Source organism: Dokdonella sp. (assembly GCF_017744955.1).
GTDB lineage: Bacteria > Pseudomonadota > Gammaproteobacteria > Xanthomonadales > Rhodanobacteraceae > Dokdonella_A.
The window spans coordinates 1-50,535 of sequence record NZ_JAGIAG010000015.1 but is presented as its reverse complement, the minus strand read 5'-3'; the positions used below and the strand labels follow the sequence as shown (position 1 = coordinate 50,535).

Sequence of the window (50,535 nt, the reverse complement as noted above, 5' to 3'; positions counted from 1 at the left end):
CATGCTGTAGGTCTGCTTGGTGCCGTCGCCGTCGTCGTACTGACCGATGTAGGCGCTGGCTTCCGCACCGTCGTAGTTGCGGCGCGTGATGATGTTGACCACGCCCGCGATCGCGTCGGAACCGTAGATCGCCGAGGCGCCGTCCTTCAGGACTTCGATGCGCTCGATCGCCGCCACCGGAACCTGCGAAAGATCCTGCAGACCGTCGCTGGTCGCGCCCAGGCGCTTGCCGTTCAACAGGATCAGCGTGCGGTTCGGGCCGAGGTTGCGCAGGTCGACGTAGTAGCCGCCGACGTTCTCACCGGAAGCCAGCACGCTCGAGCGGCTGATCGGCGGCGAGCCGGCTTCGGTCAGGTTCGACAGGATGTCGACGACCGTGTTGAAGCCCTGCTTCTCGATCGCGGCACGGTCCAGAACGAGGATCGGCTGGGCGGTCTCGACGTCCGCCTTGCGGATGCGCGAACCGGTCACGGTGACGGTTTCGAGCTGTTGGTTCTGCGGCGCAGCTGCGTCCTGCGCCATCGCCGGCGCGACGGCTGCCATCGCCAGCGCCGCCCCCGCGACGCCCTGCTTGTTCAGACCGCGCAGAATCGCCGCGCGGAGCAGAGTAGTAGACATGAATTGCTTCTCCTGTTTTGGGTGTTGCCGATCGGCCGCAAACACGCGGCACGCGTCCCTCGAACCTTAAAAAGACGTAAATCGCGCTTGTTGCCGAAGATGCGTGGGACGCGTTGCAGAAATTGAGCGTTCGGTTGATCGAATCGAGCACGGGCGACCGCGCGCGGCGGTCGCCGGACCGCAAATGCGTGACGGGGCAACGACTCCGGATCGAACGCCGGGCCGCACCTCGATCGCAACGCCGACATGCGACCGCAATGGAAATGCCTCGGAACATCGGACGCGCGACTGCGTCGGGTGCGGCGATATGCCGTCACCCGCGCGAACCCGCCGCATCGAAGGGATTTCTAGGCGAAGCGCGCCTGCGGCCGCGCGGCGCCGACGATGGCGCGCATCGCCCCGGCCGTCGTGCCGTAACGTTCGCGGAACAGGCGCGAGAACGTGCAGCGGCTTTCGAAGCCGCTGGCCAGAGCGACCTCGGAGATCGCCAGCGGACTGGTGCGCAGCAGTCGGCGCGCGTATTCCAGGCGCTGGCGGATCAGGTAGGCATGCGGCGTCTCGCCGTACGCGGCGCCGAAGGCGCGGATGAAGTGCGAAGGCGAATAGCTCGCCATCCGTGCCAACGTGTCGTTGTCGACGTCGAGATGGCAATTGGAGGCCAGGTAATTGCGCACGCGCTGCAGGCGCAGGAACACCTGGCGTCGCTGCGCATAGGTACGCCCCGGGCAGGACGCGATCGCCGGCGCGAAGCGCGCCTGCAGGGACAGCACGCGGTCGATCACCATCTCGGCGGCGGCCTCGAGACCACCCTTGGCCTCCGCCCGCGCCATCGCCACGGCGCCGCGGCGCAGCTCGAAATCGGCCTCGTGGCGCGCCGGCAGCAGCGAGGAGCTCCCGGTCGGGCCGGACAGCCTTCCGACCACGTGGCGCCAGGCCTGCGGCGTCCCGAGCAAGGCCACCCAGACGGCGCCGCCGCGGCCGACCGCGCGGAAATTCGGCTCCGCTTCGGTGACGCGCAATTCGCCCGGATACGCCAGCATCTCGCTGCCGCCCAGCTGCAGGCGTCCGCGCAGCGGAATCCAGACGCCGACGATCGGCACGTCGACATTCAAGGTGCAGCCGCGACCGCCGCCGTGCACGACCGCCAGCGCGGGTGCCCGGTTGACGACCATGGACTTCGCACCCAGCTCCAGCCTCGCTCCATGAGCCAGGCGATAGCGCGTCACTACCACGATGCTCTCTTCCTTACGCACTCTGCTAATGGATGACCATTCGCCGCACGAGCAGGTATTTCCAAACAACGAAGCAGCTCGTACGATTTGCAGAATAGTTACCGGCGAAATGTACGAAGAGATTCATAGTTTCGCAAGTACCGCGCACGGAAGCGCCCGCGAAGAGTCGCGCGGGAGAGCTGGGAACGCGGAAGCGATGCGGCGGCGCGCGGTCGTTGCGGCGCGGACGCCATGCGCCGGGGAGCCGGCTACGGAGGGGGGTGGCGGCGAGCGACGCCTCGCGCGGAACGCGCAAAAAAAATGACGGACTTCAAGGTCCCGAACCCGAAGTCCGCCGAGGGTTTTCGCACATCGATGCTGTGACACATCTGCCCGTTGGAGGGCCTGCGTAGTTTCGGCCACGGACACTGCGGGAAGGTTGCGACGAGGCGCAACCGGTGTGTCGAAAATTGCTGGCCGGATTCGCGCTGCATGCGGCGGAAAACCGGCTTCGCACAATGGGTTGAAGGGCGTCGCGACGGGTAGTGCGGAGAGTGGCGACAGGTCGCCGGAAATCTTCGCCGGATGCGGAGGCCGAGGCATGCCGCTCGCAGAGCGCCGATGTTTCCACCCGTCGACGCGACGTAAGCAGGCCGGTGACTCCGTAGCGGGCGCACCAAAAAAAAAACGCGCCCGCAAGAACGGGCGCGCTGGGGGGAATGACTCCAATGAAGACGGTGGGCCCGCGGCTTTTCCCGCGAGCCCACCGCCGGTCGATCAGAACTTCTGCGTGTAACGCAGGTAGTAGAAGCGACCGATGTCGAAACCGCCGTAGTAGGAGAACTGCGAGTTCGGCGCCGAGTACATGATCGGCGGCTGCTTGTTGAACACGTTGTTCGCACCGACGGCGATCGTGCCGTTCCACGGCGCGGTCCAGCGTACCTGCAGGTCATGCCAGGACGTGGAACCGACGCGGTTGGTCGGGCTGAATCCGGTGTCGGGGGCGGAGTAGTTCGGCATGTTGCATTCCGGACCGCCCTTCTTGTCGAACGAGCAGACCTCCTTCATGCTGGAGAAATAGCGCGTCGTCCAGGTCGCACCGAAGTCGCCGAGCGTCCAGTCCAGGCTCAGGTTCGAACGGATGCGCGGGAAGCCGGCGAAGCTGTTCTGCACCGCGACTGCCGTAGCCGGCTTGTCGTCCGGCTTGAGGTTGTTGAGGCTGGTGTAGGTGGTGTCCCAGCTGACGCGGAAGCGTCCGAACGAGAACTCCGGCAGGCGATAGTTGACGCCGAAGTCGTAGCCTTCCACTTCCTGCCAGCCCTGGTTGATGCCGCCGATGTGCGCGGTATTGAGGCCGCCGTTCGCGTCACGCGTGAACAGGCTGGTGCTGCAGCGGGAGATCGCGCCGAACACGTAGCAGTCCTGCAGCATCTGCGACACCGAGTCGACGGAAATGCGGTTCTTCAGGCGGATGTTGTACCAGTCGAGGCTGAGGTCCAGACCCTGCACCCAACTCGGGCTGTACACCAGGCCGGCGGTCTTGCTGGTCGACAGCTCCGGAGTTAGCTTCGGATTGGAACCGCCCTCGAACGGCGTGCCGGTCTGGCACGGGAACGACGAGCACGGGGTGCCGCCCTGGCCGGGCTGCTGGAAGTTCCCCGGCGTCGGGTTCTGTCCGCCGAACCCGCCGGTGCAGCGCGCCAGCACCGCTGGATTGCTGCCGGCGGAATTGCGCAAGTCGCACGGGTCGGTGTAGAAGGCGAACGTCTGGCTCGATCCGCCGTACAGGTCGCCGATCGTCGGCGCGCGGAAGCCTTCGGCATAGTTGGCGCGGACCAGCAGGTCCTCGATCGGACGCCAGGTCAGGCTGAACTTGCCGTTGGTCGTCTCGCCGAACGTGGTGTAGTCCGAGTAGCGCGCGGCGACGTTGAAGGTCAGTTCCTTGAAGAACGGCACGTCCTTCAGCACCGGCACGTCGACTTCGACGTAGTACTCGTCGACCTTGTAGCGACCCTTGGTCATGGTGCCGGCGAGGCTGGTGCTCGCACCGGCCTGCTTGGACGCGTCCGGCTCGAAGCGACCCGATTCCTGGCGATGTTCGTAACCCGTCGCGATGCTGACGTCGCCCGCCGGCAGCGAGAACAGCGAACCGGTCAGGTTGGCGCTGTAGTCGACCGTCTTGGTGCGACCGGTGTCGTGGTAGAACGGGAACATGAACGTCTGCAGGTCCTTGTTCCCCGTCAGTGAGCCCGGACCCACCTGGCCTGCGGAATAGAACGGGTTCCACGGAATGCACTGCCCGGGGCCGGCGCCGTACGGCGTCGGATTCGCCGCGGTACCGCACTCGACGCGCTTGGTCAGCGGGTTGAAGAACGAAGCGCCGAGCGCCGCCGCCATCGCCGGCAGGCTGCCGTCGCCGCGGTCGGTCTTCAGCAGGTCGTTGGTGTTGACGAAGCCGCCGACGTCCCAGTTCCAGGTGCGGCCGGCGATCTCGAACGAGCCTTCCAACGTGCCCGAGAAACGGTAGGTCTGCAGGTCGCTGCGCGTGACGCGCGGCACTTCCCAGGTGCGGCGGATGAAGTAGATGCTCTGACCTTCCTCACCTTCCGGCACATACTGGTTGCCGAACGGGTTGTAGTAGCTGTCCGCGGACAGACCTTCCAGGCCGAACGCGCCGACCGTGAACGGATAGCCGGCGACCTGCTGCGTCGTCGAACGCTTGTTGTACAGGACGTCGGTCGAGAACTTGACGTTGTCGGTGATGCTGTATTCGGCGGCGACGAACAGCGCGTGACGGCTCAGCCCCGTCGTGCCCATCATCTCGTCGTTGGAGGTGGTCAAGTCGCTCGGACCACCGGCCGAATTCGTGCCGTGGAAGTCGTTCGGACGACCGTCCTGACCCATGTTGAACGGATTGCCGCCCGGATTGAGCGTGCACAGTCCGAACCGGCTATCTTCCACGCCCGGACAGCCGTTCGGCAGGAGGAACGCGCCCCACTGCGACACCGGCGTCATGCCGGCCAGCGGATGCCGCGGACTGGCGTTGTAGCGGCTGTACGGACGATTGCGCGCCCAGGTCGGGTCTTCCTTCGAGTATTCGGTCGCGACCGTGATCGAACCGCGCTCGTTGTGCGAACCCAGCGTCATGCTGTAGGTCTGCTTGGTGCCGTCGCCTTGGTCGTACTGGCCGATGTAGGCGCTGGCTTCGGCGCCGTCGTAGTTGCGACGCGTGATGACGTTGATCACGCCCGCGATCGCATCGGAACCGTAGATCGCCGAGGCGCCGTCCTTCAGGACCTCGACGCGCTCGACCGCCGCGACCGGAACCTGCGAGAGATCCTGGGCGCCGCTGCTGGTTGCGCCGAGGCGCTTGCCGTTCAACAGGATCAGCGTGCGGGTGGCGCCGATGCCGCGCAGGTCGACGTAGTAGCCGCCGACGCCTTCGCCGGACGCCAGCACGCTCGAGCGGCTGATCGGCGGGGCGCCCGCTTCGGTCAGGTTCGACAGGATGTCGACGACCGTGTTGAAGCCTTGCTTCTCGATCGCGGCGCGATCCAGAACGAGGATCGGCTGGGCCGTTTCCACGTCCGCCTTGCGGATGCGCGAACCCGTCACGGTGACGGTTTCGAGCTGCTGCGAATCGGGCTGGCCGGCGTCCTGCGCCAGCGCGGGACCGGCGACGCCGAACGCCGATACGGCGAGGCAGGACGGCAGCGCGGCGCAGATCGCTTTACCGAGTTTTGTCTGTTTCATCGAAATTGTTCTCCCATCGTGCAACGACTCAGCGGCCGCACACCGCGACGCGCATTGGATCAACCTTAAAAAAGCGTGAAGCCGGTCGATTGCCATTTCCTGGCGAATGGATTTGCCAACCTTGCTCTCATCGAATTGCCGACTGCGGCGCTCGTGCCGCGCCGCCCGCCTGCCGGCGCATCGCCCCGGCCGTCGTGCCGAAGCGCTGGCGGAACAGCCGCGAGAAGGCGCAGCGATTCTCGAAACCGCTGGCCAGCGCGACTTCCGAAATCGCCAGATGGCTCCCGCGCAGCAGCCGGCAGGCGCGCTCCAGGCGGCGCCTCACCAGATAGGCGTGCGGCGTCTCGCCGTAGGCGGCGCGGAAGGCGCGAATGAAGTGCCACGGCGAGTAGTTCGCCAGTCGCGCCAGCGCGTCGTTGTCCAGCTCGAGATGGCAGTTCGCGTCCAGGTAGTGGCACACGCGCTGCAGGCGCGCGAACACGTGACGGCGCTGTGCATGGGTGCGACCGGGGCAGCGTTCGATTGCCTCGACGAGGCCGCCTTGCAAGGTGCAGATCCGCTCCAGCACCGCCTCGACCTGCAGTTCGCCGCCCTCCTTCGCACGCGCGACCGCCACGGCGAGACGGCGCAGTTCGCGATCGGCGCGATGGCGCGCCGGCAGCAGCGTCTTCACCACTCCGGGCAAGTCGACCAGGCGGCCGAGCGCGTGACGCCAGACGTCGGCCGTACCGAGAATGCCGACCCACAGCGCATTGCCGCGGCCGATCACGCGCTGGCAGGTCTCCGGCTCGGTGACGCAGGCTTCGCCGGAATGCAGCAGCGCGTCGTTGCCCAGCTGCAGGCGACCGCGCAGCGGAATCCAGATGGCGACGAACTCGCCGTCGAGTTTCAGCGCGCAGCCACGGCCGCCGCCGACCACCACGGCCAGCTTCGACGAGCGCGCATAGGCCGCGGACGACAGTTCCAGGACACCGCCCGGGACGGGCGAATGAAAGACGATTTGCACACGACCTCCGAACAACGACAGCAGAGGTCGCTAGGTACGCGCAAACGCCGGCGGCGGTCCTGAAATCGGCGCGAATTCTCGCCGAAATTCGCCGGAAGTCCCGACGAAATCCTTACGGATCAGCTACTTGAAAATCCAAGCCGCCATGGCGCGAGGCGCGGCGGCAGGCACCGCTACGGCGTGCGGGTCAGGCGAAAGAAGCCGACGTCGGTGTCTTCGGCGTCCACCGGGGCGAAGATCAGGGCGTCGCCGGACGGGGTCACGTCGAAGTCCACGCTCTCCAGCAGCAGGTCGAGCTTGGCCGCGAGGCGGTCGCTGCCGGTGGCCGGATCGAACTCGCGCAGATTGCCCGAACGCACACCGAGATCGGCGAGGTACCAGACGTGGCCGCCCGCGACGCGCCAGCCCTTGCGCGGCAACTCGACCGTGTCGGGCGTGATGCGCTCGTCGGCGTCGCCGTCGAGCGAGCGGCGATGCAGCCCCGGCTCGACGCCGGAGGTGTAGTACAGCGAACGGCTGGCCGGATCGACCTGCGCGGCCACGACGCTGGGCAGGAGCAGCTCGCGGCTTTCCTGCGCCGTGCCGGCGTGCCGCACGCGATAGAGACGTGTGTCCTGGTCCGACACCCGCACCGCCATCAGATGGCTTTGCGCATCGGGGGCGTAGGCGCCGAACACGATGTTGTCGTCGGGGCGCGACAGCACGCGCTGGCGGCGGCTGGCCAGTTCGATCTCGACCAGTTGCCGGGTGGCGCCGTTGCGCTGCACGGCGAGGATGCGATCGGCGCCCGGACTCCAGCCGACGGACAGGATCGGCTTGGAAGACGCATCCGTCAGTTGCGTCGCGGTCTTCGATTCGAAGTCGTACAGCCAGGCCTGGCGCTGGCCGCTGCGATCGGACGCGAACGCCAGCTGCCGGCCGTCGGGAGACAGCACCGCGCCGTAGTCGTTGCCGGTGGACGGCGCGAGCAGCTGCATCGGCGTTCCTTCCTGCCGCAGCGACAGCGTCTTCAGCCGCTCGCGCGTGCGCAGGATTTCGTAGACGACGGCGTCGCCGCTGCGCGCGGCGTCCGGATAGGCGGCCGGAGCGATGCCGAGCGGCTCGTCGTGGCCGTCCTCGACGTCGACCGCATAGAGGGACTGCATTCCGGAATGGTCGGCGGAATAGACCAGCGTGCGATTGTCCGCCGTCCATGTGTAGCCGCGGATGCGCGCGGACACGTGCGTGACCTGGCGCGGGCGGCCGCCGTCGGCCGGCATCACGAACAGGTCGCTGTACGGCGACAGGCCACGCCGGAACGCGAGCTGCCGCCCGTCGGGGGAGTAGCGCGCGTCGAGATCCTGCGCGCCGGCGGTGCGCTCGTAGGAGATCGGCCGCTGCTCCCCGCTGTCCAGGTCGAAGCGGAACAGCTGGAAATCGCCCTTGCCGCCGTCGGCGCGCTCGGAGGAGACCAGTCCGCGACCGTCGGGAGTCCAGTCGAAATAGTTCGCGCCGGGATCCTGGCATTTGCGCACGTGCTGCTCCGCACCGCCGAGCCCGGCCACGACGAACATCTCGCAGTGATCCGAACCGATGCGCGAGAACGCGATGCGATGCCCGTCCGGCGACCAGATCGGAAACGCCTCCACCGAGTCGCTGCCTTGGGTGAGGACGATCCGCTGCGAAGGTTCGAGCGAACGCATCATCAGACGTTCGGTCGACTCCGGCTGATTGAAGACGCCGAACGCGACCCGCGTGGCATCGGGCGACAGGTGCGGCCGGTATTCGGCGCCCGGATCGGAGGTGAGCGCGTGCAGGTCGCTGGTGCGCCAGCGCGTCGTGGCGGCGACGTCGGCGCGGTTGCGCGAGGCGTAGTAGCCGCCGAACGCCGCCAGCGCGAGCAGCACCAGCGCAGCCACGACGACCGCCTTGCGATCCACGCCGCGCGACGGCGGCGGCGCCTCCGGCGCGACGGCCGGCGCCGCCTGCGTCGTCTCCGGCGGCTCGAGCACGGCCTCGCCGCCGTCCACCAGCAAGCCGGTGCCCGGACCGTCGAGCACCAGCGCCGGCGCGATCAGGCGGTAGCCGACCTTCGGAATCGTCTCGATGTAGCGCGACGGCTTGCCGTCGTCGGCGAAGGCGCGGCGCAATTCCTTGATCGCCTGCGTCAGCACGTCCGGCGTCGTGACGCGGCCGGCCCAGACGCTGTCGAGCAATTGCTCGCGCGTGACGGTCGCGCCGACCTGGCGGACGAGCTCGATCAGCACCGCCATCGCCTTGCTCGTCAGGCGCGGGCTTTCCGGGCGCGTGACGATGCGCAGCGCACCGACGTCGACGACGTGCTCGCCGATGCGCAAGCGAAGATTCGACTGCGTCAGCAGGGAGTCGGTCGCACGCTGGAGAGAGACGTGCAGGTTCATGCTGCGATTTCTAGCAGAAAACACAAGCGCGTACGACGTTGTGCGCAAGAACGGCAACATTGCGCGGCAGAAACACGCTGCGTTGCCGGCAGTTGCCGCGACGAACGTCCGCTGCGGATCGCGGCCGGCATGGCGTCAACCGGTGGATTGCAGCAACGGCGGCAGCGGACAACGCAGCGCGGCGCAGACGGTGCGCAGCAGTTCCGCCTCGACCACGCTGACCTTGCCGTCGACGGCGATCGCGCGCGTCAGCGCGCGCACGACCAGTTCCTTGCCGGCCGGATCGAGGCGATCGAGCCGCGGCAGCGCGCGGTCCAGCGCGGCCGCCCACTGCGCCGGCGGCGCGTAGGCGATCGGCGCGTTCGGCAGCACTTCGTGCATGCCGGCAGCGTAGGCGCGGCGTGCGGCGGCCTCGTCGTCGTGTCCGTGCGCGGCGAGAATCGCCAGCAGGTCGCGCAGCTCGGTCGCGGCATCGCCGAGCTTGATGCGCCCGATCGTCGGCTTCGCCGCCGGATTCAGGGCGGCGACGACCTGCACGTCGATCAGGCGTGCGAGACAGTACTCGTGCAAGGTGACACGACGATCGGCGTCGATCAGCTGGCGCAGCGTGGCGACGAACGTATCCACGTGCGGCCGCGGGCGCCGGCGCAGAGTGGGGAACGCCAGCGCGGCCAGCGGCAGACGCTGCATCGGATGCAGTTCCGCCAGCGCCGCACCGAACACACGCACCAGCTCGCGCGTGCCGGCGTCGTAGCCGAGCGCGATCAACGCGAGCTGGCGCTCGCGCACGTCGGCCTCGACGTTCAACAGCAGCGCGAGCACCAGCGGCACCGCGCGCTCGGGCTGACGTGCCGCTTCGCGCAGAGGCTCGGGGATCGTCGCGCGCAGCGTATGCGCGATCGCGCGATCGTCGCTGCCGGGATTGCCGACCTGGCGCGCGACCGCGCGCGGCACCAGCTCGACTTCGCTGCGCGGATCCGGCAGCGCGACGCCGCGCTCGCGCGGCAGCGACGCCGCCGCGCTCGCCGGCGCAAAGCCCGCGATCGAAACGTCGGCGCGTTCCAGATCCGCCTCCCCCATCTGGATCGGCCGCGACCAGTCGGCCGCCACGGCCTTCAACTCGTCCTCGCGGAACGACGGATCGAGGCGGCGAATGCGCGCCGCCAGCGGCGGATGCGTGGCGAAGAGCGCGGAGTAGCCGACGCCGTCGCCGAACAGCATGTGCGCGACTTCCTCGCTGTCCTTGGTGGCGAGCCTGGAGCCTTCGGCCAGCCCGCCGATCTTCTTCAGCGCGCCGGCGATGCCTTCCGTCTGCCGCGTGAACTGGACCGCCGAGGCGTCGGCGAGGAACTCGCGCTGGCGCGAGATCGAGGCCTTGATCATGCGTGCGAGCACGACGCCGAGGTAGCCGGCCGCGAACAGGGCGAAACCGATCAGGACGGCGCTGCCGCCGCCGCGCCCGCCGTGGGCGATCTTGCGGCCGATGGTGGCGATCACGACCAGGCCGAACACCGCTCCCATCAGGCGGATGTTCAGGCGCATGTCGCCGTTGAGGACGTGGCTGAACTCGTGGCCGATCACGCCCTGCAGCTCGCTGCGCGTGAGCTTGTCGAGCGCGCCGCGCGTGACCGTGATCGCGGCGTCGGTCGGCGCGTAGCCCGCGGCGAAGGCATTGATGCCGTCCTCGCCCTCCAGCACGAAGATCTCCGGCACCGGCACGCCGGAGGCGATCGCGATTTCCTCGACCACGTTGCGCAGGCGCCGGTAGGCGAAGTTGTCGCTCGACGGCGGCACCGGTACGGCGCCCAGGCCGAGCGCGACCGCCTTGCCGCCGGCGCGCAGCGTCGCGACGCGATACAGCGAGCCGAGCTGGATCACCAGCACCACCATCGCGCTGATGAACAGCAGGCCATTCCAACTGACGCGCCTGGCGTCGAAGCCGATCGCCAATAGCACGGCAATATCGATCACGACGACGATCGCCGCCACCGCGAACGCGAACAGCCACAGCATGCGCCGCGTCTGCCGGCGCGCCAGTTCCTGATGCTCGAAGAAGTTCATCGGGGGTACGGGAATCGGAAATCGGAAGAGCTTCGCGGGAACGCGGCGCTCTCTTCGCTTCTACGATTCCCTGTTCCCTATTCCCGGCGTCAGGAGAACGAAACCTTCGGCACCTCGCGCTTGCTCTCCGACTCGATCTTCAGCGACTCGGCCGGCAGGAAGCTGAACATGTTCGCGACGAGCGAACCGGGGAATTGCTCGCGCCGGTTGTTGTAGCTCATCACTGCGTCGTTGTAGGCCTGGCGCGCGAACGCGACCTTGTTCTCGGTCGAGGTCAGCTCCTCGCTGAGCTGCATCATGTTCTGGTTCGCCTTCAGGTCCGGATAGGCTTCCGACAGCGCGAACAGACGGCCGAGCGTCTGCGTCAACGCGTTGTCGGCGCCGGCCAGCTGCTGCATCGCCTCCGCGTCGCCGGGATTGGCCTTCGCCGCCGACAGGCCGGACACGGCGGAGTTGCGCGCCTGGATCACCGCCTCCAGCGTTTCGCGCTCGTGTTGCATGTACGCCTTGGCGGTTTCGACCAGATTCGGGATCAGGTCGTAGCGACGCGTCAGTTGCACGTCGATCTGGGCGAACGCGTTCTTGTAGCTGTTACGTCCGGTGACCAGGCCGTTGTAGAGACCGATGAAAAAGAAGCCGAGACCGACCACGATGGCCAGGAAAATCAACAGGCTCATGTTTCTTTCCCCCTCTGGATGCGGCTAGAATCGACGCAGTTTCAGCATAGCAGCCGATGGTTGCGCAAACGAGGCCGGAGAGCCTCGGCTTCGGAGATGGCATTGAGCAGTACCTTGCGCGTTCTGATCGCCCTGTTGGCGGCTTTCGCCATCGCGGCTTCCGCTTCCGCCGGCGCCGCTTCCGCCGCGAAGAAATCCAAGTCCGCCCAGCGACCGCCGGTCGCTGCGGCGAAAGCCAAGACGACCAAGAAGAGCGCCGCGGTCGCGAAGAAAACCGCCGCCTCGAAGGGCGCCGTCGCCGGCAAGCGCGGCAAGCAGGTCGCCGTGCGCAAGCGCCAAGTCGAACTGCCGGCGGTGGTGATTCCGGTCGCCGACGCGCGCGCGGTCTCGCACGACGCCGCCGGCATCGCGCGCGAATTCGATCGCTGGCTCGACGGCGTCGAAGGCTCCAGCGACGTCGCCGGCCTCGCCGCGGCGATCATCAAGGACGACAAGGTGCTGCTCGAGCGCGGCATCGGCTACGCCGACGCGAACACGCGCGAGCGCATCTCCGGCGACACGGTGTTCCGCCTCGCCTCGCTGTCGAAGGCATTCGCCGCGACCCTGGCCGGCATCCTGGTCGAACGCAACCAGCTGCACTGGGACACGCGCGTCGCCGACGTGCTGCCCGCGTTCATGCTGAACGACGTCGCCAGCGCGCAGAAGCTGACCGTACGCGACATCCTCAGCCATCGCGTCGGCCTGCCGCACAACACCTACGACAACCTGCTCGAGCAGGACGAGCCGTACCAGGTGCTCGTCGGGCGGCTCAGCGAAGTGCCGCTGACCTGCCCGGTCGGCGACTGCTACGGCTACCAGAACATCGCGTTCAGCCTGATCGGCGACGTGACCTACGCGGCCACCGGCGACTTCTACTACCACCAGGTCGAGAAGCGCATCTTCCATCCGCTCGGCATGAACACCGCGACCTACGGCCGCGAAGCGCTGGAAGGCTCCAAGAGCTGGGCGCGCCCGCACCATCGCTTCGGCGCGAACGGCTGGGCGCCGTTCGCGCCGAAGGAGAACTACTACCACGTGGCGCCGGCGGCCGGCGTCAACGCCAGCATCCGCGACATGGAGCAGTGGCTGATCGCGCAGATGGGCGGACGCCCGAACGTACTGTCGCCGCAGCTGCTGGAAACCCTGCACAAGCCGCTGGTGGAAACCGCACGCGAGAAGCGCGCCTCGCCCTGGCGGCGCGGCCGCCTGTTCGACGCGCAGTACGCCCTGGGCTGGCGCATCTACGACTACGCCGGCACGACCTTGGTGTTCCACGCCGGCGCCGTGCAGGGCTACCGCGCGATCATCGCGTTCCTGCCGAAATACCGCTTCGGCGCCGTCATGATGTGGAACTGCGAATCGGCGGTGCCGATGGGCCTGATGCCGATGCTGATCGACCGCTACCTCGGCCTGCCCGAGGTCAACTGGGCCGGCATCGACCACGGCGACAGTCCCGACCTCGCCGGCGGATCCGACTGAGCCGCGCGATCCGCTTCGACCGTGCGGCCGAAGCGGATCGCGTCGACGCCGATCAGTTGCCGAGCTTGAACTCGATCCGGCGCCGCAAGGTGGTCGCCACTGGCTGACCTCGATCGAGGCGCGGCTCGAACTTCGCCTGCTGGATCGCGCGCACGGCTTCGCGGTCGAACACGCGCGGCGGACTGGAAGAAACCGCGCGGGCGTTCTGCACCGAACCGTCGGCGGCCACGGTGAACTCGACTTCGACCCAACCGCTCTGACGATTGCGCGCCGCGGTGGCCGGATACTCCGGCTGCGGTACCGTCGTCATGCGCGCGTCGCGCGTTTCGCCGACCGGCGCGGGAGCCGGCGCCGCCGGCGGCGCAGCACTCGGCGGCGGTGTCGCGCGCGCCACTTCGGTCGGACGCGAGGCCGCCGCGGTGCTCGCCGCCGGCGCGGGCGCCGCCGCGGTCGGTGCGGCCGCATCCGGTGTCGCCGCGGCCGGTGCAGCCGGCGTCGCCGCCGTCTGCGTGCGCGTCGCGGCAGCGGCGGCCTGCTGTGCCTGCAGCTGCTGGTCGCGCTCGACCTGCTTGCGTTTCGCGTCGAGCTTGCTGCGCAGGATCGTCAAACTGTAGTTGCTCGGATCCGCCTGCGCCAACAGGCTCATGATGCGCGTCGCTTCGTCGTAGTTGCCCTGGTTGATCTGGTCTTCGGCGCTGCCGGTCGCGAACGGGAACAGTTCGCGCACGGCGTCGACCGCGCCGTTGTCGTCGGGCTGACGCGTCATGATCGCCAGATAGAATTCGAGCGCGTTGTTGCCCGGCGGCGTGACCATGCGGTTCTCGGCCATCGCGCCGCGCGCCGCCTTGTAGAGCTCGTTGACGCTGAGCTCCGCCGTCGGCAGCGGCGGTGCTTCGCCCGCCGCGGGTGCGGTCGTCGCGCCCGGCGCCGTCGTCGGCGCCAGCGCCGAGACGCCACGCTGACCGACGTACCACCACCAGGCCGCGGCCGCGAACGCGGCCAGCACGATCAGAATCAATACGAGTTGCACCGCCGAAACGGCGCCGCGCATGCGGCTCCGATCGCATCCCCCGACGCGCACGCCAACGCGCCGAACCCCTTGCCTGCTGCTTCCCGACATCTTTAGCCCCCTGTGGCTGATGTGCACCGGCGCGATGCGCCGGTTCGGTGACAGAAATATAACGCAGATCACAGTTGCTCCCCTACTCCCTCGTCCGGCGCCGCCGCCGGGCCGTGCGCGTGATTGTTCAGCCGGGCGGCACTAAGCTCGGTCCCGCGTCTGCGCGACATCCGCGGGAACGAAGCCCCTGCGCGGATATCGCCGCCGGCGCCTTCTTCAACCCCTTCAGCAGGAGCCGACCATGGCAAGCGTGCGCGAGATGAAACAGAAGCTGGACGAAACCGGAGCCGAAGCCGTCGAGGCGACCAAGGAACACGTCGAGCATTTGCAGAGCGAGCTGCATCGACTGCGCGAGAAGCTGCGCGCGAACGGCGCGCAGTTGGAAGACGATCTGCGCGCGGCCAGCGATCGCTTCTCCGACGGCGCGAAGAAGTTCAGTGCCGCCGCCGTGGAGCAGATCCGCGAACATCCGTTGGCCGCGTTCGGCGTCGCCTTCGCTGCCGGCGTCGTGCTCACGCGCCTGCTGCGCGGGCGCTGATGGACGCGCCGGAAGCCGCGACCGAGGAAGCCTCGCCGCTGCCGCCGCGACCCGATGCGTTCGCGGCGGTCAGCGGTGCGCTCGAACAAGCCGTTCGCGTCGCCGAGGCGGCGCTCGCCCTGCTGCGCGCCGAGCTTCGGCTCGCGCGCGGCAGCGCGCTCGCGCTGGTGTGGCTCGCCTTCGCGCTGATCTTCCTCGGTGTCGGCGCCTGGCTCGCCACCAGCGCGGCGATCGCCGCCGGCGTCTACGAGCTCACCGGCAACCTGTTCGTCGGCATCGGCAGCGTCGCGCTGGCGAACCTGATCGGCATCGGCCTGGTCCTGTTCGCGATGCGCAGTTGCTGGCGAGATCTGACCCTGCCGCGCACGCGCCGCATGCTCGGCCAACTCACGGACAGTCGACATGAGCCTTCTTGAACGACGGCGCGCGGCACGACGCGCGGAGCTCGAGTTCGAACTGACCCGCGTGCAATGGCACGCACGCACCCGCCTCCTGCGCGAGCACTACGCGCGCCATCGCGAAGCGTGGCTGCTCGGCGGCGGCTTCGCCGCCGGAGTGATCGCGAGCCTGCTGCCGCTGCGCGCCGGCGTCCGCCTGGGACGCACGCTCGCCAGTGCGGCGAGCCTTCTGCTGCGCTCGCCGCTGCAGACCCTGCTGTTCGAGTACGTCCATCGGCACCTGGACCGCGACGAGACGACGACTCGCACGCAGTGACGCTCCGCGACGACGTGGAGGGCGATTGGATTCCGAACGGAGAGAGGGGGAGCTCGTCGCGGGGAGAGTTCCAAATACTCTCCCTGCGCTGGGCTGACCGCAGGGAGAGGAATTTGGGATTACGACGTTGCTGATGAAACGTGTTGCGGTATCACTACTGCTGACGGCTCCGCGCTGAACACCAAGGCGGAGCCGCAGCGATCATCGGCCGTAAACGACGCGGCCGACTGAAGGCAAGGCCTTACTTGGCCTTCTTGGCAGCCTTCTTCACGGCCTTCTTCGCGACTTTCTTCGCGGCGGGCTTCTTCGCGGCGCTCGTCTTACGAGCGGTAGCGGTCTTGGCCTTGGCCGTCGTCTTCTTCACCACCTTCTTGGCGGCTTTCTTGGCGGCGGGTTTCTTCTTTGCAGCTGCTTTCTTCATAGCCATATCGCGTCTTAGCTCCTCGTCAGTTGGCAGTGGTTGCCCAGTAAAAGCGTGAAGGAATGCTTCGCACAGCAGATCGCTGTTGGTGGCGTGACGCAGGTTCGCAACCTGGCGTCGGGTCCGTTCGTCGGACAAAAGCTTCAAGACGTGGAAGGGAACCGACACCGTGATCTTTTTCACCGACCCGGACTTCGTGCCGTGTTCAATGTAAGGGTCGATGAAACGAGTCGCGGTCATGATTCCTTTATTTGTTTGTCACGCCGGCGCAGAAACTATTACTGTCGTTAGCGCGTGTCAACAAATTTCTTAGGGGAAACAAGCAGTTCCTACGTGACTGCTAGAGCCCGAAAACACCCCTCTCCGGGGCGATTCCGGCACCCCGGGAAATGCGCTTCCCAAAGGACGCTTAGATGTATAGACGTCCAAATAAACATGCCGCAATAATTCCAGAATAAACCCCGGAAAGCTAGTATTGGCGCGGGTTTCCAGCCTTTCCGTCGCGGCGATCCATGCCATTCTTCGAGACGCGAACTTTGCGCAGCCCGATGAGCCGCGCATTCCTCTCGGCCGCTCGGCGAAGGCACGATCGGGCGCGGCAACGGCGAATGAACGAGCGCAAAAAATTCTTTCGCCGGACCGACGCGCGACGACGATCGTCGACTTCTTCCGTCTCGCCGGCGTCGTCCGACACTCGCTTCCGGATGACGTCGACGCGTCGAAAGCTCGCCGACGAAACCTCGCGCGTTCGTCACGCCACGCTCGTCGAACTCGTCTTCGCATCGTCTTCATCGTCGATCGCCGCGTCGAAGGAAACGAACGCAGAGATCGAAGATGCACTTCTTGCCGCAACGTCGAGCGAGCGCCCGACGCCGGCGTCGAAGCGATCGCGAGCGAAAAAAAAAGGGCGCGCCGAAGCGCACCCTCTTTCGACCGATGGGAACGACGGATCAGTCGTCTTCGTTCTCGATCAGTTCGGCGTAGTCGTCCGGGCCGAGCAGCTCTTCCTGTTCCTCGGCGAGGTTGTCCGGCTTGATCACGAACAGCCAGCCGTCACCGTAGGCGTCTTCGTTGATCGTTTCCGGCTTGTCCGGCAGCGCTTCGTTGATCGCGACGATCTCGCCGGAGACCGGAGCGTAGACGTCGGACGCGGCCTTGACCGACTCGACCACGGCGACCGCGTTGCCGGCCTTGACCGTGTCGCCGACACTCGGCAGTTCGACGTAGACGAGGTCGCCGAGCAGGCCCTGAGCATGATCGGAAATGCCGACCGTGACGGTGCCCTTGTCTTCGACGCGCGCCCACTCGTGGGACTTCATGAATTTCAGATCGCCGGGAATCTCTTGCATGACTCAGTTCCTTGGGTTCTGGAGCACCGTTCGGCGCCGATTCTATATTGAGAAATGCGGCCATGGACGGCCACGGGTGGAACTTCCGAAACCGGATGGCTGCCAGCGGCGGCAACCATCCGAGCGGCGGCGATCCCGGAAGGATCGCACTTGGACTCGAAAAGCGCGGCCGCGGACGGCCGCGGAGGAAACTTCCGCAAAGGCTCGCCGCCGATCAGATGCCGTCGATCGCCTTGCCGTCCCTGACGAACGGATACTTCACGACGCGCACCGGCACCAGCTTGCCGCGGATGTCCGCCTGCAGCGTTCCGCTCGAACCGGCCGGCACGCGCGCGAACGCGATCGACTTGCCCAGCGTCGGCGAGAAGCTGCCGGACAGGATCTCGCCGTCGCCGCTCGGCGTGACGACGCGCTGGCCGTGGCGCAGCACGCCCTTCTCGTCCATCACCAGGCCGACCATGACGCGATGGTCGCCGGCGGCCTTCTGCTTCTCGAGCGCGCCGCGGCCGATGAAGTCGCGGCCCTCGTCGAGCGCGACGGTCCAGCCGAGGTTCGCTTCCCACGGCGTCACCGACTCGTCCATGTCCTGACCGTACAGATTCATGCCGGCTTCCAGGCGCAGCGTGTCGCGCGCGCCGAGCCCGGCCGGAGCGACGCCGGCGTCCTTCAGCCGGTTCCACAATTCGACCGCCTGCGCCTCCGGCACGACGATCTCGAAACCGTCCTCGCCGGTATAGCCGGTGCGGGCGATGAACAGGCCGTCACCCTCGACCGCGGCGAACTTGCCGACCTTCTCCGCCTTCGCGCGCGTCTCCGGCGAGAGCAGGCCGAACACCTTCGCGCGCGCATTCGGTCCCTGCACCGCGATCATCGCCAGCTCCGGCCGTTCGCTCACCGCTACGTCGAAAGCCTTGGCCTGGGTCTGGATCCAGGCCAGGTCCTTTTCGCGCGTCGCCGCGTTGACGACCACGCGGAAGAAATCGTCGCCGAGGAAATAGACGATCAAGTCGTCGATCACGCCGCCCCGTTCGTCGAGCATGCACGAGTACAGCGCCTTGCCCGGCGCCTTCAGCTTGTCCACGCTGTTGGCGAGCAAGCGGCGCAGGAATTCGCGCGTGCGCGCGCCGCGCAGATCGACCACGGTCATGTGCGAGACGTCGAACATGCCGGCGTCGCGGCGCACCGCGTGGTGCTCCTCGATCTGCGAGCCGTAGTTGATCGGCATGTCCCAGCCGCCGAAGTCGACCATCTTGGCGCCGAGCGCGCGATGGGTGTCGTTGAGGATGGTCTTCTGCGTCATGGGTCGGTGCGTCCGCGGAAACGGGGGCGCGCATTATCGCGAGCGGACGCGCGCAATTCCAACAGCGAAGGGGAATGAACCGCCGCGCCACCGGATCGCGCGAGGACCTCCCTATCCGAAGCGGCCTTCGCTCTTATTTTTCCCGGCGCGTCTTCTCCTTCCGGTACCCACCCTATCCGGTATGCGGGACACGCACGAGCGCAGCGCCGCACGATCGACCAGCGTCGCCCCGTACGCAGATTACAAAAATATAGTGCGGTATAAGCCGCGATGCAGAGGTCCTCTGCAGCCACCCCAGGAGCATGGCCATGACGTCTCGGAATGCCTGTTTCGCGTTGTTCGTGTCGCTCGCTTCGCTGGCATCCTTATCCAGTGCCGCCACTTTTGCGTCTCCACCCGATTCGCCCCTCTCCGCGGAGGACGCGGTAGCCTCGCGGGAGAACATCCGGCAAAACTACATCGGAGACCCCGACGTCCCGCCGACGCTCACCGGCGAGAATCCGGCTCTCGATTCTCCGCTGATTCCATTCGCGTGGAACGAGCAGGCCATCCGGGTGACCGACGGCACCGGCTTCGGCGGATCCATCGCCGTTTCCGGCGACATCGCCTTCGTTAGCGCGGCGACAACGAACGGCAATCAAGGCGCGGTGTACGTGTATCAGCGCTCGAACATCTGCTCGATGCAGGGATGTCCGTGGGTGCAGAAGCAACGCCTCGTCGCCAGCGACGGCGCGCCCAACACCTACTTCGGAAAAGTCGCTTTCGACGGAACCACTGCATTGATCGGAGCCAGCTCGACGACGGTCGACGGACGCCCGAGCCAGGGAGCGGTATACGTCTTCTCACGGGGAGAGAATCGGAATTTCGCTCAAGTGCAAAAGCTGACCGCTCCCGACGGCGCGGCCTCCGACTGCTATTTCGGCACCTCCGTGGCGATCGCGGGCTCCGACGCGCTCATTGGCGCGCCGGGTTGCGGCGGCACCAACCAGGCCATCAACAGCCGCGGCTCCGCCTACCGCTACCGCAAGGATGCCAACGGCAACTGGGTGATCGTACAGAAGTTCGTCGCCAGCGACGGCGGATTCGCCGAAAGCTTCGGGCGAGCCGTCGCGATCAATGCCGATACCGCGGTCATCGGTGCCGACAGCGCATTCCAGTTCGGCTACTACGGCGTCGGCGCAGCCTACGTCTACAGGAAGCAGTGCTTCCCGGACGGTCGCTGCAATCCCAATTGGCTGGAGAAGCAGAAGCTGATCGCAAGCCCCACCTCGACGGGCATGGAGTTCGGCTCTTCGATCGTGCTCAGCGGAACGGACCTTTTCATCGGCGCGCCGTGGGCGCTCACCGGCGATGAAAACCTCCCCATCCAGCCGATATCCGGCGCGGTCTGGGCCTTCAAGCAAATCGACGGCCAATGGGTGCAGCAACAAGAAATGATTCCCAGCGACGCCTACCACGACTGGCTCTTCGGGATCTCGATCTCCCGAAGCAAGGACACACTGGTCGTCGGCTCGGCGTTCGCCGGCTGGCCGAACATGAAAGGCGCCGCCTACGTATTCGTGCTGAACAACGGCATCTGGACCGAAGTGCAAAAGCTGACCGCCAGCGACGGCACGCTCAACGACTCTTTCGGCAGCGGAGTCGGAATCTCCGACAGCGGCGACGTGCTCGTCGGCTCGCCGCAAGGCCTGAACAACAGCGGCCAGGGCACCATGTACGTCTATACCCAGCAGTGACGGCAGTCGCGGCGCGGCGCCGACGCTCATGCGTCGCGTCGCGCCGCGCTCTCGATTCGGGGGCACTCGACGATCTTCGCTCCCGGCGGAAGGATCGAGCCGGAAGTCAGTGCGGCGTCTGTACCTTCAAGGAAACACCTTCCACGGCGACGACCTCGACCTCGCTGCCCACCGGCAGATCCGGCCCTTCGGCCAACCATTCGCTGTCGCCGACCTTGACCTTGCCGCGACCGTTGACGATCGCCTCGGCCAGCACGAAGCGCCGGCCGATCAACTGCGCGCCGCGCTTGTTCAACAGCGGCTGGTCGTTGCGTTGCTCGGCGACCGGTCGAATGTATCTCCAGTAGACCAGGCAGGCCGCGATCGCCAGCACGCCGAACAGCACGGCCTGCGCCAGAGCCGGCAGGCCCGGCATCACCAGCGTCACCAGCCCCATCACGCCGGCGGCGATGCCGATCCACAAGAGGAAGTAGCCGGGCGCCAGCATCTCGGCCGCGATCAGCACCAGCGCCAGCAGCCACCAGCCGTAGTTGTTCACGAGGTTGTCCATGCGGTTCTCGCTCGCGATGAGTCGTTCAGCGCACCTGCGGCGGCGCCGGTCCGCGCGGTGGCGCGGCCCGCTTCGCCTCTTGGTCGGACAGGGCGTTCTTGGCCAGCTCCGCAATGCCGGCCAGCGAGCCGATCACGCCGGTCGTCTCGACCGGCAGCAGCAGCATCTTCTGGTTCGGCGAATCGGCCATCGCCTTCAGCGCCTCGACGTACTTGTTGGCGACGAAGTAGTTCAACGCGTTGACGTCGCCGCCGGCGATCGCCTGCGAGACGACCTCGGTCGCCTTCGCCTCGGCCGCGGCGAGACGTTCGCGCGCCTCGGCTTCGCGGAATGCGGCTTCCTTCTGGCCTTCCGCGGCGAGGATCGCCGACTGCTTCTCGCCCTCGGCCTTCAGGATCGCGGCCTGGCGCAGGCCCTCGGCTTCGAGGATGTTCGCGCGCTTCTCGCGCTCGGCCTTCATCTGCCGAGCCATCGAATCGACCAGGTCGCGCGGCGGCTGGATGTCCTTCAGCTCGATGCGCGTGACTTTGAGGCCCCACGGATGCGTCGCCTCGTCGACCACCTTCAGCAGCGCCGCGTTGATCTGGTCGCGCTTGCTCAACGATTCGTCGAGGTCCAGTCCGCCGAGCACGGTGCGGATGTTGGTCATCACCAGGTTGATGATCGCGAGCTCGAGGTTGGACACCTCGTAGGCCGCCTTGGCCGCGTCGAGCACCTGGAAGAACACGATGCCGTCGACCTTGACCACCGCGTTGTCCTTGGTGATGACGTCCTGCGACGGCACGTCGATCACCTGCTCCATCATGTTCATCTTGCGGCCGACGTTCTGCATGAACGGGACCAGCAGGTGGAACCCCGGCGTCAACGTGTGCGTGTACTTGCCCCAGCGCTCGACCGTCCACTCGTAGCCCTGCGGCACGATGCGCACGAGCTTGGACAGGCCGATCAGGATGACCGCGAAGATCGCGATCGTCAGGATGCCGTTGAAACCCATGATGCTGCTCTCCCCGCTCGACGTGAACGCCGAGTATATGCAAGTCCCATGACGCGCGCTGGCGTGCCGCGGTCACTCGCGCTGCGGCAGGACCAGCACGACCGTCAGTCCGCCGCCGTCGCGGTTGGCGAGCTGCACGCGGCCGCCGTGCGCGTCGGCGATCTCGCGCGCGAGCGCCAGGCCGAGGCCCGAACCGCTGCGCTTGGTCGAATAGAACGGCAGCAGCGCGTTGGCGAGCACGGTCTCGCTCATGCCGCTGCCGCGGTCGTGGACGTCGATGCGCGCCTCGCGCGCGTTCTGCGTAACCGAGACCTCGATCGCCTCGGCGGGACCGCCGGATTCGTGCGCGTTCTTCAGCAGGTTGATCAGCACCTGCTCGACCTGGCCGCGATCGAAGCGCGCCGGGGTCGCCGGCACCGCACCGGCGATGCGGAACGCGTAGTGGCGCGCCAGCGCCTCGAGGAACGGTGCCCACTCGACCATTTCCGGCTGCGGCGTCGGCAGCTTGGCGAAACGCGCGTAGCCCTGGATGAAGTTTTCCAGGTGCCGCGTACGTTCCTCGATCGTGTCGAACACGATGCGCAGGCGCGCGGCGTCGTTGCGCTGCACCAGCTCGCGCCCGGAATGCGACAGCGAACGGATCGGCGCCAGCGAGTTGTTCAACTCGTGGCTGATCACGCGGATGACTTTCTTCCAGGTCGCCACCTCCTGCCGCGCCAGCTCGCGCGTCAGCCGCTTCAACTGGTACAGCCGATGCGGCCTGCCCTGCAGCTTGAACACGCGCTGGGAGAGATGGAAGGTTTCTTCCTCGTGCTCGAACGGCACGCTGAACAGGCCGTCGCCGCCGCTCGCGATCGCTTCCGCCAATGTCGCCGGCGCGCTGGCGACGATCTCGCTGAACCGCTCGCCGTTCAGCGGGCGGCCGCCGTTCAACAGCTGGCGCGCGGCCAGGTTCGCGTAGACGACGTGGCCGCCGTCCTCCACCAGCACCAGCGCGGTCGGCGTGTTCTGCACGACGGTGTCGAGCAGCAGCTCGCGCTGGAACAGATGCTGCCGCTCCTCGCGCAGCACGCGACCGAGTTCGTTGTGCGCGTTCACCAGATCGCCGACTTCGTCCTGGCGCTGGGCGCCGATCGAGAAGCTGAAATCGCCGTCGCGGAAGGCGACCACGCTGCCGGACAGTGCGCGGATCAGCGCCGCGACCGGCTGCGCCAGCAGGCGCGCGAACACCAGCGCCGGCAGCACGAGCAGGAAGATCGTCGCGAGAATGCCGAGCCAGGGCGAGCCCAGCCACTTCGTCGCCCACGCCGACAGCGCCGCCGCCGCGACGACCGCGACCGCGAGCGCCGCGGCGAGCTTGCCTTCCAGCGAAATCCAGCGCATCAGTCGCTTCCACTCGGTCGCGGCGACGCTCCGTGCTGCGGATTCAGTCGCGCGAATACGTCACCCGTGATCGTCGCACACCCAGGCGCGGACGCGACAGCGGTCGCCGCCGTAGCGATAACAGAAGTCCATCGCCAGGTTCTCGGCCTCGCGGCGGCTTTGCGCATAGGCCCAGCCGCGCGGACCGCAGGAGTCGTCGACCGAATTGGCGAAAGCGGCGCACTCGTTGCGGATCGTCAGCACGACGTCGCAGTCGTAGTCGCCACAGCGGCGCAGCGCCGAGCGACGCGCGCCGTCGACGTAGTCGTGACCGTAGGACGTTCCGTAGGCTCCGCAAGATCCCACCGCCAGCGCTCCGACACCCCAGGCCGTGGACGCCGCCGTCGCCGTGGCCGCTGCCATCAACCAACTTGCGAGTGCGCGCTTGGACATGATCGCCTCCGGTTCGGGTCGTCAGCATGAGCAAGGCTGACTGAATCGCTTTCGACTGGATCGCTTCGACTGAAGCGGCCGCCACCATGACGGCTCGCCTTCCTCAATAGCGCATCGACGCGCCCATCCCCATCGGGGTTTTCCCGAGGTCGGAAGAAGAAGAAAAGGCGTCTGACGCGGATCAAAGCGCATCGACGCGGATGAGCACCCAAAGAGCTTCGGCTCTATCCGCGTTCCTCCACGTCGATCCGCGTCCAGCCTCCTCTTTCCGGCACTCGGCGCCCTAGCCCTGCGTGACGCCGAGCTTCTCCATGCGCCGATACAGCGCCTGCCGCGACAGGCCGAGTTCGGCCGCCGCCTGGCTGATCACGCCACGCGCGTTCTTCAGCGCGGACTCGATCGCCTCGCGGTCGGGTTCGGCCTCCGGCGCCAGCCGTCCGTTGCCCGCGCGCACCACGGCGAGACCGAGGTCGCGTGCGGTGATGACGCCGTCCTGGCACAGCAGAGCCGCGCGCTGAATCGCGTTCTTCAGCTCGCGCACGTTGCCCGGCCAGGTGTGCGCGGCGAGCGCGGTGCGCGCCCCCTCGTCGAACTGGGCCTGGCCGGCCAGGAAATGCTCGGCCAGCGGCACCACGTCCTCGACGCGCTCGGCCAATGGCGGCAGGCGCAATTCGATGACGTTGAGACGGTAGTACAAGTCCTCGCGGAACTTGCCCATCTGGATCATCGCCGGCAGGTCCGCGTTGGTCGCGCTGATCACGCGCACCTTGACCTGGCGCGTGCGGCTGGATCCCAACCGCTCGAACTGGCCGCTTTCGAGCACGCGCAGCAGCTTCGCCTGGCCGGCCAGCGGCAGGTTGCCGATCTCGTCGAGAAACAACGTACCGCCGTCGGCGACTTCGAAGCGGCCTTCGCGCGCGCGATTGGTCGCGCCGGTATAGGCGCCGGCCTCGGCGCCGAAGAGTTCCGCCTCGATCAACTCCGACGGCAGCGCGCCGCAATTGACCGTGACGAACGGCCCCGCCTTCACCGCCGAGTTCGCCTGCACGATCTCGGCGATGCGTTCCTTGCCGGCGCCGTTGGGACCGGTGATCAGTACCGGAATGTCGGCGCGCGCGACCTGACAGGCGAGTTCGACCACGCGCAGGGTCGCCGACGAGGCGAACACCAGGCCGCGCAGATCGTACTTGTCGTCCAGCGCCTTGCGGCGGCGGCGGCGCTCGTCGCGCATGCGCGCGACCTCGCGCGTCGCCTCGGACAATTCGAGCAGGTTTTCCACCGTGGCGAGCAGCTTGTGGTCGTCCCACGGCTTGGCCAGATAGTCGGCCGCGCCGGCCTTGACCAGCTCGACTGCGGTTTCCAGCCGCGTCCACGCGGTCAGCAACACGATCGGCAGGTCCGCATGACTCGCGCGGATCGCGCGGAACAGCGCTACGCCCTCCTCGCCGGAGGTCGTATCGGCGCTGAAATTCATGTCCTGCACGACCAGATCGATGTCCTCGCGCGCGAGCGCGGCGAGGCCTTCTTCGGGCGAGGACGCGATCACCGTGCGGATCTCGCGCAGGCCGAGCAGCAGGTCCAGTGCGGTGCCGACCGCGGGGTTGTCGTCGATCACCAGGACCGTGCGCATGTTTTCACTTTTGTCTTTGTGAGCGCGCATCCGCCGCTTGGATGCGGCGGAGCGGGAAAGGGTTGCATGAGTCTATCGGGGAATCGGGAATCGGGAATCGGGAATCGGGAATCGGGAATCGGGAATCGAAGAAGCTTACATGGCCGTTATTCTCGCGGAAGCGGAGGCGCTTCATCGAGAGTCGAACGGCTGGTCGTCCATTCCATTCCCGATTCCGGTCTTCATACGCTTCTCGTCGCCACCGCCGGCGGCACGCGCGACGCGCGCAGAGCCGGTCCGAGCACGGCGAGCTGACCGAGCATCCACAGGCAGAGGAAGCCGACCGGCACGTAGTACCACGGCAGGCGCGGCGACTGGTACGCGTGCATCAGCCACAGGCTGAGCGCGTAGGCGAGCACGCCGCCGGCGACGAGGCCGAGCGTGGTGATGATGAAGTTCTCGGTCTGGAAGTAGCGCAGGATGTCGAACTTGGTCGCGCCGAGCGCGCGCCGCGTGCCGATCTGCTTGGTGCGCTGCGCGACCCAGAAGCTGGCCATGCCGACGATGCCGAGCGCGGTGATCGCGAGCAAGGCGGCGATGACCACGCCGAGGATGATCGCCATCGCGCGGTCGCCCGAATAGGCCTCCCTGCGCACCTGCTCGATCGAGCGCAGCCTGCCGATGATGCGGCTCGGGTTGGCCTCCTGCATCTTCTGCTCGATGGTCTTCATGACCTCGTCGCGACGGCCGGGCTCGGCGCGCACCAGGAAGCGCGTGCTGGTGCCGTACGGCATGTAGGACGGCGAAAAGGTCGCGTTTTCGATGAAGTCGCTTCCCATCCACGGCGTCTGCGCGCGCTCGACGATGCCGATGATGGTCGAGGTCGGGCCGTCGTTCTCCAGGTAGACCTGCTTGCCGATCGCGTCGCCGCCGGGAAACAGCGCATCGGCCAGCGCACGCGTGACGATGATGACGCTCGGCACGCCGCGGTCGTTGATCGAACGGGCGACCACTTCCTCCTGCTTGAAGTTGCGGCCGGCGACCAGCTTGACGCCGTAGGTGTCCAGACCCTGCGCGTCGGTCGCGTACATCGCCGTGCTCGCGGTCGACGTCCGCTGGTTCGGCTGCAGGCTGATGCCCGTGCTCCAGCCGCCGCCGCTCATCGGCACCGACAGCACGCTGGTCGCCGCGGCGACGCCTGGAAGCCGCCGCAGCAGCTGAAGGTCGGACTGCTGCACGCCGTTCACGTCGAAGCCCTGGCCGAAGCCGGTGCTGCCGAACCAGAACGTGTCGGCTTCGTTCATGCCGCTCGGCCGATCCATGCGGTCGAGGCGCTCGCTGATGATGAACAGCGCATTGCAGACGATCGCCAAGGTCAGCGCAACCTGCAGCCCGATCAGGATCATCGAGACCTTGCTGCGCATCAGGGCGGAAAAGATGGGGCGGATTTCCATGGGAACCTCGAATCTTTGTCTGTGAGTGAGCGGTCGGCGGTCAGCGGCGAGCGGAGGGAGCGGTTTTCTCCGTCCACCGCTCACCATTCACCGCTCACACCTTCAACTGCGCCGCCGGCTGCACGCGGCAAGCGCGCCAGGTCGGATACAAGCCGGCCAGCAGGGCCGAGGCGACCGCCAGCACGATGGTCGTCAGCACCATCGTCCAGTCGAGCGAGGCGACGGTCCTGTATTCGGTGTACAGCGCGCGGATCGCGAGCAGGCCGAGCCCCGTCAGCAGCAGGCCGAGCAGGCCGCCGCTGAGGCCGATCACGCCGGACTCGATCAGGAACTGCTTGAACACCTCGCGCCGGCTCGCGCCGAGCGCGCGGCGCAGACCCACTTCGCCGGCCTTGCGCGTGAACTTCGCCAGCAGCAGGCCGATCGTGTTCACCAGGCACACCGCGAGGAAGGCGAAGCCGAGGCCGGTCTGCACCTGCACGTCGCTGGACACCACGCGCTGGTCGGCCATCCACTGATTGACGTCGAGCAGGCGGTTGTTCAACGGACGCTGGAAACGCCCGAGCTTCTTTTGCTCGTTGACGTAGTTGTCCAGGAAGGAGTGGTACTCGGCCAGCCGCGCGGGCGAGTCCAGTTGCACCCACATCTGCATCCAGACGCATTCCGACTCCAGATACGACTCCCAGCCGTTGCCGGGCGAGCGCCAGCAGTTGTTGTTGCCGGAGCCGCGCTGCTTGAGATCGACGGCGGTCGTGAACGGCATGTACATCTCCTCCGGGTCGCTGAACGCGCCGTTGGTGAGGTCGTAGTACTTGGAGCGCAACTTCCATTCGTCGAGCACGCCGACCACGCTGTAGTCGATGCCGTTCATGCGCACCGTCTTGCCGACGCTGTCCTGACCGCCGAAGAGTTTCTCGTTGACGTCCTTGCTGAGCACGAGCACGCGCGCGTGCTCGGTGTCCTGCTTGCGATCCCAGGGACCGCCGTACTGGAACGGCGGCTCGAACATGCCGAAGAAGTCGGTATAGGTCACGCGCACCAGCGACTGGAACGGCTTGACCTCGGGATTCTCCGGCTGCACCGGCAGCACCAGCTTGAACATGGCCGCCTGCTTGTCGGCCTTGGCCGCCTCCATCAACGCCGTCGCGTCGCGGTAGGTCACCTGGTCCGGCGGGCTGCCGTCGTCGTTGGCCGGTTCGTCCGGGCTCCAGCTGTCGAGCTGCACGTAGTGCAGCTTGTCGCTCTTCCACGGAATCGGATCGCTGCCCATCAGGTGCATGACCGTCAGCGTGGTCATGCTCGCGGCGATGCCGAGCGCGATGCCGACCACCATCAGCGCGGTCAGGATCGGGTTGCGCTTGAGGCTGCGCAGGCCGAGTTGCAGATAGTAGGTGAACATGGGGATAGGCAACCGGGAATGAGGAGTCGTCGGGGAAGAAGCCGTGCGAAGCGCGGGGCTCAAGGCGAGACGGGCTCGGTGTGCGCCGATTCCCGATTGCCCATTCCCGATTCCCGCGAGGACGTGCGCAGCGCGGGCTCGCTGTCGAAGTCGGTGACCTGGCCGTCGATCACGTGCACGTTGCGGTGCGCGCGCGCGGCGAGTTCCGGATCGTGCGTGACCATCACGATGGTCGTGCCCTGGCGGTTGATTTCCTCCAGCAGCTCCATCACGCCGCGCGCCATCAGCGAGTCGAGGTTGCCGGTCGGCTCGTCGGCGAGCAGCAGGCGCGGCGAACCGGCCAGCGCGCGTGCGATCGCCACGCGCTGCTGCTGACCGCCGGAGAGTTCCGACGGATAGTGCTTCATGCGCGAGGCGAGGCCGACCCGGCTCAGCGATTCCTCGATGCGGTGCTTGCGGTCGGAGGCGCCGAACCCGCGGTAGCGCAGCGGCACGTCGACGTTGTCGAACAGGTTCAGGTCCGGAATCAGGTTGAAGCTCTGGAAGATGAAGCCGATCTTCTCGTTGCGCAGGCGCGAACGCGCATTGTCGTCCAGACCGCGCACGTCGACGCCGTCGAGCCAGTACTCGCCGCCGGTGAACTCCTCCAGCAGCCCGCAGATGTTGAGGAAGGTCGTCTTGCCCGAGCCGGAAGGCCCGGTCACGGCGACGAACTCGCCCTCGCGCACGTTGATCGAGAAGTCGCGCAGCGCATAGGTCTCGATCAGGTGCGTGCGGTAGACCTTCTGCAGGTGGGTCATCTTCAACATCGGCTTCGCCTCGGTTTTGATTGGTGATTCGTGATTGGAAACAGCGGGGATTGCGATTCGGGTGATTCCACGAATCACCAGTCCCCGATCGCCGCTTCCGTCAATTCAGCGCCACGCGCTGCGCCCCGTTGAACTGGTCGGTACCCGAGATCACGATGCGGTCGCCTTCCTTCACGCCGGAGACGATCTCGACCGCGTTCAGGCTGGTCGCGCCGACCTGGATCGGCGTGCGCTCGGCCATGCCGCCGCGCACGATGTAGGCGACGCGGCCGGCACCGGTGTCGACGAAGGGACCGCGCTCGACCATCAGCACGTTCGGGTGTTCGTCCATCAGGATGCGCGTGGTCAGGCGCTGGTTCTGGCGCAGACCGTCGGGGCGCTTCTCGCCGAAGCGGATGCGACCGGTGACCTGGCCGTCGACGACCTCCGGCGAGATCGCGCTGACTTCGCCGGAGTACTTGCCGTTGGCGTCCTGGATCTCGGCCGCCATGCCGGGGCCGAGGTCGTGCGCGAACACTTCCGGCACCTGCACCTCGATCTCGTACGCGCTGAGGTCGATCACCGTCAGCACGCCCGCGTTGGCGGCGACGTTGGCGCGCTGCTGCACCAGCAGCTGGCCGACCTGGCCGTCGACCGGCGAGCGCATCTTCAGCTCGTCGACCTGGCGCGCGAGATCCTCGACCAGCAGCTTCTGCCGGTCCAGCGCGAAGCGCTTGGTCTTCAACTCGAAGGCTAGCGTGTCGCGGTCGAGCTGCATGTTCTGCTGCGCGTTCGATTCGCTCAGGCGCGCCTTGGCCAGCGCGTCCTTCGCGCGCAGCACTTCCATCTCCGGCTGCGCGCCGCGCTCGAACGCCTTGGTGTTGCGCTCCAGCTCGCGCTCGGAAGTCTGGCGGTCGATCATCGCCTGCTCGTAGGCCATCTTCGTCGCCGCCTCGAGCTTGCGGTTGGCGATCGTCGCGCGCTCCACTTCCAGGCCGAGACTGTCCAGCGTCGCCTGCTCCTGCTTCAGCTTGTTGGTCAGCTCCGGCGAATCGACCACCGCCAGCACGTCGCCCTTCTTGACCTTGTCGCCGGCCTGGATGTCGAGCGTGACGGTGCCGCCGCTGCGCGCGTACAAGGTCGGGCTGAACGCAGCGACGACCTTGCCCTGCACCGACACGTCGCGCACCAGGTTGCCGCGCTTGACCTCGGCGATGCGCAGGCGCGCGGAACTGGCCGAGGAATCGGCCGACATCAGCCGCGCCGCCGCCGGCAGCAGGAGCACGCCCGCGACGAGCACGGCGGCCGCCACCCCGCCCCAGACGAAGTACTTCTTGCGGCTCTTCGGCAGCGCGATCTTGCGGTCCTGGGCGGAGGTGTCGCGAATCATGAGCGGTCGGTTTCCCTGTGGTTGGCCAACCGGTTTCAGCAATCGCCGTGCCAACATGCAAACCGCTGTTCCATAAAGGAAACAGCTTCTGGACGGCGGCGCCGGACAGTGTCCGTACGCACCCCGGACAAGCGCCGGACAAGCACACCGGCGGCATCCGCTCGCCGGCCGCGCGAGAATGCCTGCGACCAAATCGCGCGCCGCCGCATCTGACCGTCTCGTGAGCGCCAGCAGCTTCCAGATCGACGTCCCCGAAACCACGCTGGCGCGAGCGCGCCGCGGCGACCTGCGCGCGCTGGAGCAGATCTATCGCGCGTTCGAGCGGCCGGCCTACTCGCTGGCGCTGCGCCTGCTCGGCAACGTGGAGAACGCGCGCGAAGTCGTGCACGACGCGATGCTGCATCTGCTCGAACGCATCGGTCAGTTCCGCGGCGATGCGCCGTTCTGGGGCTGGCTGCGCCAGATCGTCGTCAACGAGGCGCTGATGAAACTGCGCCGCGAGCGCGGCATCGCCTTCGAGGAACTGCCGGAGGACGACGGCACGCCGAGCGCCGAGCCGGCGCCCTGGATGCTCGCCGACGTCGCGCATCTCGAATCGGCGCTGGCGCGCCTGCCGCCGCTGACGCGCAGCGTGCTGTGGCTGTACCACGTCGAGGAATACACGCACCAGGAGATCGCCGAGATGACCGGCAAGTCGGTGAGCTTCTCCAAATCGCAGGTGATGCGCGGCAGTTCACGCCTGCGCGACCTGCTCGATCCCGCCCTGTCGGAACTGCACGAGGAGGCCGCGCCATGTCTGACCGCGACCGCATGACTTCCGCTCCGTCGCTCGCCGACGCATTGCGCGCACTGCCGCAAGCCGCGCCGCAGCCGGACCTGTGGCCCGACCTCGCGCAGGCGCTCGCCGCCCGTCGACGTCGGCCGTGGCGCCGCTACGCCCTGCCCGCCGCGCTCGCCGCCGGCATCGCGATGCTGGCGCTGGCGCCGCTGTCGACGACGACGCTCCCGCCCGCCGTGCCGACGCAAACCGCCGCGACGACGAAGGCCGACACCCCGCCGACGGCGGACGCCGAACTGGCCGCGCTGCACCAGCGCTCGCAGGCGCTCGAACGCTGGATCGCGTCCGCCACGGTCGCGCCGCTGGACAGTCGCGACCTGATGGCCGCGGTCGAGGTCGAGGACATGATCGGCCTGGTCGACGTTCAGCTCGGCGCGACGCGCGGCGACGCCGACGCGCTGCCGCTGTGGCGCCAGCGCGTCACCCTGCTCGAAGACCTCGCGACCATCCGCGCCAACCGCTACGCGATCGCGGCGAACTAGCGATCCGCCCCATTCACGCCAGGAAACACCGATGAACCGCACCCTCCTGCTCACCGCCCTGCTGCTCGGCTTCGGCCATGCGACGGCAGCCGAACCGACTCCGACCCAGGCTGAAGCGTCCGCCCAGGCGCGCGCCGCCGACGCCGCCGCCGTGCGCGAGGACCGCGAGGCGCACGCCGAGTCCGCGCGCGCCGAACTCGCCGAACTGCGCGCGCAGATGAAGGAACTCTCGGCCAAGATGGCCAGGCTCTCGACCGAACTCGGCGACGTCGGCCCGCGCGCCTACGCCTATCGCTATCTTGGCGACCCGGATCGCGCCGTGGTCGGCGTCGTGCTGAACGCGGAACCCAAAGGCGCGCGCATCAGCGCGGTGACGCCGGACAGTCCCGCCGCGCGCGGCGGATTGCGCGACGGCGACATCATCGTCGCGATCGACGGCGACCGGCTGGCCGAGACGCAGGATGCGCACAAGAGCCTGGGCAAGGCGCGCGAACTGCTCGGCAACCTCAAGGACGGGCAGGAAGTGCGCATCGCCTACGAGCGCGCCGGTAAGAAGCAGCCCGAGCTGACGCTGAAGGCCGCGCGCCGCGAGGCCTACAACTGGCCGCAGCTGATCGCCGGCGACTTCGACTTCGACGGCGCGACGAAGATGGGCGACCTGGAGAAAGGCTTCCGCACCCAGATCGAGATGGCGCGCAAGGCGGCCGCCTCGATCGACTACGAGCGCATGCGCGAGGACGTCGCGCGCGCGACCGCCAGCGCGCAGACCGCGATGCGCCGCATCATGCCGTGGTGGGGACTGAACCTGGTGCCGATCAATCCGGATCTCGGCCGCTACTTCGGCAGCGATCACGGCGCGCTGGTCGTCTCGGTCGACACCGCCACGCGCTCGGACCTGCGCGGCGGCGACGTCATCACCGAAGTCGCCGGCGAGCGCGTCGACGATCCGGGCGACGCGCTGCGCGCGCTGCGCGACCAGCCCGCCGGCAAGGACATTCCGTTCAAGGTGCTGCGCGAGCGCAAGACGATCACGCTGAACGTCAAGGCGCCGGAATACAAGTCGATCTTCTCCGCGCTGCCGGCGCCTGCACCTGCTCCGGCACCTCCGGCCGCGCCGACGGCGCCGACCGCACCGGCACCTTCGCCGGGGACCTGACCGGCGCCGCTCAGCCCGCCTCGAGCGCCTGCCAGCGCGCGTACGCGGCATCGAGTTCCGCCTGCAGCGCCGAAAGCTGGTCGTTGGCGGCGACGATCGCGGCGCTGTCCTGCGCGTAGAACGCCGGCTCCTGCATCGCCGCCCCGAGTTCGGCGATGCGCGTCTCCAAGCCTTCAATGCGCTGCGGCAGCTCTTCCAGCTCGCGCGTTTCCTTGTAGCTGAGCTTGCGCCTGGACTTCGGCTCGTCGTCCCGGCGCGGAGCGGCCTCGGGCACCTTCGCTGCGGACTCCTCCCGCACGGTGGGGGGGCTCCGGCCTTCGCCGGAAGAACGGGTGAATTCGGCTCGCGAGGGCCGCTGCCGCAGCCAGTCCGTGTAGCCGCCGACGTACTCGCCGACGCGGCCGCCACCCTCCAGCGCCAGCGTGCCGGTCACCACGTTGTCGAGGAACTCGCGGTCGTGCGAGACCAGCAGCAGGGTTCCCTGGTAGTTCGCCAGCAGTTCCTCGAGCAGCTCCAGCGTTTCGACGTCGAGATCGTTGGTCGGTTCGTCCATCACCAGCAGATTCGACGGCTTGGCGAAGAGCTTCGCCAGCAGCAGGCGATTGCGCTCGCCGCCGGACAGCATCGTGATCGGCGCGCGTGCGCGTTCCGGCGAGAACAGGAAATCCTGCAGATAGCCGAGCGCGTGCTTGCGCGCGCCGCCGACCTCGATGTACTCGCGTCCTTCGGCGACGTTGTCGAGCGCGCTCGCGTCCTCGCGCAGGTGCGAGCGATGCTGGTCGAAGTAGGCGATTTCCAGATTCGTGCCGAGCCGCACCTCGCCCGACTGCGGCGCCAGCTCGCCGAGCAGGAGCTTCAGCAAGGTCGTCTTGCCCGAGCCGTTCGCGCCGATCAGGCCGATGCGGTCGCCGCGCTGGATCGTGGTGGTCAGGCCGTCGACGATGCGGCGCTCGCCGTAGCCGAAGCGGACGTCGTCGACGTCCACCACGCGCCGTCCGGACGGCACCGCGACTTCGGCCGCGAGCTTGGCGCGGCCGCCGAGTTCGCGCCGCTGCGCACGATCGCGCCGCATCGCCTCGAGCGCGCGCACGCGACCCTCGTTGCGCGTGCGCCGCGCCTTGATGCCCTGGCGGATCCAGACTTCCTCCTGCGCCAGTTTCTTGTCGAACAGCGCGTTCGCCTGTGCCTCGGCGTGCAGGCGCTCCTCGCGCCGGCGCAGGTAGTTCTCGTAGTCGCCGGGCCAGCTGGTGACCTGGCCACGGTCGATCTCGACGATGCGCGTGGCCAACGCGCGCAGGAAACGCCGGTCGTGCGTGACGAACACGACGCTGCCGGCGAAGTCGAGCAAAAGCTGCTCGAGCCAGGCGATCGCCTCGATGTCGAGATGGTTGGTCGGCTCGTCGAGCAGCAGCAGGTCCGGCTCGATCACCAGCGCGCGCGCGAGCAGCACGCGGCGCTTCATGCCGCCGGACAGGGCCGGGAAATCGGCGTCCTCGGCCAGTTCCAGCCGCTCCAGCACGCGCGTCACGCGCTGGTCGAGATTCCAGCCCTGGCCGGCGTCGATGCGCGCCTGCACCGCCGCGATCTGCGCCAGGTTCGCGCCGCCGGACTCGTCGAGGTGGTGCGTCAGCCGATGGAACTCGGCCAGCAGCGCGCCGAGTTCGCCGAGCGCCGCGGCGACCACGTCGAACACGGTGCCTTCCAGTTCGTGCGGGACCTCCTGCGTCAACCGCGCGATGCGCGCGCCGCCCTGCACGCGCACCTCGCCGTCGTCCGGGCGCAGGTCGCCGGCGATCAGTTTCAGCAGCGTCGACTTGCCGGCGCCGTTGCGCCCGACGATGCAGACGCGCTCGCGCGGCTCGATCGCCAGATCGACCTTCTCGAGCAGCAGGGGACCGCCGACCGAATAGTCGACATTGACCAGATTGACCAGGGACATGCGGCGATCGGCGGCAACGGGGCCGCGTATTCTGCCGCGCGCCGGCGTTTCAGGACACCGCTTCGCGCCGCGTGCCCAGCCAGATGCCGAACGCGACCAGCGCGAAACCCGGCAGCATCGACAGCGCCAGGCGCTCGCCGAGCACGAAGTAGCCCATCACCGCGGTGATCGGCGGCACCAGGTAGAACAGCGCGGCGACGTCGGTCGCGGCGCCGCGGCGGATCAGCGCGAACAGCAGCGCGAAGCCGCCGACCGCGTTGACCAGCACGATCCAGGCCAGTGCGCCGACATAGGTCGGGCTCCAATCGGACTGGAAGTGCTCGACCCACAGCGCCAGCGGCAGCATCGCCAGCGCGGCGACGACGTGCTGCGCGGCGAGTCCGATGCGCAGATCGATCGTCGCGGAGTGGCGCTTCTGGTACAGCGTGCCGAGGCTGAGGCCGATCAGTCCGAGCAGGCAGGCGAAGTAACCAGCCGTACTGGCACCGTGCGCCTCGATGCGTCCTTCGAGCACGAGCAGTACGCCGACGAAGCCGAGGCCCAGCCCACCCCATTGCCAGCGACCCAGGCGCTCGCCGGCGAAGCTCGCGAACAGCGCCGTCGCCAGCGGCACGGCACCGATGAACAGCGCCGAGACGCCGGTCGACACGCCGAGGCGCAAGCCCTCGTAGACGCCGCCGAACGACAGCGCCAGCGAGAGCAGGCCGACCACCGCGCTGTGCGCGAGCGCGCGCCAGCCCGGCCACGCGGCGCGTGCGAACGCGGCCAGCGCGGCGAAGATCGCCGCCGCCGCGAGAAAGCGCAGGAACAGCAGCGTGAACGGCCCGCCGTGCAGCACCGCAAGCTTGCCGGCCGGATAGCCCGAACACCACAGCAGCAGGAACGCCGCCTTCATCGCGTGCGCGTGCAGCCTGCTTTCCGCTGGCGCCGCAGTTGCGACGAGCGACGCTTTCCTGCTCGAACCGTCCATGTATCGACTCCGCCCGATCGGGCCATCAATCCGCATGACGCAAGCCTAGGCGCGGCGGGGATCGCGATAAACTCGACCATGGTCAAGTCATCTTTGCCGGAAACGCAACAATGATCGAGACACGGCTGAACGAAATCGCCGCCTTCGTCGAAGTCGGCCGCCGGCTCAGCTTCGTGCGCGCGGCCGAACAGCTCGGCGTGCACGTGTCCGCGGTCAGCCGCGCGATCAACGCGCTGGAAGGCCGGCTCGGCGTGCGCCTGCTGCAACGGACGACGCGACGCGTCGGCCTGACCGAAGCCGGACGCGCGCACTTCCTCCGCTGCGAGGCGGTACTGGCCGAACTGCAGGAAGCCGAGTCGGCCGCCAGCGCGCTCGGCGGCGCCTTGCGCGGCACGCTGCGCGTCAGCGCCGGCAGCGGCCTCGGCCTGACGCACATGACGCCGGTGCTGGCACGCTTTCTCGAGCGGCATCCGCAGCTCGACCTCGATCTGCACCTGTCCAACCGCAACGTCGACCTGGTCGAGGAAGGCTTCGACCTCGCCATCCGCATCGGCGCCCTCTCCGACTCGCGCCTGGTCGCGCGCCGCCTCGGCGACAGCCGGCGCCTGCTGGTCGCCTCGCCCGCCTACCTCGACGCGCAGGGCACGCCGCGCCGCCCGGCCGACCTCGCCACGCACGCCGCCTTGGTGCTCGAAGTCGGCACGATGACCGCGCGCTGGGCACTGCAACGGCGAGGCGCGAACGCGACGGTGCGCGTAAGGCCGCGCCTGCGCTCGAACAACGCGCTGGCCCTGCTCGACGCCTGCCGCGCCGGCGTCGGCATCGCCCTGCTGCCGCAGTTCATCGTCGGCGCCGACCTCGATGCGCAGCGGCTCGTGCGCGTGCTGCCGGCATGGGCGGCCGCCGAGCAGGGCATCTTCGCGATCTATCCGGGCAACCGCTTCATCCCGGCCAAGGTGCGCGCGTTCGTCGATTTCGTCGAGGAAATCCTGCAGCCTGCCGCTGCGGTCAATCGCGAGAGACGCAGTCGTACGCGCTAGCCAAGCTGCCTAAGCGAAAGGCTTCTGACGCGGATTGACGCGGATCAGTACGGATAAAGAATCCAGAGTCTTTTCGCTCTATTCGTATTGATCCGCGCCAATCCGCGTCCAGCTTCCGCTCTTTCCTCGAAGCGCTACCTACGCCGCGCGCCGGTTCGACTCGCCGCGGCGGGCCGCGAGCGCGCGCTCGACGACGTCCCAGCCGGCGTTCGCGCGATGCGCTTCCTCGCTGAGCACGCGGCGGAATGCGCGAGCGCCCGGCAGGCCCTGGTACAAACCGAGTATGTGCCGGCTGATGTGCTGCAAGCGATCGCCGCGCGCGAGGTGCGCTTCGACGTAGGGACGCAGACGCTGCAGCACCGCGTCGCGATCCGGCAGCGGCGTGCCGAACAGCGCGTGCTCGAGTTCGGCGAGCCGGTAAGGCTCGTGATACGCGGTGCGGCCGAGCATGGCGCCGTCGACGTGACGCAGGTGCTCCTGCACCTCGCCGACGCCGGCGATGCCGCCGTTGATGACGATCGTCAGCTGCGGGAAATCGCGCTTCAGCCGGTACACGCGCTCGTAGTTCAGCGGCGGCACCTCGCGATTCTCCTTCGGCGACAATCCTTGCAACCACGCCTTGCGCGCATGCACGACGAACAGCGTGCAGCCGGCCGCGTGCACGCGCTCGACGAAGCGCTCGAGATCGGCGTACTCGTCCTGCTCGTCCACGCCGAGCCGGCACTTCACCGTCACCGTCACCGACACCGCCGCGCGCATCGCCGCCACGCACTCGGCGACCAGCGCCGGCTCGCGCATCAGGCAGGCGCCGAAGCGGCCGGACTGCACGCGATCGGACGGGCAGCCGACGTTGAGGTTGATCTCGTCGTAGCCGAGCTCCGCGCCGATGCGCGCGGCCTGCTCGAGCTCGGCCGGCTCGGAACCACCGAGCTGCAAGGCGACCGGATGCTCGCTCGCGTCGAAGCCGAGCAGGCGCGCGCGGTCGCCGTGGATCACCGCCGGTGCGGTGACCATCTCGGTGTAGAGCAGCGCGTGGGGCGCGAGCAGGCGATGGAAGACGCGGCAGTGTCTGTCCGTCCAGTCCATCATCGGCGCCACGGAGATAATTTTTTCGTTGTAGTTCAACTCACTACCTTGTAAATCAAGCTCATAGAAGACGTATGGTGCGCGCACGCGAAAGTGACCGGCTTCACGCGACCGCCGCCGCGTCGCTGGCGAGTTCGGGTCCGGCGCAAACAATCGTATGCCAGCGAAACCTTCCTGCGCCATGACGACGCACGTCAGTGGGCAACCGCGACCGAGCGATGGGTCTACCGCGATGAGCGTCGGTCAGGCGCGCGGCGACAGCGAAATCGCATGGGCCGCGTCCGAGTGGAAGCGAGGAAGCACGTCATCCAGCAGTCAGCGCCGCCCGTCTAAGGTCGAGCCACTGGATGCCGCGACGGACCAGTCCTGCACTCCGTATTTCACATAGCTCGGGGCCGCGCTCGTCGGTTCGATTCGGCGTCGATCCCGGAGGAGGCGTCATGAACGACCTGGTGCTCAGCAAGAAGCCCATGGCAAGGACTGGCATGCTCATTCGCAAGCCGATCGCCGAAGTTTTCGCGGCTTTCATCGATCCACGGACGACCACCCGCTTCTGGTTCACGAAAAGCAGCGGCCCGCTCGAAGCGGGCAAGCCGGTGACTTGGGAATGGGAGATGTATGGCGGATCGACCCAGGTCGAACCGAAGATCATCGAGCCCGATCGGCGCATCGTCATCGAATGGGATGGATACAGCGGCCGCACCACGGTGGAATGGAAGTTCCTGCGCCAAGGCGCAGACGCGACCTTCGTCAGCATCATGGAGTCCGGCTGGACGGGATCAGGCGACGAGTTGACGGAGTACGCCACCGCCTCCACCCAGGGATTCACCTGGACGCTCGCCGGCCTCAAGGCGCTGCTCGAACACGGCATCGAACTGAACCTGGTGGCGGACCGGTTCCCGAATGGACCGAAGGACCCGTACCTCGATCGGTGAAAACGATCGGCAAGAATCATCGCAGGATGCCGACCTATCCGAACCCGACCTCGGTCACGCTCGTACCAAACGCTGGGGGTCGCCCATCCAAGGCACCGCAGCGCTCTCGCCGCCGCAAATGCAACCGCCGCTGACCGGACGGGCGCCTTTTTATCGGACAGTCACCTGCGAGAGCGTAGTTCTGGGGCCAACGAGGAAACGACGAGGAGTACCTTGATGAAAACCCGAGTCCTGATCATGAGCGCTCTCACCCTGACTGCATTGTCGGGAACGATGGTCGCGCAAGCCGAACGCGCGCCGCGCACGCATCTCGTCTGCCACGACGTACGGGTCAAGCACATCGATTCCAGCGACAAGCATCGCGTTGCCGGTACGGCAATCGGCGCTGTGGCGGGCGGTCTGGTAGGCCACCAGATTGGTGGCGGCAAGGGCAAGACGCTGGCCACCGTCGGCGGTGCCGTGGCTGGTGGCGTGGTGGGCAACAAGGTGCAGAAATCGCACCAGAACAGGCATGCCACCTACACGATGGAGCGCCGCTGCCACGAAGAGAGAGGCTGAGCGCGTCGAATTGCCGGTCGCCGGCCTGTTCCATGACAGGACCTCCGATCCGTTCCACAGGCGGGCCCGTTCCAGGAGCGACTGAGCGGGCAGGTGTACATGCCGAATAAGGGACCGGTATCCGCTCGCGTCCGGATCCGGCCATCGAGGGATCTCGGCCAGGCATGGCGCACGGCCAGGTGCAAGGCGCGTCGAGCGAAGTCGACGCGCGGCAGGAATCTCTCGACCCTTGGCTCGAGTAGTCTCGAGGCGATACCCTCAGCTCGATCCTTAGCTACTGCGCCGCAAGCGGTTTCCGGCCACTTTCCGAAGAACTTGGCTGACATGCTGGAGCGTGGCCGAGCGCACCGACGCATATTGCCAGTACAAGGGAACGTCGATCACGCGCCTCTTGTCGAGCACGACGATCTCCTTGCACTCGAGCGCCGCCGCCAGAAGCGACTCCGGCGCCAGACACCACCCCAATCCTCGCGCCGCCGCCTCGACGAATCCGGTCGACGTCGGCAGATAGTGGATCGGCGGCGCGATTGCCGCGCGAGTGACGCGACGAACGAAGCGCCATTGCAGCTCGTCCTTCCGGTTGAACACGATCATCGACGCGTGAGCCAGGCTTGCGGCATTCAATCCCGCCGAGAAATTCCTCGCCACGAAATCCGGCGACGCGATGGCGTAGTAGCGCATCGTGCCCAACGGCAGCACGTTGCAGCCCTGCACGGCGTGGCTTTCGGAAGTGATCGCGCCGAGCACCGTGCCGTCGCGCAGCAGGGCCAGCGTGTGGTCCTGGTCGTCCACGCGCACGTCGAACAGGTAGCCGTGCGTTCGATGCAGCTCGGCCAGCGCGGCCAGGACCCAGGTCTGAAGCGAGTCGTCGTTGACCGCGATGGCGACGCGTCGCCCGTGCGCGCCGTCGACTTCGCCCGGCTGGAAATCGGCGAATGCTTCGGCCTCGAGCACCTGCATCGGCCGCACGCGGCGCAGCAGCTTCTCGCCCGAGGGCGTCGGCCGACACGGAGACTGACGGACCACCAGCACGTGGCCGAGCCGATCCTCCAGCGCCTTGATCCGTTGCGAGACCGCCGACGGTGTCACCGAGAGCCGGCGCGCCGCCGCGTCGAAGCTGCCTTCTTCGATCACGGCGGCGAATGCCGCCAGCTGGGGATGGAGCAAATCCACGCTCATGGCGTCATGAGGATAGCTAATTCTCGGTAAGGATTATTAGTTTTCCTAATCCGGCAGACGGCGCCATCATGAGAACACCTTCATCAGGGACACTCAGCCCATGTTTCTCGCCGCAGCCGCCGCCGGCTTCGCCGCCAGCACCGGCCTCATCGTCGCGATCGGCGCACAGAACGCCTTTGTCCTTCGACAGGGACTCCAACGGCAGCACGTCGGCTGGGTCGTCGCGATCTGCGCCTTCGGCGACATCGCGCTGATCCTGCTCGGCGTCGCGGGAATCGGCGCGCTGGTCAAGGCCTGGCCCGGCCTGCTTCAGGCCTTGCGATTCGGCGGAGCGGCCTTCCTCGGTGCCTACGGATTGATGGCGGCGCAGCGCGCTTGGCGCGGCACGGGCGCGCTGGCGCCCGGCGGCGCCGAGCAGACCAGCCGCAAACGCGTGATCGCCGCCTGCTTAGCGTTCACTTTCCTCAATCCGCACGTATATCTCGACACCACGGTCCTGCTCGGCAGCATTTCCACGCGTTACCTGGGCGCATCGCGATGGATCTTCGCGCTCGGCGCCTGCACGGCCAGCGTGGCCTGGTTCACCACGCTCGGCTTCGGCGCGCGTCTGCTGCAACCGATCTTCCGCGCGCCGCAGGCGTGGCGCGTCCTCGACGGCTGCATCGCCGTCTTCATGCTGGCGCTGTGCCTGCTCCTGCTGCTCCGCCCGCTCGGCTGAGCTTGCGCGTCGAAACCGCTCAGAGCGCCGTCGGCCGGATCACCGGTCCATTCCAGCCCGGTCCATGGTCCGTGCCTGCGACCGGCAACTCTCCTCCGATCCAACCAGGGGTACGCCAATCCGCAGCGCTTGCCGACATCGAGCCGCGGATCTCCACCGCTGGCAGAATGCGGCGATCCGCCGCGATCGAGGTGACCGTCATGCCATCGCCCCCTCCGCATCTCTCCTCGGCCGCCGCGGTCGACCGGCTGATCGAACGCGGCACGCCGCATCTCGCCGTCGCCGCGCCGCTCGGCCTCGGCAAGCCGAACCGGCTGCTCAACGCGCTGTACGCGCGCATCAAGGCCGATCCGGCGCGGCGCATGACGCTGTACACGGCGCTGTCTCTGGATCCACCCGCCGCCGGCAGCGAACTCGAACGCCGCTTCCTCGAACCGTTCCTGGCGCGCCAGTTCGGCGCCGACTATCCGCGCCTGGACTACGTGATCGACCTCAAGGCCGGACGCCTGCCGGCGAACGTGCGCGTGCAGGAGTTCTATTTCCAATCCGGCGCGATGCTCGGCTCGGCGCAGGCGCAGCGCGACTACGCCAGCATCAACTACACGCAGGTCGCGCGCGACCTCGCCGACGACGGGCTCGATGCGATCGTGCAACTGGTCGCGCGCCGCGGCGAAGGCGCCGCCGCGCGCTACAGCCTGTCGTGCAATCCGGACGTGACGCTGGACGTGCTCGACGCGCTGGCCGCGCGCGGGCAGCCGCGGCCGCTGGTGATCGGCGTGGTGCATCCCGAACTGCCGTTCCTCGGCGGCGACGCGGAAGTCGGGCCGGAGCTGTTCGACGCGCTGGTCGAAGAAGCCGAGCCGGCGCAGCCACTGTTCGCGCTGCCGCGCGGCGCGGTCGATCTCGCCGAGCATGCCATCGGCCTGCATGCGAGCACGCTGGTGCGCGACGGCGGCACCTTGCAGATCGGCATCGGCGCGCTGTCCGATGCGATCGTGCACGCGCTGCTGCTGCGCCAGCGCAACAACGCGGACTATCTCGGCGCCTTGCGCGCGCTGCGCGGCGACGACCCGGCGGCGGACGCGCTGATCGCGCGCGTCGGCGGCCTCGCACCGTTCGCGCGCGGGCTGTACGGCGCCAGCGAGATGGTCATGGACGGCTTCATGCATCTGCGCCGCGCCGGCATCCTGGCGCGGCGCGTCTACGACGACATCGAATTGCAACGCGCGCTCGACGCCGGCGCCACCGTCGACGCCGCGCAACTGCGCGGCGGCCACTACCTCAAGGGCGCGTTCTATCTCGGCACCAAGGAGTTCTACGACTGGCTGCGCACATTGGACGGCGAGGACTACGAGGGGCTGGCGATGTGCCGCGTATCCGACATCAACCAGCTCTACGGCGGCCACGAGCAGCTCGACGCCGCGCAGCGCCGCGACGCGCGCTTCTTCAACACCTGCATGATGGCGAGCCTGCTCGGCGCGGCGACCTCGGACGCGCTCGAGGACGGCCGCGTCGTCAGCGGCGTCGGCGGACAGTACAACTTCGTCGCGATGGCGCATGCGCTGGCCGGCGGCCGCTCGATCCTGTTGCTGCGCGCGACGCGCAAGAGCGGCCGGCGCGTCGAGTCGAACCTGCGCTGGAACTACGGCCACACCACGATTCCGCGCCACCTGCGCGACGTCTACGTGACCGAATACGGCGTCGCCGACCTGCGCGGCCGCTCCGACGAGGCCTGCGTGCGCGCGATGCTGGCGATCAGCGACGCGCGCTTCGTCGACGCGCTCGCCGCCGAGGCCGTGCGCGCCGGCAAGCTGCCGCGCAACTTCCGCGTGCCGGACGCGTGGCGCGCGAACACGCCGCAGGCCTTGCGCGACAGGCTGCAGCCGTTCGCCGCACGCGGCGTGCTGCCGACGTTCCCGTTCGGCAGCGATTTCGACGCCACCGAACGGCGCGTGCTGCCGGCCCTGCTCTGGCTGAAGTCGGGCCTGGCCGAACCGCGGCGCTGGCCTTCGCTGCTCGGCGCCTTGCTGGCCCCCGGCAATGCGGCGGAAGCGCCGGCCGTGCTCGAACGGCTCGATTTCGCGCGCCGGGATCTGTCCTGGCGCGAACGCCTGTACGCGCGCCTGGTGCGGGGCGCGCTGGCGCGCACCAAGGCGATCGCCTGAGGCTCCGTGCAAAACCGTCGCTGCCTCGAACGGGAATCCGGCGGCCGGCAACTGTTCGATCGAAGACCGTGACCTCGACCCCAATGGAAAAGATCGATCTCAAGAAAACTCTCGGGCCGCTCTACCGGCCGTCGACGAAGGAGGTGGCGCAGGTCGACGTGCCGGCGTTCAACTTCCTGATGATCGACGGCGAAGGCGATCCGAACACCTCGCGCGCGTACGCCGAGGCCGTGGAAGCGCTGTTTTCCGTGTCCTACGCGGCGAAGTTCATGGTCAAGAAAGGGCCGCTGGGCTTCGACTACGCCGTCATGCCGCTCGAGGGGCTATGGTGGGCGGACGACATGTCCTCGTTCACCGATCAGGACAAGTCGCGGTGGAAATGGACCCTGATGATCCTGCAGCCGTCCTTCGTCGAGCACAGCCTCCTCGACGACGCCGTAGCGGACGTCGGAAGAAGAAAGAACATTCGTGCCCTTTCGAAGCTGAGATTCGAAGCGTTCCACGAAGGACTCTGCGCGCAGGTCCTGCACGTCGGGCCGTTCTCCGAGGAAGGTCCGACCATCCAGCGCGTCCACGCCTTCATCGATGCCCGGGGCAGGCTCTCCGGCAAGCACCACGAGATCTACTTGACCGACATTCGTCGCGCGGACCCGAAGAACTGGAAGACCATCATTCGGCAGCCGATGCGAAGCGAGCCGCGGTGAGCCGCCGCCCCGGCGCGCGCCGCGACGAAGGCGGCGGCGACGCTAGTGACGCAGCACGGCGAGCACGATCTCGATCACGATCAGCAGCACGATCGCGACTTCCAGCAACTCCGCACGCCGGCTCGACGCCTCGTCGTACAGCGCCGTGTAGGTGTCGCGCACGATCGCCAGCTTGCGATCGACCGCGGCGCCGAGCTTGGGCACGCGGAACAGGTCGAGCGCGGCGGCGTAGATGCGCGCCAGGTAGACGTCTTCGGTGACCTGCAGCGCATTGTCGACCTTCTCGGTCACTTCGGTGACTTCGGCGACCAGCGCGTACAGCCGCCGCGCGAGATGCGCGAACCGGCGCGCGGCGCGCAGCGAGGCCGCGCCGCGCGCTTCCTCGACTAGGTCGTACATGCGCGGCAGTTCGTCGTCGAGCAGTTCGTCGTAGTAGCGCAGCTCAAGCAACTGAGCGTTGGCGACTTCGAGCACGTCGGCGACGTCGGAGTCGCCACGTGGCTCGTAGATGAAGGCGCGGTCCCAGGTCAGCACGACGAGGTCGTCCTCGTAGTAGGAATAGCTCTGCCGCAGCAGATCGCGCCGCGCAGGCTCGGACAGGCGCCGCGTCTCGCCGGACAGCAGCGGCGCCAGATCGACCCGCTGCTGCAGCACCTCCGCCGTCAGCGGCTCGCCGAGTTCGTGCACGACGGCGAGCAGATAGTCTTCCTCGAGCGTCGCGGTGGACGGTCGCAGCAGGGCCGGCGCGACGACGGCGCGCACTTCCTCGAGTAGGCGTTCCCAAGGTCCGCGGTGCGCCGCCGGGCCGATCGCCAGGTCGGCCGACTGCACCAGCGCGGCGAAGTCCGACCAGCAGCAGTCGGCGACCGGCAGACGCACGGCCAGCACGACGACGCCGAAGTCGTACAGGCGCGCGGTCGCGCTGACGTCGCGCACGCACCCTCCGATGTCCAGCGCGAACGGCGCCAGCGGCAGCAGCACCGGCGGCCGGCCGAACGCGAGCGCCTTCTCCGGCACCGAACTGAGGCGGCCGCGCTGGCCGGCCTTCGAGCGCGCCGCGCACAAGCGCTCGGCGTGATCGAGGTCGATCGAGTAGGCGACGTCGAAGTGACGCAGCACGACAATCGCACCGGAATGGACGACGACTTCGTTCGCGTTCATCGCAGGCCCTTTCGGCGATCATCGGATCGACCGGAACAGCCTAGCGAACGAGGATGACGCTGTCAGGGCGGCGCCGCGGTCCGGCGGCGCCGCCGAAGGACGCGCGCCGAAGCGCGCGCCGCGCTCACCACACTTCGCAGCGATCCTTGTCCGGTCGCACCATCGCGGCGCCGGCCTTGCACTGGAACACCTCGCGGAACGCCGGCAGGTTCGACAGCGGGCCGTTGACGCGGAATTTCGCCACCGGATGCGGGTCGCCCTGCACCATCGTGCGCTGCGTCTCCGGCCGCGTCTCGTCGCCGCGCACCTGGCCCCAGGCGATGAAGAACTGCTGCTCGGGCGTGAAACCGTCGAGCGTCGGTTCCGGCGCCTTGCCTTCGCGCGACTTGCGATACGCGAGCCAGGCCAGCTTGGCGCCGGCGAGGTCGCCGATCGATTCGCCGAGCACGAGCTTGCCGTTGTGGTGGATGCCGGGCTCGATGAAATAGCCCTCGAACTGGTCGACCACGCACTGCCCGCGTGCCTGGAATTTCTTCTCGTCCTCCGGCGTCCACCAGTTGGCCAGGCGGCCTTGCGCGTCGAACTGCGCGCCCTGGTCGTCGAAGCCGTGGCTGATCTCATGGCCGATGATGACGCCGATCGCGCCGTAGTTGACCGCGTCGGTGGCGTTCACGTCGAACGCGGGCGGCTGCAGGATGCCGGCCGGGAAGACGATCTCGTTCAACAACGGGTTGTAGTACGCGTTCGAGGTCGGCGGCGTCATGCCCCAGCGGCCGCGGTCGACCGGCTTGCCGATCTGCGCACGCTCGTCGGCAGTGTTCCAGCGCGAGGCGGCGACGGTATTGTCCCAATGGCTGGCGCGGCCGACGGCGAGGCCGCGGTAGTCCTTCCATTGGTCGGGATAGCCGATCTTCGGGTTGAACGTGGCGAGCTTCTCCAGCGCCTTCTTCTTGGTCTCCTCGCCCATCCAGTCCAGGCCCTGGATCGTGTCCTTCATCGCCAGCAGGATGTTCTTCACCATGTCCTGCATGCGCGCCTTGGCTTCCGGCGGGAAATACTTCTCGACGTACTTGCGCCCGAGCGCCTCGCCGAGCTGCTGGTCGGTGGCCTCGGCGCAGCGCTTCCAGCGCGGCTTCATCTCGGTGGTGCCGGCGAGGTAGCGGCCGTTGAAGGCGAAGTTCTCATCGACGAATGGCGCCGACAGCGTGTCGGCCGCGGCGTTCAGCGTCTGCCAGCGCAGGTAGGTCCGCCACTGCGCGACCGGCGTGGACTTCAGCTCCGTGGCGAAGCGCTGCAGGAACTTCGGCTGCGTCACGTTCAAGTCGTCGTGCGGGATCTTGGCGGCGTCGAAATACGCCGCCCAGTCGAACGCGGGCGCCTGCGCGACCAGGCCGGCGAAGTTCGTCTTGTGGTCCTGGTTGTGCGGATCGCGCAGCGCGACGTTGTCCAGCGAGGCCTCGGCCAGGCGCTTCTCGAACGCGAACACGACAGCGGCCTCCTGCTTCGCCGCCGCCGGCTTCGCGCCGGCCAGCTCGAACATCTTCGCCACGTGCGCGCGGTATTTGTCGCGCGCCTCGACGAAGCGCTTGTCGGTCTTCAGGTAGTAGTCGCGGTCCGGCATGCCGAGGCCGCCGGCGTCGACGTGCGCGATGACCCGGGTCGGATCATGCAGGTCCTGCTCCACCAGCAGCTTGAACGGCACGCCGACGCCCATCTCGTGCAGGCGGCCGATCATGCGCTGCACGTCGGCGGACGTCTTCATCGCCGCGATCTCGTCGAGCAGCGGCTGCGCCGGCTTCAGGCCGAGTTCGTCGACGTGCGTCTCGTCCATGCAGGCGGCGTAGAAGTCGCCGGAAAGCTGCTCGGCACTGCCGGCCGGCCAGTCGCGCTTGGCTGCCATGTCGGCGAGCAGGTCGCGCACGCGCTGCTTGTTGAGCTCGCCCGATTCCCAGCGCTTGCTCCAGCGGTCCATGTACTGCGGGATCGGATGGCTGGCGCGCCAGGCGCCGTTGGCATATTGGAAAAAGTCGGTACAGGCATCGGCATTGCGGTCGATGTCGGATGGATCGATGCCGTGCACCGCCCAGGCCGGCCCGGCGGTGGCGAACAGGCAGGCGACGACCAGACGGGTGCGTAGAATTCGAAAACCCAACATGGCGACCACTCCCTCGCGATGGCTGAAGGCAGCGATGCTAGGACGCTGCCGCCGGCGATCACATGGGCCGAACGGCAGGGGCAAGGGCGGCTTCGCCCCTACGGCGTACTGCCTCCTACCTTCATATCGACGTCATGCCCGCGAACGCGGGTATCCATTTCGAGCCGCCGTGAAAGATGGATTCCGCGTTCGCGCAGATGACGTCGCGTCCGGAACATTGCCGGGCGCCGAAGATCGAACTGGCGCCTATGCCGCACCCGTCCATTCACGCCAGGTAGTCATGCACGACCTCGCCCGGGCCGAGTGTCAGGTCGGCGACGAAATGCAGCGCCGACTTCACCTCCAGCACCGGCAGGCGCGCGACGTCGGCGATCGCGTGCGCGTGCAGCTGCAACGCGGCCGGCGCGGTCCAGGCGCCTTTCAGCGTGAGGTCGGTGAGGAAGTAGCGCACCAGCTCGAGGATGCGCGGACTGCCGTCGACGTGCGGAATGATCTTGAGCAGGAAGTTCGGCACCGCCAGCGCCTTCAACACGCTCTCCCGATCGACCTCGCGATGCTTGTAGCCCATCGTGCCGGTGGCGCAGAGCTGGCTGCCGTAGTGCAGCGTGCCGACGATGACGTCGCCCTCGTGCACGATCTTCGGGTTCGCCAGCTTCTTCGGAAAGCCCCAGATCTCGCGGCCGCCGGCGATCGGCGCGTCGTCGTCGAGATACATCGAATGGACGTAGACGCCCTCCTCGCCGCGGAAGCGCACCGGGATGACCTGCCCCGACTCGGTGTAGTCGCCGAAGCCGGTCGAATCGGGCATGCGGATGAACTCGTACTTGACCACCGGCTCGACGATCTCCAGCGGCTCCGGCACGACGGCGGCGAGCGCTTCCGGATCGGTGCGATAGGTGACGATCACGTACTCGCGATCGCGGAAGCGATATGGCGCCGGCGGATAGGAGGGATTGGTCAGCGGCATCGCGAACGCGCGTTCGCGGACTTCGGACAACTTCATGCGGGCTCCTCGGAATGCGACGAACTTCACCCCAGGCTCACAGCATCGCATGACGGGCCGATGGCGATTGTCACAAATCTGGCACGCAGCGGGACGATCCTCGTCGGCCCGCCCTGAGGAGTCGTCCCATGTCGTCGCCGAGCCTGAGCATCGAGCGCGCTTCGCCGCGCCCGGATCTCGACCGCAAATCGAACCCGCTGACCGGCTTCTTGTTCATCGGCGTGCTCGCCGCCGGCCTCGCCTTCAGCGCCTGGAGCCTGGTGTCGGACATCGGCAGCGCCGAGGCCGGCACGATCAAGACCACCTGGCTGCCGTACTTCCTGCTCGGCGTCGCGCTGCTGATCGCGCTCGGCTTCGAGTTCGTCAACGGCTTCCACGACACCGCCAACGCGGTCGCCACGGTCATCTACACGCATTCGCTGCCGGCCAATTTCGCCGTGATGTGGTCGGGCTTGTTCAACTTCCTCGGCGTGCTGGTGTCGAGCGGCGCGGTCGCGTTCGGCATCATCTCGCTGCTGCCGGTCGAGCTGATCCTGCAGGTCGGCTCGTCGGCCGGTTTCGCGATGGTGTTCGCGCTGCTGATCGCGGCGATCCTGTGGAACCTCGGCACCTGGTGGTTCGGCCTGCCGGCCTCCTCCTCGCACACGCTGATCGGCTCGATCATCGGCGTCGGCGTCGCCAACGCGCTGATGCACGGCCGCGACGGCACCAGCGGCGTCGACTGGGCGCAGGCGATCAAGGTCGGCTATTCGCTGCTGCTGTCGCCGCTGATCGGTTTCGGCGTCGCCGCGCTGCTGCTGATCGCGCTGCGCGCGCTGGTGAAGAATCCGGCGCTGTACCGCGAGCCGAAGGGCAACACGCCGCCGCCGTGGTGGATCCGCGGCCTGCTGATCCTGACCTGCACCGGCGTTTCGTTCGCGCACGGCTCCAACGACGGCCAGAAGGGCATGGGCCTGATCATGCTGATCCTGGTCGGCACGGTACCGATGGCCTACGCGTTGAACCGCGCGATGCCGGCCGACCAGATGGTGCCGTTCGTGGCGATGGCGAGCGCGACGCAGCAATCGCTGACGGAAGCGTCGAAGGCGCCGCCGGCGGCCGATCCGCGCAAGGCGCTCGGCGACTACGTGCGCACGCACGAACTGAAGGTCGACGTGGTGCCGTCGCTGGCGGCGGTGGTCGGCAGCATCGGCCAGCAGGTGAAGGATCACGGCACGCTGGCGAAGGTGCCGGCCGAGGCCGTCGCCAACGTGCGCAACGACATGTATCTCGCCTCCGAGGCGATCCGCTTCATCGGCAAGGACGCCGGCAACGGCCTCGGCGTCGACGCGAAGAAGAACCTCGGCGCGTTCAAGCAGCAGATCGACAACGCGACCAAGTTCATTCCGCTGTGGGTGAAGATCGCGGTGGCGATCGCGCTCGGCCTCGGCACGATGGTCGGCTGGAAACGCATCGTCGTGACCGTCGGCGAGAAGATCGGCAAGACGCACCTGACCTACGCGCAGGGCGCGTCGGCCGAGCTGGTCGCGATGACGACCATCGGCGCCGCCGACGTGTTCGGGCTGCCGGTGTCCACCACGCACGTGCTCTCGTCCGGCGTTGCCGGCACGATGGTCGCGAACCGTTCCGGCCTCCAGCTCAGCACCGTGCGCAACCTGGCGATGGCCTGGGTGCTGACCCTGCCGGTCGCGATCGCGCTGTCGGGTTCGCTGTACTGGTTGTTCAGCCGGATCTTCTGATCGGTCCGGACGTTCGCGCGAACAGACGCAAAAACGCCGGGGCGTTCGTATCGAGAAAGCGATACGAACGCCCCGGCGCTGGAGTGCCCTCAGCGGGTATCAGCGTCCGCCGATGTCGCGGCGGATCGGCGTGATGCGCTCGCGACCGCGATCGTTGCCGGCGTTGTTGTCGTCACGGATCGTGCTGAGGAAAGCGCCGTCGACCTGGGTCAGGAAGCCGCCTTCGTTCATGCGCAGCCAGCCGGTGCCTTCCGGGTTCTCGTAGATGTTGGCGCCGTCGTCGTTGA

General features: G+C 67.7%; 43 protein-coding genes. 15 read left to right on the top strand and 28 right to left on the bottom strand.

The genetic code is table 11. From position 1 onward, the window contains the following. The 7 genes from J7520_RS18430 to J7520_RS18400 form a co-directional block, all read right to left on the bottom strand. A partial coding sequence (locus J7520_RS18430) for a TonB-dependent receptor plug domain-containing protein (RefSeq protein WP_291191678.1) occupies positions 1-543 on the bottom strand: 543 nt, incomplete at its 3' end. A gap of 422 nt (positions 544-965) precedes the next feature. Then, on the bottom strand, positions 966-1,850 hold the full coding sequence (locus J7520_RS18425; RefSeq protein ID WP_291191672.1) for an AraC family transcriptional regulator: 885 nt from the start codon (positions 1,848-1,850) through the stop codon (positions 966-968). Between the two features lie 756 nt (positions 1,851-2,606). After that, on the bottom strand, positions 2,607-5,582 hold the full coding sequence (locus J7520_RS18420; RefSeq protein WP_291191669.1) for a TonB-dependent receptor: 2,976 nt from the start codon (positions 5,580-5,582) through the stop codon (positions 2,607-2,609). A 127-nt stretch (positions 5,583-5,709) separates the two neighbouring features. Next, positions 5,710-6,588 (bottom strand): AraC family transcriptional regulator, encoded by an 879-nt coding sequence (locus J7520_RS18415; protein ID WP_291191666.1) that lies wholly within the window; start codon positions 6,586-6,588, stop codon positions 5,710-5,712. Positions 6,589-6,761: 173 nt separating this feature from the next. Next, on the bottom strand, positions 6,762-8,987 hold the full coding sequence (locus J7520_RS18410) for a winged helix-turn-helix domain-containing protein (RefSeq protein ID WP_291191664.1): 2,226 nt from the start codon (positions 8,985-8,987) through the stop codon (positions 6,762-6,764). Between the two features lie 135 nt (positions 8,988-9,122). Further along, the gene (locus J7520_RS18405; protein ID WP_291191661.1) at positions 9,123-11,048 is read right to left on the bottom strand and encodes a M48 family metallopeptidase; all 1,926 of its coding nucleotides are present in this window, start codon (positions 11,046-11,048) and stop codon (positions 9,123-9,125) included. An 89-nt stretch (positions 11,049-11,137) separates the two neighbouring features. Next, positions 11,138-11,725: a LemA family protein gene (locus tag J7520_RS18400; protein ID WP_291191658.1), complete on the bottom strand. Its 588-nt coding sequence runs from the start codon at positions 11,723-11,725 to the stop codon at positions 11,138-11,140. Positions 11,726-11,821: 96 nt separating this feature from the next. Between J7520_RS18400 and J7520_RS18395 the strand changes: the two genes are divergently transcribed. Further along, positions 11,822-13,243 (top strand): serine hydrolase domain-containing protein, encoded by a 1,422-nt coding sequence (locus J7520_RS18395; protein ID WP_291191655.1) that lies wholly within the window; start codon positions 11,822-11,824, stop codon positions 13,241-13,243. A gap of 52 nt (positions 13,244-13,295) precedes the next feature. On the opposite strand, the gene J7520_RS18390 is transcribed toward J7520_RS18395, so the two are convergent. After that, the gene (locus J7520_RS18390; protein ID WP_291191652.1) at positions 13,296-14,294 is read right to left on the bottom strand and encodes an energy transducer TonB; all 999 of its coding nucleotides are present in this window, start codon (positions 14,292-14,294) and stop codon (positions 13,296-13,298) included. A gap of 310 nt (positions 14,295-14,604) precedes the next feature. Between J7520_RS18390 and J7520_RS18385 the strand changes: the two genes are divergently transcribed. From J7520_RS18385 to J7520_RS18375, 3 genes are read left to right on the top strand one after another with little or no spacing between them, the layout of a single operon-like run. Next, a complete protein-coding gene (locus J7520_RS18385; protein WP_291191648.1) occupies positions 14,605-14,901 on the top strand; it encodes a hypothetical protein in 297 nt (98 codons plus the stop codon). Further along, positions 14,901-15,317 (top strand): hypothetical protein, encoded by a 417-nt coding sequence (locus J7520_RS18380; protein ID WP_291191645.1) that lies wholly within the window; start codon positions 14,901-14,903, stop codon positions 15,315-15,317. Before J7520_RS18385 ends, J7520_RS18380 begins: the two co-directional genes overlap by 1 nt. Next, complete coding sequence (locus J7520_RS18375; RefSeq protein WP_291191642.1) at positions 15,304-15,615, top strand: hypothetical protein; 312 nt, start codon at positions 15,304-15,306, stop codon at positions 15,613-15,615. The genes J7520_RS18380 and J7520_RS18375 overlap by 14 nt, the downstream gene beginning before the upstream one ends. Before the next feature lie 241 nt (positions 15,616-15,856). Here the strand turns inward: J7520_RS18375 and metJ are convergent, their stop codons facing one another. The 3 genes from metJ to gcvT all read right to left on the bottom strand — a co-directional run bounded on the left by metJ (position 15,857) and on the right by gcvT (position 18,685). Further along, entirely contained in the window at positions 15,857-16,276 is a 420-nt protein-coding gene (gene metJ, locus J7520_RS19925; RefSeq protein WP_345776923.1) for a met regulon transcriptional regulator MetJ, read from the bottom strand. Positions 16,277-16,986: 710 nt separating this feature from the next. Next, positions 16,987-17,385: a glycine cleavage system protein GcvH gene (gene gcvH, locus J7520_RS18365; RefSeq protein ID WP_291191639.1), complete on the bottom strand. Its 399-nt coding sequence runs from the start codon at positions 17,383-17,385 to the stop codon at positions 16,987-16,989. 214 nt (positions 17,386-17,599) lie between these two features. Beyond that, positions 17,600-18,685, bottom strand: coding sequence for a glycine cleavage system aminomethyltransferase GcvT (gene gcvT, locus J7520_RS18360; RefSeq protein ID WP_291191636.1), 1,086 nt, complete (start codon positions 18,683-18,685; stop codon positions 17,600-17,602). A gap of 308 nt (positions 18,686-18,993) precedes the next feature. On the opposite strand from gcvT, the gene J7520_RS18355 reads away from it, so the two are divergent. After that, on the top strand, positions 18,994-20,421 hold the full coding sequence (locus J7520_RS18355) for a hypothetical protein (protein ID WP_291191633.1): 1,428 nt from the start codon (positions 18,994-18,996) through the stop codon (positions 20,419-20,421). Between the two features lie 106 nt (positions 20,422-20,527). On the opposite strand, the gene J7520_RS18350 is transcribed toward J7520_RS18355, so the two are convergent. The 9 genes from J7520_RS18350 to J7520_RS18310 all read right to left on the bottom strand — a co-directional run bounded on the left by J7520_RS18350 (position 20,528) and on the right by J7520_RS18310 (position 30,420). Then, the gene (locus J7520_RS18350) at positions 20,528-20,971 is read right to left on the bottom strand and encodes an NfeD family protein (protein WP_291191631.1); all 444 of its coding nucleotides are present in this window, start codon (positions 20,969-20,971) and stop codon (positions 20,528-20,530) included. Between the two features lie 25 nt (positions 20,972-20,996). Then, a complete protein-coding gene (locus J7520_RS18345) occupies positions 20,997-21,965 on the bottom strand; it encodes an SPFH domain-containing protein (RefSeq protein WP_291191629.1) in 969 nt (322 codons plus the stop codon). A 72-nt stretch (positions 21,966-22,037) separates the two neighbouring features. Further along, on the bottom strand, positions 22,038-23,348 hold the full coding sequence (locus tag J7520_RS18340) for an ATP-binding protein (protein ID WP_291191627.1): 1,311 nt from the start codon (positions 23,346-23,348) through the stop codon (positions 22,038-22,040). Positions 23,349-23,408: 60 nt separating this feature from the next. Next, entirely contained in the window at positions 23,409-23,780 is a 372-nt protein-coding gene (locus tag J7520_RS18335; protein WP_291191625.1) for a DUF4189 domain-containing protein, read from the bottom strand. Between the two features lie 283 nt (positions 23,781-24,063). Continuing rightward, positions 24,064-25,410 (bottom strand): sigma-54 dependent transcriptional regulator, encoded by a 1,347-nt coding sequence (locus J7520_RS18330; protein WP_291191623.1) that lies wholly within the window; start codon positions 25,408-25,410, stop codon positions 24,064-24,066. Positions 25,411-25,631: 221 nt separating this feature from the next. Then, positions 25,632-26,843: an FtsX-like permease family protein gene (locus J7520_RS18325; RefSeq protein ID WP_291191621.1), complete on the bottom strand. Its 1,212-nt coding sequence runs from the start codon at positions 26,841-26,843 to the stop codon at positions 25,632-25,634. Between the two features lie 94 nt (positions 26,844-26,937). After that, positions 26,938-28,242: an ABC transporter permease gene (locus J7520_RS18320; RefSeq protein ID WP_291191619.1), complete on the bottom strand. Its 1,305-nt coding sequence runs from the start codon at positions 28,240-28,242 to the stop codon at positions 26,938-26,940. 59 nt (positions 28,243-28,301) lie between these two features. Continuing rightward, entirely contained in the window at positions 28,302-29,051 is a 750-nt protein-coding gene (locus J7520_RS18315; RefSeq protein ID WP_291191616.1) for an ABC transporter ATP-binding protein, read from the bottom strand. A gap of 100 nt (positions 29,052-29,151) precedes the next feature. Next, entirely contained in the window at positions 29,152-30,420 is a 1,269-nt protein-coding gene (locus tag J7520_RS18310) for an HlyD family efflux transporter periplasmic adaptor subunit (protein WP_291191614.1), read from the bottom strand. Positions 30,421-30,640: 220 nt separating this feature from the next. Here J7520_RS18310 and J7520_RS18305 point away from each other — a divergent pair, with 220 nt between their 5' ends. From J7520_RS18305 to J7520_RS18295, 3 genes are read left to right on the top strand one after another with little or no spacing between them, the layout of a single operon-like run. After that, a complete protein-coding gene (locus tag J7520_RS18305) occupies positions 30,641-31,234 on the top strand; it encodes a sigma-70 family RNA polymerase sigma factor (RefSeq protein ID WP_291191611.1) in 594 nt (197 codons plus the stop codon). Then, positions 31,213-31,740, top strand: coding sequence for a hypothetical protein (locus J7520_RS18300; RefSeq protein ID WP_291191608.1), 528 nt, complete (start codon positions 31,213-31,215; stop codon positions 31,738-31,740). The genes J7520_RS18305 and J7520_RS18300 overlap by 22 nt, the downstream gene beginning before the upstream one ends. 31 nt (positions 31,741-31,771) lie before the next feature. Then, positions 31,772-32,896, top strand: a complete 1,125-nt coding sequence (locus J7520_RS18295; RefSeq protein ID WP_291191605.1) for a PDZ domain-containing protein — start codon at positions 31,772-31,774, stop codon at positions 32,894-32,896. 10 nt (positions 32,897-32,906) lie between these two features. On the opposite strand, the gene J7520_RS18290 is transcribed toward J7520_RS18295, so the two are convergent. Beyond that, a complete protein-coding gene (locus J7520_RS18290) occupies positions 32,907-34,835 on the bottom strand; it encodes an ATP-binding cassette domain-containing protein (protein ID WP_291191602.1) in 1,929 nt (642 codons plus the stop codon). 49 nt (positions 34,836-34,884) lie between these two features. Next, positions 34,885-35,730: a DMT family transporter gene (locus J7520_RS18285; RefSeq protein ID WP_291191599.1), complete on the bottom strand. Its 846-nt coding sequence runs from the start codon at positions 35,728-35,730 to the stop codon at positions 34,885-34,887. Between the two features lie 185 nt (positions 35,731-35,915). Between J7520_RS18285 and J7520_RS18280 the strand changes: the two genes are divergently transcribed. Beyond that, complete coding sequence (locus tag J7520_RS18280; RefSeq protein ID WP_291191597.1) at positions 35,916-36,845, top strand: LysR family transcriptional regulator; 930 nt, start codon at positions 35,916-35,918, stop codon at positions 36,843-36,845. 138 nt (positions 36,846-36,983) lie between these two features. Here the strand turns inward: J7520_RS18280 and dusA are convergent, their stop codons facing one another. Then, positions 36,984-37,970, bottom strand: coding sequence for a tRNA dihydrouridine(20/20a) synthase DusA (gene dusA / locus J7520_RS18275; RefSeq protein ID WP_291191594.1), 987 nt, complete (start codon positions 37,968-37,970; stop codon positions 36,984-36,986). A 401-nt stretch (positions 37,971-38,371) separates the two neighbouring features. On the opposite strand from dusA, the gene J7520_RS18270 reads away from it, so the two are divergent. After that, positions 38,372-38,866, top strand: coding sequence for an SRPBCC family protein (locus J7520_RS18270; protein ID WP_291191591.1), 495 nt, complete (start codon positions 38,372-38,374; stop codon positions 38,864-38,866). Positions 38,867-39,103: 237 nt separating this feature from the next. Further along, complete coding sequence (locus tag J7520_RS18265) at positions 39,104-39,424, top strand: glycine zipper 2TM domain-containing protein (protein WP_291191586.1); 321 nt, start codon at positions 39,104-39,106, stop codon at positions 39,422-39,424. Positions 39,425-39,694: 270 nt separating this feature from the next. Here the strand turns inward: J7520_RS18265 and J7520_RS18260 are convergent, their stop codons facing one another. Further along, positions 39,695-40,597, bottom strand: coding sequence for a LysR family transcriptional regulator ArgP (locus tag J7520_RS18260; protein WP_291191675.1), 903 nt, complete (start codon positions 40,595-40,597; stop codon positions 39,695-39,697). Positions 40,598-40,703: 106 nt separating this feature from the next. Between J7520_RS18260 and J7520_RS18255 the strand changes: the two genes are divergently transcribed. The 3 genes from J7520_RS18255 to J7520_RS18245 all read left to right on the top strand — a co-directional run bounded on the left by J7520_RS18255 (position 40,704) and on the right by J7520_RS18245 (position 44,190). After that, on the top strand, positions 40,704-41,321 hold the full coding sequence (locus J7520_RS18255) for a LysE/ArgO family amino acid transporter (RefSeq protein ID WP_291191583.1): 618 nt from the start codon (positions 40,704-40,706) through the stop codon (positions 41,319-41,321). A 200-nt stretch (positions 41,322-41,521) separates the two neighbouring features. Further along, positions 41,522-43,486, top strand: a complete 1,965-nt coding sequence (locus J7520_RS18250) for an acetyl-CoA hydrolase/transferase C-terminal domain-containing protein (protein ID WP_291191581.1) — start codon at positions 41,522-41,524, stop codon at positions 43,484-43,486. An 83-nt stretch (positions 43,487-43,569) separates the two neighbouring features. Then, the gene (locus J7520_RS18245; RefSeq protein ID WP_291191578.1) at positions 43,570-44,190 is read left to right on the top strand and encodes a GyrI-like domain-containing protein; all 621 of its coding nucleotides are present in this window, start codon (positions 43,570-43,572) and stop codon (positions 44,188-44,190) included. Positions 44,191-44,232: 42 nt separating this feature from the next. Here the strand turns inward: J7520_RS18245 and J7520_RS18240 are convergent, their stop codons facing one another. The 3 genes from J7520_RS18240 to J7520_RS18230 form a co-directional block, all read right to left on the bottom strand. Continuing rightward, positions 44,233-45,351: a hypothetical protein gene (locus J7520_RS18240; protein ID WP_291191575.1), complete on the bottom strand. Its 1,119-nt coding sequence runs from the start codon at positions 45,349-45,351 to the stop codon at positions 44,233-44,235. Positions 45,352-45,475: 124 nt separating this feature from the next. Beyond that, the gene (locus J7520_RS18235) at positions 45,476-47,506 is read right to left on the bottom strand and encodes a M13 family metallopeptidase (protein ID WP_291191573.1); all 2,031 of its coding nucleotides are present in this window, start codon (positions 47,504-47,506) and stop codon (positions 45,476-45,478) included. Positions 47,507-47,771: 265 nt separating this feature from the next. Beyond that, positions 47,772-48,509, bottom strand: coding sequence for an acetoacetate decarboxylase (locus J7520_RS18230; protein ID WP_291191571.1), 738 nt, complete (start codon positions 48,507-48,509; stop codon positions 47,772-47,774). Positions 48,510-48,637: 128 nt separating this feature from the next. Between J7520_RS18230 and J7520_RS18225 the strand changes: the two genes are divergently transcribed. Then, a complete protein-coding gene (locus J7520_RS18225) occupies positions 48,638-50,248 on the top strand; it encodes an inorganic phosphate transporter (protein WP_291191568.1) in 1,611 nt (536 codons plus the stop codon). 99 nt (positions 50,249-50,347) lie between these two features. Here the strand turns inward: J7520_RS18225 and J7520_RS18220 are convergent. Further along, the coding region (locus J7520_RS18220) for a hypothetical protein (protein ID WP_291191565.1) at positions 50,348-50,535 on the bottom strand (188 nt) is incomplete at its 5' end.

Coding starts and splice junctions, on each gene's coding strand:
- J7520_RS18420 (WP_291191669.1), bottom strand. CDS start 5,582: ATGAAACAGACAAAACTCGGTAAAGCGATCTGCGCCGCGCTGCCGTCC.
- J7520_RS18410 (WP_291191664.1), bottom strand. CDS start 8,987: ATGAACCTGCACGTCTCTCTCCAGCGTGCGACCGACTCCCTGCTGACG.
- J7520_RS18405 (WP_291191661.1), bottom strand. CDS start 11,048: ATGAACTTCTTCGAGCATCAGGAACTGGCGCGCCGGCAGACGCGGCGC.
- J7520_RS18400 (WP_291191658.1), bottom strand. CDS start 11,725: ATGAGCCTGTTGATTTTCCTGGCCATCGTGGTCGGTCTCGGCTTCTTT.
- J7520_RS18395 (WP_291191655.1), top strand. CDS start 11,822: ATGGCATTGAGCAGTACCTTGCGCGTTCTGATCGCCCTGTTGGCGGCT.
- J7520_RS18390 (WP_291191652.1), bottom strand. CDS start 14,294: ATGCGCGGCGCCGTTTCGGCGGTGCAACTCGTATTGATTCTGATCGTG.
- J7520_RS18385 (WP_291191648.1), top strand. CDS start 14,605: ATGGCAAGCGTGCGCGAGATGAAACAGAAGCTGGACGAAACCGGAGCC.
- J7520_RS18380 (WP_291191645.1), top strand. CDS start 14,901: ATGGACGCGCCGGAAGCCGCGACCGAGGAAGCCTCGCCGCTGCCGCCG.
- J7520_RS18375 (WP_291191642.1), top strand. CDS start 15,304: ATGAGCCTTCTTGAACGACGGCGCGCGGCACGACGCGCGGAGCTCGAG.
- metJ (WP_345776923.1), bottom strand. CDS start 16,276: ATGACCGCGACTCGTTTCATCGACCCTTACATTGAACACGGCACGAAG.
- gcvH (WP_291191639.1), bottom strand. CDS start 17,385: ATGCAAGAGATTCCCGGCGATCTGAAATTCATGAAGTCCCACGAGTGG.
- gcvT (WP_291191636.1), bottom strand. CDS start 18,685: ATGACGCAGAAGACCATCCTCAACGACACCCATCGCGCGCTCGGCGCC.
- J7520_RS18355 (WP_291191633.1), top strand. CDS start 18,994: ATGACGTCTCGGAATGCCTGTTTCGCGTTGTTCGTGTCGCTCGCTTCG.
- J7520_RS18350 (WP_291191631.1), bottom strand. CDS start 20,971: ATGGACAACCTCGTGAACAACTACGGCTGGTGGCTGCTGGCGCTGGTG.
- J7520_RS18345 (WP_291191629.1), bottom strand. CDS start 21,965: ATGGGTTTCAACGGCATCCTGACGATCGCGATCTTCGCGGTCATCCTG.
- J7520_RS18340 (WP_291191627.1), bottom strand. CDS start 23,348: ATGCGCTGGATTTCGCTGGAAGGCAAGCTCGCCGCGGCGCTCGCGGTC.
- J7520_RS18335 (WP_291191625.1), bottom strand. CDS start 23,780: ATGTCCAAGCGCGCACTCGCAAGTTGGTTGATGGCAGCGGCCACGGCG.
- J7520_RS18330 (WP_291191623.1), bottom strand. CDS start 25,410: ATGCGCACGGTCCTGGTGATCGACGACAACCCCGCGGTCGGCACCGCA.
- J7520_RS18325 (WP_291191621.1), bottom strand. CDS start 26,843: ATGGAAATCCGCCCCATCTTTTCCGCCCTGATGCGCAGCAAGGTCTCG.
- J7520_RS18320 (WP_291191619.1), bottom strand. CDS start 28,242: ATGTTCACCTACTATCTGCAACTCGGCCTGCGCAGCCTCAAGCGCAAC.
- J7520_RS18315 (WP_291191616.1), bottom strand. CDS start 29,051: ATGTTGAAGATGACCCACCTGCAGAAGGTCTACCGCACGCACCTGATC.
- J7520_RS18310 (WP_291191614.1), bottom strand. CDS start 30,420: ATGATTCGCGACACCTCCGCCCAGGACCGCAAGATCGCGCTGCCGAAG.
- J7520_RS18300 (WP_291191608.1), top strand. CDS start 31,213: ATGTCTGACCGCGACCGCATGACTTCCGCTCCGTCGCTCGCCGACGCA.
- J7520_RS18295 (WP_291191605.1), top strand. CDS start 31,772: ATGAACCGCACCCTCCTGCTCACCGCCCTGCTGCTCGGCTTCGGCCAT.
- J7520_RS18290 (WP_291191602.1), bottom strand. CDS start 34,835: ATGTCCCTGGTCAATCTGGTCAATGTCGACTATTCGGTCGGCGGTCCC.
- J7520_RS18285 (WP_291191599.1), bottom strand. CDS start 35,730: ATGAAGGCGGCGTTCCTGCTGCTGTGGTGTTCGGGCTATCCGGCCGGC.
- J7520_RS18280 (WP_291191597.1), top strand. CDS start 35,916: ATGATCGAGACACGGCTGAACGAAATCGCCGCCTTCGTCGAAGTCGGC.
- J7520_RS18270 (WP_291191591.1), top strand. CDS start 38,372: ATGAACGACCTGGTGCTCAGCAAGAAGCCCATGGCAAGGACTGGCATG.
- J7520_RS18265 (WP_291191586.1), top strand. CDS start 39,104: ATGAGCGCTCTCACCCTGACTGCATTGTCGGGAACGATGGTCGCGCAA.
- J7520_RS18255 (WP_291191583.1), top strand. CDS start 40,704: ATGTTTCTCGCCGCAGCCGCCGCCGGCTTCGCCGCCAGCACCGGCCTC.
- J7520_RS18250 (WP_291191581.1), top strand. CDS start 41,522: ATGCCATCGCCCCCTCCGCATCTCTCCTCGGCCGCCGCGGTCGACCGG.
- J7520_RS18245 (WP_291191578.1), top strand. CDS start 43,570: ATGGAAAAGATCGATCTCAAGAAAACTCTCGGGCCGCTCTACCGGCCG.
- J7520_RS18240 (WP_291191575.1), bottom strand. CDS start 45,351: ATGAACGCGAACGAAGTCGTCGTCCATTCCGGTGCGATTGTCGTGCTG.
- J7520_RS18235 (WP_291191573.1), bottom strand. CDS start 47,506: ATGTTGGGTTTTCGAATTCTACGCACCCGTCTGGTCGTCGCCTGCCTG.
- J7520_RS18230 (WP_291191571.1), bottom strand. CDS start 48,509: ATGAAGTTGTCCGAAGTCCGCGAACGCGCGTTCGCGATGCCGCTGACC.
- J7520_RS18225 (WP_291191568.1), top strand. CDS start 48,638: ATGTCGTCGCCGAGCCTGAGCATCGAGCGCGCTTCGCCGCGCCCGGAT.